The sequence below is a fragment of the Variovorax flavidus genome (assembly GCF_030317145.1).
Classification (GTDB): Bacteria; Pseudomonadota; Gammaproteobacteria; order Burkholderiales; family Burkholderiaceae_C; genus Variovorax; species Variovorax flavidus.
Genome location: NZ_JASZYE010000015.1, coordinates 1 through 57,671, shown reverse-complemented (window position 1 = coordinate 57,671; position 57,671 = coordinate 1). Strand labels below are relative to the sequence as shown.

General features: G+C 65.7%; 42 protein-coding genes (1 of these 42 running past the window's edge). 22 read left to right on the top strand and 20 right to left on the bottom strand.

The annotated features are described in order from the left end of the window. The 6 genes from QTH90_RS30195 to QTH90_RS30175 all read right to left on the bottom strand — a co-directional run. Nucleotides 1–3,310: the 5' portion of a hypothetical protein gene (locus tag QTH90_RS30195; protein ID WP_286668272.1), read on the bottom strand. Its footprint begins 1,460 nt before the window's first position; the window shows 3,310 of its 4,770 coding nt (coding positions 1–3,310); its start codon is at nt 3,308–3,310; its stop codon lies off the left edge, out of view. A 9-nt stretch (nt 3,311–3,319) separates the two neighbouring features. Next, a complete protein-coding gene (locus tag QTH90_RS30190; RefSeq protein ID WP_286668271.1) occupies nt 3,320–6,424 on the bottom strand; it encodes a hypothetical protein in 3,105 nt (1,034 codons plus the stop codon). After that, nucleotides 6,424–9,870 carry a DUF6603 domain-containing protein gene (locus QTH90_RS30185; RefSeq protein WP_286668270.1) on the bottom strand — a complete coding sequence of 1,149 codons (3,447 nt, stop codon included), beginning with the start codon at nt 9,868–9,870 and terminating at the stop codon, nt 6,424–6,426. Before QTH90_RS30185 ends, QTH90_RS30190 begins: the two co-directional genes overlap by 1 nt. Then, a complete protein-coding gene (locus QTH90_RS30180) occupies nt 9,870–12,188 on the bottom strand; it encodes a S8 family peptidase (RefSeq protein ID WP_286668269.1) in 2,319 nt (772 codons plus the stop codon). The genes QTH90_RS30185 and QTH90_RS30180 overlap by 1 nt, the downstream gene beginning before the upstream one ends. 628 nt (nt 12,189–12,816) lie before the next feature. Continuing rightward, nucleotides 12,817–13,374, bottom strand: a complete 558-nt coding sequence (locus QTH90_RS31595) for a type II toxin-antitoxin system PemK/MazF family toxin (RefSeq protein WP_353506653.1) — start codon at nt 13,372–13,374, stop codon at nt 12,817–12,819. Then, entirely contained in the window at nt 13,371–13,637 is a 267-nt protein-coding gene (locus QTH90_RS30175; RefSeq protein ID WP_286668268.1) for a hypothetical protein, read from the bottom strand. The genes QTH90_RS31595 and QTH90_RS30175 overlap by 4 nt, the downstream gene beginning before the upstream one ends. A gap of 937 nt (nt 13,638–14,574) precedes the next feature. On the opposite strand from QTH90_RS30175, the gene QTH90_RS30170 reads away from it, so the two are divergent. The 3 genes from QTH90_RS30170 (at nt 14,575) to QTH90_RS30160 (ending at nt 18,056) form a co-directional block, all read left to right on the top strand. Then, nucleotides 14,575–16,602 carry a ParB/RepB/Spo0J family partition protein gene (locus tag QTH90_RS30170; RefSeq protein WP_286668267.1) on the top strand — a complete coding sequence of 676 codons (2,028 nt, stop codon included), beginning with the start codon at nt 14,575–14,577 and terminating at the stop codon, nt 16,600–16,602. Nucleotides 16,603–16,665: 63 nt separating this feature from the next. Beyond that, nucleotides 16,666–16,971: a hypothetical protein gene (locus QTH90_RS30165; protein ID WP_286668266.1), complete on the top strand. Its 306-nt coding sequence runs from the start codon at nt 16,666–16,668 to the stop codon at nt 16,969–16,971. A 53-nt stretch (nt 16,972–17,024) separates the two neighbouring features. Continuing rightward, nucleotides 17,025–18,056, top strand: coding sequence for an AcrVA2 family anti-CRISPR protein (locus QTH90_RS30160; protein ID WP_286668265.1), 1,032 nt, complete (start codon nt 17,025–17,027; stop codon nt 18,054–18,056). 440 nt (nt 18,057–18,496) lie between these two features. On the opposite strand, the gene QTH90_RS30155 is transcribed toward QTH90_RS30160, so the two are convergent. Beyond that, on the bottom strand, nt 18,497–19,861 hold the full coding sequence (locus QTH90_RS30155; RefSeq protein ID WP_286668264.1) for an NYN domain-containing protein: 1,365 nt from the start codon (nt 19,859–19,861) through the stop codon (nt 18,497–18,499). Between the two features lie 269 nt (nt 19,862–20,130). Here QTH90_RS30155 and QTH90_RS30150 point away from each other — a divergent pair, with 269 nt between their 5' ends. Continuing rightward, nucleotides 20,131–20,469 (top strand): hypothetical protein, encoded by a 339-nt coding sequence (locus tag QTH90_RS30150; protein WP_286668263.1) that lies wholly within the window; start codon nt 20,131–20,133, stop codon nt 20,467–20,469. A gap of 6 nt (nt 20,470–20,475) precedes the next feature. Here QTH90_RS30150 and QTH90_RS30145 read toward each other — a convergent pair whose 3' ends face one another. Next, nucleotides 20,476–21,762 (bottom strand): phage exclusion protein Lit family protein, encoded by a 1,287-nt coding sequence (locus QTH90_RS30145; protein ID WP_286668262.1) that lies wholly within the window; start codon nt 21,760–21,762, stop codon nt 20,476–20,478. Nucleotides 21,763–22,355: 593 nt separating this feature from the next. Here QTH90_RS30145 and QTH90_RS30140 point away from each other — a divergent pair. Together QTH90_RS30140 and QTH90_RS30135 are read left to right on the top strand one after the other, a co-directional pair. Next, nucleotides 22,356–24,863 carry an McrB family protein gene (locus QTH90_RS30140; RefSeq protein WP_286668261.1) on the top strand — a complete coding sequence of 836 codons (2,508 nt, stop codon included), beginning with the start codon at nt 22,356–22,358 and terminating at the stop codon, nt 24,861–24,863. Between the two features lie 15 nt (nt 24,864–24,878). Then, a complete protein-coding gene (locus tag QTH90_RS30135; protein WP_286668260.1) occupies nt 24,879–26,213 on the top strand; it encodes an McrC family protein in 1,335 nt (444 codons plus the stop codon). Between the two features lie 474 nt (nt 26,214–26,687). Here the strand turns inward: QTH90_RS30135 and QTH90_RS30130 are convergent, their stop codons facing one another. Next, the gene (locus tag QTH90_RS30130; RefSeq protein ID WP_286668259.1) at nt 26,688–27,632 is read right to left on the bottom strand and encodes a WYL domain-containing protein; all 945 of its coding nucleotides are present in this window, start codon (nt 27,630–27,632) and stop codon (nt 26,688–26,690) included. A gap of 202 nt (nt 27,633–27,834) precedes the next feature. Between QTH90_RS30130 and QTH90_RS30125 the strand changes: the two genes are divergently transcribed. The 4 genes from QTH90_RS30125 (at nt 27,835) to QTH90_RS30110 (ending at nt 32,234) form a co-directional block, all read left to right on the top strand. Beyond that, a complete protein-coding gene (locus QTH90_RS30125) occupies nt 27,835–28,848 on the top strand; it encodes a nucleotidyltransferase domain-containing protein (protein ID WP_286668258.1) in 1,014 nt (337 codons plus the stop codon). Beyond that, on the top strand, nt 28,845–30,581 hold the full coding sequence (locus QTH90_RS30120) for a ThiF family adenylyltransferase (protein WP_286668257.1): 1,737 nt from the start codon (nt 28,845–28,847) through the stop codon (nt 30,579–30,581). The genes QTH90_RS30125 and QTH90_RS30120 overlap by 4 nt, the downstream gene beginning before the upstream one ends. Continuing rightward, nucleotides 30,578–31,123 (top strand): Mov34/MPN/PAD-1 family protein, encoded by a 546-nt coding sequence (locus tag QTH90_RS30115; RefSeq protein ID WP_286668256.1) that lies wholly within the window; start codon nt 30,578–30,580, stop codon nt 31,121–31,123. The genes QTH90_RS30120 and QTH90_RS30115 overlap by 4 nt, the downstream gene beginning before the upstream one ends. Before the next feature lie 307 nt (nt 31,124–31,430). Next, the gene (locus QTH90_RS30110) at nt 31,431–32,234 is read left to right on the top strand and encodes an SAVED domain-containing protein (protein ID WP_286668255.1); all 804 of its coding nucleotides are present in this window, start codon (nt 31,431–31,433) and stop codon (nt 32,232–32,234) included. A 906-nt stretch (nt 32,235–33,140) separates the two neighbouring features. Here QTH90_RS30110 and QTH90_RS30105 read toward each other — a convergent pair. From QTH90_RS30105 to QTH90_RS30090, 4 genes are all read right to left on the bottom strand, one after another. After that, nucleotides 33,141–33,890: a hypothetical protein gene (locus QTH90_RS30105; RefSeq protein ID WP_286668254.1), complete on the bottom strand. Its 750-nt coding sequence runs from the start codon at nt 33,888–33,890 to the stop codon at nt 33,141–33,143. Between the two features lie 28 nt (nt 33,891–33,918). Next, nucleotides 33,919–35,772 carry a YncE family protein gene (locus QTH90_RS30100; RefSeq protein WP_286668253.1) on the bottom strand — a complete coding sequence of 618 codons (1,854 nt, stop codon included), beginning with the start codon at nt 35,770–35,772 and terminating at the stop codon, nt 33,919–33,921. A gap of 364 nt (nt 35,773–36,136) precedes the next feature. Next, nucleotides 36,137–36,409 (bottom strand): hypothetical protein, encoded by a 273-nt coding sequence (locus QTH90_RS30095; RefSeq protein WP_286668252.1) that lies wholly within the window; start codon nt 36,407–36,409, stop codon nt 36,137–36,139. A gap of 64 nt (nt 36,410–36,473) precedes the next feature. After that, complete coding sequence (locus QTH90_RS30090) at nt 36,474–36,794, bottom strand: low molecular weight protein tyrosine phosphatase family protein (RefSeq protein ID WP_286668251.1); 321 nt, start codon at nt 36,792–36,794, stop codon at nt 36,474–36,476. Between the two features lie 750 nt (nt 36,795–37,544). Between QTH90_RS30090 and ssuD the strand changes: the two genes are divergently transcribed. The 9 genes from ssuD to QTH90_RS30045 all read left to right on the top strand — a co-directional run bounded on the left by ssuD (nt 37,545) and on the right by QTH90_RS30045 (nt 48,593). Beyond that, entirely contained in the window at nt 37,545–38,687 is a 1,143-nt protein-coding gene (ssuD, locus tag QTH90_RS30085) for an FMNH2-dependent alkanesulfonate monooxygenase (protein WP_286668249.1), read from the top strand. A 78-nt stretch (nt 38,688–38,765) separates the two neighbouring features. Beyond that, entirely contained in the window at nt 38,766–39,344 is a 579-nt protein-coding gene (gene msuE / locus QTH90_RS30080) for an FMN reductase (protein ID WP_286668248.1), read from the top strand. A 7-nt stretch (nt 39,345–39,351) separates the two neighbouring features. Then, nucleotides 39,352–41,067, top strand: coding sequence for an ABC transporter ATP-binding protein (locus tag QTH90_RS30075; protein ID WP_286668247.1), 1,716 nt, complete (start codon nt 39,352–39,354; stop codon nt 41,065–41,067). Between the two features lie 35 nt (nt 41,068–41,102). Next, nucleotides 41,103–42,794, top strand: coding sequence for an ABC transporter substrate-binding protein (locus QTH90_RS30070; protein ID WP_286668246.1), 1,692 nt, complete (start codon nt 41,103–41,105; stop codon nt 42,792–42,794). Next, nucleotides 42,791–43,798, top strand: a complete 1,008-nt coding sequence (locus QTH90_RS30065) for an ABC transporter permease (protein WP_286668245.1) — start codon at nt 42,791–42,793, stop codon at nt 43,796–43,798. Before QTH90_RS30070 ends, QTH90_RS30065 begins: the two co-directional genes overlap by 4 nt. Beyond that, entirely contained in the window at nt 43,795–44,640 is an 846-nt protein-coding gene (locus tag QTH90_RS30060) for an ABC transporter permease (RefSeq protein ID WP_286668244.1), read from the top strand. The genes QTH90_RS30065 and QTH90_RS30060 overlap by 4 nt, the downstream gene beginning before the upstream one ends. Before the next feature lie 32 nt (nt 44,641–44,672). Continuing rightward, a complete protein-coding gene (locus tag QTH90_RS30055; protein ID WP_286668243.1) occupies nt 44,673–45,917 on the top strand; it encodes an SfnB family sulfur acquisition oxidoreductase in 1,245 nt (414 codons plus the stop codon). Between the two features lie 4 nt (nt 45,918–45,921). Beyond that, nucleotides 45,922–47,181: an SfnB family sulfur acquisition oxidoreductase gene (locus QTH90_RS30050; RefSeq protein ID WP_286668242.1), complete on the top strand. Its 1,260-nt coding sequence runs from the start codon at nt 45,922–45,924 to the stop codon at nt 47,179–47,181. 26 nt (nt 47,182–47,207) lie between these two features. Next, a complete protein-coding gene (locus QTH90_RS30045; RefSeq protein ID WP_286668241.1) occupies nt 47,208–48,593 on the top strand; it encodes an LLM class flavin-dependent oxidoreductase in 1,386 nt (461 codons plus the stop codon). Here the strand turns inward: QTH90_RS30045 and QTH90_RS30040 are convergent. From QTH90_RS30040 to QTH90_RS30015, 6 genes are all read right to left on the bottom strand, one after another. Next, complete coding sequence (locus QTH90_RS30040) at nt 48,563–49,786, bottom strand: acyl-CoA dehydrogenase family protein (protein WP_286668240.1); 1,224 nt, start codon at nt 49,784–49,786, stop codon at nt 48,563–48,565. The genes QTH90_RS30045 and QTH90_RS30040 overlap by 31 nt on opposite strands. A gap of 29 nt (nt 49,787–49,815) precedes the next feature. After that, nucleotides 49,816–50,556 carry an ABC transporter ATP-binding protein gene (locus QTH90_RS30035; protein WP_286668239.1) on the bottom strand — a complete coding sequence of 247 codons (741 nt, stop codon included), beginning with the start codon at nt 50,554–50,556 and terminating at the stop codon, nt 49,816–49,818. Then, on the bottom strand, nt 50,553–51,398 hold the full coding sequence (locus tag QTH90_RS30030) for an ABC transporter permease (protein ID WP_286668238.1): 846 nt from the start codon (nt 51,396–51,398) through the stop codon (nt 50,553–50,555). Before QTH90_RS30030 ends, QTH90_RS30035 begins: the two co-directional genes overlap by 4 nt. Before the next feature lie 8 nt (nt 51,399–51,406). Next, complete coding sequence (locus tag QTH90_RS30025) at nt 51,407–52,396, bottom strand: aliphatic sulfonate ABC transporter substrate-binding protein (RefSeq protein ID WP_286668237.1); 990 nt, start codon at nt 52,394–52,396, stop codon at nt 51,407–51,409. A gap of 104 nt (nt 52,397–52,500) precedes the next feature. After that, the gene (gene panE / locus QTH90_RS30020) at nt 52,501–53,460 is read right to left on the bottom strand and encodes a 2-dehydropantoate 2-reductase (RefSeq protein ID WP_286668236.1); all 960 of its coding nucleotides are present in this window, start codon (nt 53,458–53,460) and stop codon (nt 52,501–52,503) included. 8 nt (nt 53,461–53,468) lie between these two features. Further along, nucleotides 53,469–54,290, bottom strand: a complete 822-nt coding sequence (locus QTH90_RS30015) for a MetQ/NlpA family ABC transporter substrate-binding protein (RefSeq protein ID WP_286668235.1) — start codon at nt 54,288–54,290, stop codon at nt 53,469–53,471. A gap of 253 nt (nt 54,291–54,543) precedes the next feature. Here QTH90_RS30015 and QTH90_RS30010 point away from each other — a divergent pair, with 253 nt between their 5' ends. The 3 genes from QTH90_RS30010 to QTH90_RS30000 are packed head-to-tail and all read left to right on the top strand — an operon-like array spanning nt 54,544 to nt 56,976. Beyond that, nucleotides 54,544–55,455, top strand: coding sequence for a methionine ABC transporter ATP-binding protein (locus QTH90_RS30010; RefSeq protein ID WP_286668234.1), 912 nt, complete (start codon nt 54,544–54,546; stop codon nt 55,453–55,455). After that, the gene (locus tag QTH90_RS30005; protein ID WP_286668233.1) at nt 55,448–56,110 is read left to right on the top strand and encodes a methionine ABC transporter permease; all 663 of its coding nucleotides are present in this window, start codon (nt 55,448–55,450) and stop codon (nt 56,108–56,110) included. The genes QTH90_RS30010 and QTH90_RS30005 overlap by 8 nt, the downstream gene beginning before the upstream one ends. A gap of 41 nt (nt 56,111–56,151) precedes the next feature. Next, nucleotides 56,152–56,976: a MetQ/NlpA family ABC transporter substrate-binding protein gene (locus QTH90_RS30000; protein WP_286668232.1), complete on the top strand. Its 825-nt coding sequence runs from the start codon at nt 56,152–56,154 to the stop codon at nt 56,974–56,976. A 159-nt stretch (nt 56,977–57,135) separates the two neighbouring features. On the opposite strand, the gene QTH90_RS29995 is transcribed toward QTH90_RS30000, so the two are convergent. After that, nucleotides 57,136–57,396 carry a hypothetical protein gene (locus QTH90_RS29995; protein ID WP_286668231.1) on the bottom strand — a complete coding sequence of 87 codons (261 nt, stop codon included), beginning with the start codon at nt 57,394–57,396 and terminating at the stop codon, nt 57,136–57,138. Nucleotides 57,397–57,671: the final 275 nt, after the last annotated feature.

The following is a 57,671-nucleotide window of genomic DNA, read 5'->3' as shown; positions in this document are numbered from 1 at the left end:
GGTCGCCGATGTGGGTGGCGAGCCACGCATCCAGCCGCGGTTCGGCCTCGGTGCGCGGTGTGGCGGGGATGGCGGCCCAAGCCGGTGGCATCGCGGCGGCCGGGTCCAGCAGCAGGGCCACGCGGTGGATCAACGCGCTGCCGCCGCGCGGCGAACGCACGACCTCGGGGTCGGGCGGCCGGGCGCCGCGGCTCAGCGCGTCGAGCGAGGCCGCGGCGCCCGCGGTGTTGCCGCGCACGATCTGGTGGACCGACTCGGCCAGCAGCAGGTCCGACACCGCGTCGATGCTCTCGTCCAGCGCGCGCAACTCGGCCATCACGGCGTCGAAGTCCGGCCCCGCCGCGGGTGGCAGGCCGCGCTGGCCCCAGGCGATAGTGGGCGGCTGCGCCGCGAAGGCCTCGTGCAGCCGCAGGCCGTGCACCACGTGGCGGGCCGTCACGGCCTCCACCGCCTCGCCCGGCGCCAGCGGCGTGAGCTGGCCGGCATTGAGCGGGAACTCGGCGCGGAAGGGCTCGATGTAGCGGTCCAGCTCGCGGCCCGGGTGCCCTTCGTGCAGTCCGCGCTCGAACTGGTAGCCGAGCACGGCGCCGAGCGGCTGGCCCTGGCGCACGGCGTCGAGGATGAAGCGGGCGCGGCGCACGCGGGTGGACGACAGGTCCACGCCGTAGCGCGCGCCGTCCACCTGCCGCCGCGTCAGGTAGCCGTTGCGCAGGATGGCGGCGGTGGCGGCCTGGGCCATCGAGGCCGCATGGATGTGGCCGCCGCTCGAGACCTGCTCGTCCAGCAACGCGCCGCGGGCGAGCTTGAGCTTGCGCAGCATCAGGTCGTCCAGCCCTTGCACCGGGTGGCTCACGCGCTCGACAGCGGGCTTGGCGCGCAGGTCCATCACCCAGCCGTAGGCGCCGATCACGTTGCGCGGAGCATCGGTGCTGCGCAGCGCGTTCAGGCGGTCGGTGAACATCGCGGTGGCCCAGGCGTCCAGCCTCGTGCTGCAAGCGTCGAGCGTCTCGGTGAGCAGGCGTTCGAGCTCGGCAGTCGGCAGGGCCTCCAGCGTTTTCAGGTAGTCACGGAACTCGCGCAAGCGGCGGTTCTGGGGCCGCACGATGTCGCTCCAGACGAAGCGCGCCACACTCAGCTCGCCGGTGACGGCTGGCGCCGTCATCTGCAGCCGCTCGATGGGCGTGGGCAGCGTCGCGCGCCGTTGCACGCCGTTGTCTTGCGCGGCCACCGCGCCCACGCCAGGGAACTCCGGCTCGCGCAGCATCGCGCGCGTCACGAGGCGCTGGTCCAGGAGGATGGTGTCGGCGCTGCGGGCGGCCTCGCGCAGCATCGCGTGGCGCAGCAGCAGGTAGAGCAGCGTCCTCGGCTTCTCAATGCCGGCGGGCAGGCGCTCGTCGCGCACGTCGTCGATGCTGGGCGCCTCGCGCAGCCATTGGATGTAGTTGAAGGGCTGGGCGCCCTGGCCGAGCGATTCGGTCTCGGACAGCGGTTCGTCGTCCTCCGCGCTCGGCTTAGGCACGACGAAGCCGCGCACGAAGGCCTGGCTGGCGCTACCGTACTGCAGCGAGAACACGCGCGACGTGACGCCCGGGTTGCCCAGCCGCGCGGCGAGGTTCTGGGCGAGTTGCAGCTGGCGCAGCCGCGCGGGCTCCCAGTCCAGCCCGAAGAAGCTGCCGATGTTGAGCGAGGCATTCGGGCCGACGACGCTGCGCACGCGCACCTCGCCAGCCGACGCGTCGGTCTCGAGGATGCCGAGCAGGTCGCGGTCGGGGTCGTCGCTGCGGCCGACACGGGCGACGTTGGGCACTTGCTCGCGCCAGAACTCGCGCAGGCGGCGCAGCTCCACGGGCAGCGCGTCCTGCACCAGGCCCTTGAGGCCGCGCTGCTTCCATTGCGTGAGGTTGGAGGCGACGACCACGCCGTAGGGCGTGCCGCCCACGCGCAGCGCGGAGAGCGGGCCGCGCGGGCGCACGTGCTCGACGAAGTAGTCGCGCAGGCGCTCGACGTCCTCGTCCAGTTCGTCCTCGAACAGCAGTTCTTCCAGGAAGTAGCCCCAGGTCGCCGGCCACAGCGCGCCGCACATCGCGCGGGCACCTGCCTGCTCGTCGGCGTCGCTGCGGTCCACGTGCAGGAAGGTCAGCGGCGGCAGGCCGAGGGCGCGGGCCAGGCGCTCGCCATCCTTGCCGGCGATGCTGCGCGTGGCGTCACGCTCCACGGCCAGCGAGCCCAGCGCATCGGGGTCGGGCACCGGCCAGCCGGCACCGCCGGCCTGGGTGTTGTTGGTCGGCGTGCCTTGGCGCACGAAGGCCAGGCCGCGCTGGAAGCGGTGGGCGTCGAACAGCCGCGCGAGCGCATTGCCGGCCTCGGCGCTATCGAGCGAGCCCTTGACGCCGACGACGAGCAGCTGGTCGAAGCCCTGCTGCACGTCGGCGGCGGTCAGGGGCAACCTCATCGCCATGCCGACGTCGAGGGCGCGTTGAAAGTCCACGGTCCAGCGCTGGCCTTCGTCGATCTTGAGGCCGTCGCCGGAGAGGTCGAACAGCTCGGAGTCGGCCGCGTCCGGCGCGGCGCTGAGGGCCAGCGGCTCGACGATGGGGCCGCCCTGGCCGCGCAGCTCCTCCAGGCCGTTGCGCAGGCCGAGGGCCAGCCAGCGGTCGGGTAGCAGGCGGGCTTCGACGGCGCGCGTCCAGGCATCGCTGCGGCGCGGCGGCGTGGGGAACTGCGGGCGCGCCTGGGCGGGGTCGGCGCCGGCGTTGTCAGGCGTCATGCGCTCGGCCACCCAGGCGGCGCGCGTGGCGCCGAGGGCGTCGACGAGCACCTTCCACGCGGCGGCGGCCGTAGCCGAGGCGTCCCATAGCGCGGTCCAGTAGGCGCTGCCGGCGGCGATCTCGTCGTCGGTCAGCTCGGGCTCGTGGCCGTCGCCGTGGAGGTCGTCCGGGTAGATGCGCAGCCACAGCTCGTCGGCATTGCCGCCGAGGGCGAAGCGCGTCTCGATGCGCACCGGCAGCAGCACGAGGGGCGCGGTGGTGGCCAGGGCCTCGAAGTCGTCGGGCGGCAGGAAGTCCTTCAGCGCGCCGGCCACGCGGTCCAGCGCGGCGACGTGGCGGCGGTGCAGGGCGTCGGCGGTCTCGGCGGAGTGGGCCGCGGCCTGCGCGGCGGCGACCGTACGTTCGTCGCGCTCGCCGAAGGCGCTGCGGGCGGCCCGCAGTTGGCGGTCGGCGTCGGCCCGGGCCTGGCGGGCGGCGGACAGCTCGGTGCGCGCGGCATCACGGGCGGCGCGGGCCTGGGCGAGTTTGTCGTCGAGCGGCATCGCGGTCCTTCAGGTGTCGCGCAGCATGTCGGAGCCGTGGATGGCGATCAGCACCGGCTTCTGCAGCGTGATCTCTGCGAGGTGGGATGCCTGCGACCCATGCCGGCCGGTGCCGGAATCGGCGTGCCAGGCGGGCTGGTCGCCCGTGTCGAGCGCGCCCAGCTTGGGCAGGGTGCGGTTGAGGTCGATGTGGGTCCAGCTCGACTGGTCGGCCGCGCTGGCGGAGAGGTGGGGCCAGCCGAGCTGGTCGAAACTGTTCACCGCGGCGTCGAAGGTGCCGTCCGCGTCCAGCCCGAAGCGCGGCTCGGCGGCCTGCTCCTGCAGCACGAAGAAGTAGCCCTGGTGCTTGTTCACGTCCGTGGGATCGGTCGTTGCGCCCTTGGCCTGCGTGGGCGTCAGCGGGAAGCCGAAGAAGACGATGTCGGGCGAGAGCTTGCCGTGGAACTCGTAGTCGACGACGCGGTCGGTGAGCTGGCGCTTGCGGTCGGGGCTGGCGGCGGCCTCGACGGCGTAGACGTGGGTGTTGGGGTAGCGGCGGAACAGGTCGCCGCGCACCAACAGCACCAGCCGCTCCTCGCCGCCCGGCATGGGCGCGCGGGCGCTGTTGGCGCCGAGCGCGGCGTGGGGCTTCCACTGGTGCATCTTCTCGATGTCGAGCAGGCCTTCGGGGTCGCTCGGCGGCGGGGGCACGCCGCGTACGTCCCAGAACTGGCGGAAGAAAGTGCCGCGCAGCTCGGTGGGGTACTCGTTCCACAGCAGCTCGCGCCCCATCTCGTGGTTGAGGCCGGCCATGTAAGCCTCCACCGTCCGCTGGTTGGTGATCAGCAGCGCGATGGTGTTGCCGGGGATGAGCTCCATGCCGGGCAGCAGCCAGTCCTGCCCCAGCTCGCGCAGCGCCTCGTACATGGGCTGCGGGAACTCGGGATAGGCCTTGAGGTCGTCCAGCGGGTCGGGGCTCACGTAGCCGAGGTCGATGGCGAGGTGGGTGCGCCGGGTGAAGGCCTGGGCGATGGTGATGCGCGGGTCGATGGCCGTCTGCAGCTTGGTGCGCAGCAGCGGCAGATCGACGGGCGTCAGCGGGCGCTGGACAGGCAAGGCAGCGCCGAGGTCGCCGAAGAGCTGTGACAGCGCGCCGCGGAAGGCGAGGGCCTCGGTGTTGTCGGCAGTGGTGCCAGCTGCCGCGGGTAGCGGCGTGCCAAGCGGTGGTGCATCCTGCAGCGAGAAGGCCGTCGTGGCGGACACCGCTTCGACGAGCGTCGGGTCGAACCGCTCCTCAACCAGCGCCTGGGCGGCGACCTGCCCGGCCTCGTCGGGCTGCGGGGCCTGGCCGCCGAGCAGCAGGTTCCTCAACGCGGTGCGCCACGCGGCGGGCAACTGCGTCCAGGCGACGCCAGCCACCACCGCCAGCGCGATGCCGCCGAGGATGCCGAAGGCCGCGAAGGCCAGCAGCAGGCACAGCAGGATCAGCAGCCACAGCGTTAGCCGCAGTCCGGGAGACGCACCGCTGCCCGTGGCACGCGGCACCGCGGCGGACGCAGCGCCGCCGAGCGTGGGCAGCGTCGCCGGCGTGGGCGGCGCGGCGCCGGGCCGCAGCGTGCCCGCGTTGAGGCGCTGCAGCAGCGTGGCGGCCGCGCGCGCGGCGGCGGGGCGGCCCTGGCGGCGGCCGGCGGGGCCGAGGGGGCGGGCGAAGCGCCGCCACGCGGTGTCGAGCACGCCCGACGGGATGGGGCTGTCGCGCAGCAGTGCGGCGATGGTGACGGGGCTGCCCTTCACCCGGGTGTGCAGGTTGCGTGTGAGCAGCAGCAGGTCTTCATCCGCCGCCGTGACGACGTGGCGCGTGTGCGCGATGACGGACACCGACCGCGCCAGCTGCGCCTGCCGGCGTGCCTCGTTCTTGGCCCGCACGCCTTCCACCTGCAGCCAGGCGCCGGCCATCAGCTCGCGCTGCTGGGCCTGAACGACCTGGGTGCCCAAGCCCGAGGTGGTGCGCAGGCGCGGGTCGTGGTTGAGCTCCTGGAACCACTGCGGCGGCGTGCCGGGCTGCAGCTTGTCGCGCGCGGCGTGGCGGGCGCCGTACAGCGGCGGCGCGACGACGCGCTCGGGCGACTGCCCCGCCAGCCGCTCGGCCGGCAGGTTGAGCAGCGTGGTGAGACGGTCGGTGAAGAGCTGCTTGGTGGGCGACGCCGGCCAGGGCGTGCTCTGGGTGCGCACGGTCTTCAGCGCGCCTTCCAACCCCAGCGGCCCACCGTGCGCGGCGATGCCGTGCAGCGCGCCGCGCGGGTTGCTGACGTCCATGTCGCGCACGCCGACCTCGGGCGGCAGCATGCGCGGCACGAGGCGCCGCACCAGCGACTCGAAGTCGCCTTCGGCCTCGGTGTGGAAGCTCCACCGGTGGTGGATGGGCAGTGTCACGCCGGCCTGGCCTAACGTCCAGGCGGGGGCAAGGCCGTCCACCGGGCCGACGGGCAGTTGCAGGCCGCGCAGACGGCCGCGCTCGAAGGCGGGCACGAGGCAGGCGGTGTAGCGCGTGCGCGCGTCCAGCCGACGCGGGCACAGCAGGCGGGCGCGCACGCGGCCGTCTCCCGCCGCAAGGGCCTGGCGCAGCGTAGCCTCTTCGGCGGCGGGTCCGTCCATTTGCACGTGGGCCCAGGCCCAGGATTGCGACAGGTCCGGCAGGCTGGTGGTGGACTTGACCACCATCGACGGCAACCCGCCTTGGGCTGTCGCCGGGCGCCAGGTGGCCTCGTCGTCGCGCAGCACGGCGAGCACCAGCCAAGGCCGCAGTCGGCCGTTGGCAGCGGGTGCGGCGGCGGTCAGGCGCCACAGCGCGTCGGCCTCGCGGACCTCCACCAGCGGGAAGTAGTTGGGCTCGGCGTCGGGCGCGTCGGGCCGGGGCCAGGTGCGCACGACGGTGAAGGCGTCGAGCGACGCCAGCTCGCCGCTGCCGTAGAGTTCCAGCGGCACGTCCACGCCGAGGGTGTCGTTGTTAAAGCCGACGTGCACGTTGACGACGGCGCGCGGCGTGTTGCCGGCATCACCGTCGCGCCGTGCGATCTGCGTGCCCACGCCGCGACGCAGCCACGACACGAAGCTGTAGCGGGCAAGGGTGGCCATCAGCCGGCCTCCAGTTCATGCGCGGGCAGCACCTGCCAGCGGCCGGCATCGCCTGGGTTGGCGCGCTTCCAGTCGCGCAGCGCCTGCTCGGCCGCGGCGCGCGAGCGGTGCTGGCCGAGCTGGGCGTGGGCGGCCAGGGTGTCGGCGCTGGTGATGCCCCAGGCTTCGTCGTCCACCTGGATGCGCGGCGCCGCGCCGGGCGCCGGCGCGTAGCGCTCCAGGCCGGGCCGCGGCGCGAGGTCGATGCGCGTGCGGGCGGCCATTCGGTCGAACTGCGCGGCGGTCACCGTCGCCGTGGCGAGCTGGCGGACCTTGAACCTCGTGAACAGGTCGCCGCCGTCCTCGGGCTTGTCGATGATGATGCGTTCGTAGACGAGGTCCTTGCCTCGCGTGTTGCCGGCGGCCAGTGCGTCGCCGCCGAAGGCCACGCCCGCGTCCATCAGCTCGTAGGAGTCGCGCGAGAGCTTCTGCGCGTCGTTCAGGTCGAGGTACTGGCCGGAGGCGAAGAAGTCGCCGCGCGGCACGAAGCCGGCGCCCGAGGTGCCGATGCGCGCATGGCTTACGTCAAAGCGCGAGGGGCCGTCGATGCGGGCCTCGCCCAGCTTGTCGAGCTGCAGGTTCAGCGGCAGCACCTTCTGCTGCACGGCCAGGCCGCTGGCGGGGTCGATGAAGGTCTTTCCCGCGGCGTCCGCCGGCGCGGCGAAGGACAGCGCGCGCTGCGGCCCGGCGCCGGCCAGGCCCTGCCAGTTGCGGCCATCGGCGAGCGCGGCGCGGAGCTGGTCCCACGCGACGAGGGTGGGCACCGGCTGGGTCTGCTCGTCGCCGATCTGCAGCTTGACCGGCACGCTCACGTCGAAGAAGAACAGCGACAGGCTGGCGCGCCCGCGCACCTTCCACGGGTTGGGGCCGCTCAACTGGCCTTCGAGCTGGATGCCCGCGATGACGGTGCTGCCGCGCTTGAGCTGCACGCCCGCGTCGATGTCCACGACGAAGGAAAAGGGCACGAAGATGACCAGCGCGTCGTAGCCCAGCCAGCCGTGGATGCTGAATCCGGCCGCCGACGCATAGGCCTCGACGCGCGCGCCGAACTGCACGCTGTTGGCGGTGAGCGCGAAGTAGGACTGGCAGGTGAGGCGCGGGTTGTCGTCCAGGCCAAGTTCGATGGTCAGGCGCCGCAGCTCCGGGAAGTTGGGCGGCGGGCGGAACTGGGGGTGCAGGCCGCCCATGGACAGCGCAAAGATCGGCGGACTGCCCCAGGACAGGCGCAGCGCCATGTCGCCGTAGACGGAGAACACCGTGACGCGCGAGTCGTACAGCGACGCGTCGATGGACAGCATCTTCTCGCCGAAGTCGATGATGCCCAGCACATCGAGGTTCAGCGACACCAGCGGCAGCTCGGGCACGGGGATGGTCACCTTCAACTGGCCGAGGATGAGGATGCGGACGGGGTCGGGCAACTCCAGGATGACGCCGAGCGCGCCGGTCACGAGGCTGGGCGTGCCCCAGCCGATGCGCAGGAAGGGCCCGAAGACGAAGCGGTAGCGGGCCGGAGGGAAGATGGAGCGCAGGCTGGCGATGATGGCCGGCGCATTCGTCACCGGGTCGCGCGGGAACATGATGTTGTTCAGCGCGCCGGTGCGGATGCCTTGGCGCAGCACGTCCGTCGCGACCGTGCGGTGCATGCCCGCCAGGCCGCCCACGCCGGTCAGCGTGAAGCCGAAGCCGAGCTGGATGGGCGGCAGCTCCACCGACACGATGATGAGCAGCGAGAAGCCTTCCCCGCCTTCCGGCATACGCGTATCCAGCAGGCCGATGGCCGTCACGGCGACGATTGGCGTGCCGAGCTGCAGCACGCCGGCGTAGCGGCCGTTGGGCACATCGATAGACAGGAAGCCACCGCCGCTGATGGGCCCGGCCTTGACCTCCACACCGATGCCGGTGGGCGGGCGGAAGGCGAAGCCCATGTCCAGTGGGCCGAGGTTGCCGCGCCGGTCGGCGGGAAAGCGCATCGGCAGGTCGAAGCCGATCTTGTCGACTGCCAGGCCAAAGGGCCCGATCTGCACCTTGAGTGCCGTGGCGACACCGAGCGACACCGGCGCCGGCGTGCCGAAGCCGAGCAGCACGTAGAGCTGTTGCACCTCCACCGGCCCGAGGTTGAGGTGCAGCGGCACCACCAGCTCCAGCGCCGCGCCGCCGACGAAGACGACGCCGCGCGAGGGCGTCCAGCGCAGCGACATCGCGAAGTCGCTCTCGATCTTCAGTCCCTGCAGGATGCTGGTGATGAAGCCGTCCCCCTCGGACAGGTCGATGACGAGCTTGCCGCCTTCCAGCGCGATGTCGACGGCGGGCTCGGCCTTCAGCGCGCCGCCTTCGAGCTTGGCCACCACGCCGACGCCTGTGCTGAAGCGGCGGACCTGCAGCCGGCTGCCGCCCGGCTTGCCGAGCACCACCATCGGCCGCCCGCCGTCCTCGGCCGCGAGCGCGGCGCTTGCCTCCAGCGACGCCCCGGCGGTGGGCGGCTGCAGCGAGAGTTGCAACGGCGGTGTGAGGCTGCCGCCCATGCCCGCGCCGAAGCGCGCCTTGGCCCCCACACGCAGCGACCACGGCGGGGCGATGGGGATGCTGCGGCTGAAGTCCTGCGTCGCCTGGAAGCGTACGCGCAGCGCCAGCGATGGCGGGTTGCCCGGCTGGACCTGCAGCGAGGCGAGGTAGGCCTCCAGGATGCGAGGCGCGCCGGGGGGCTCGATCAGTGCGACTGGGTATTCGTAGCGGTCGAGGAAGTCACGCAGCCGCTCGAACAGCAGCTTGCCGTCGAAGGTGGGCCGGCCCCAGCCGTAGGTGTCGCCGAGGTAGGCGGCCGGGTTGGACAGCAGGTTGCCGAGGCGGTCCAGGTGCAGGCGGTGGCGCACGTGCGGCACGGCCAGCGCGCTGCCGGGCGCGGGCAGCACCTCGTCGTCGTCCGCGAGGCCGATCAGCACGAGCACCTGCAGCAGCGCCGGCGCGCGGTGGCCGAGGTATTCGACGATGAGGAAATCGATCAACCGCTCAGGCAGTTCGGGCAGCTGCGCGTTTAGTTCCGCCACGGTTGCGGGGGAGGCGCCCGCAGCGGCTTGCAGCGCCGCCTGCAGCGCATGCACGTGGCCGATGACCTGACCCGCGCGCACGATGACCGCCACGCCGGCAAGGGCCATCTGCGCCTCGTCGCCGGCGTCGATGGCCTGGCCGAGGTTGGTGACCAGGGGCTCCAGCGCGGCGGCGTCGCCGGCCAGCGTATTCACTGCCGCGACGAAGCCGGCATGGCCGGCCACGGCCTCGGGCAGCCGCAGGCCCAGTTGCGCGAGCAGATCGACCGGACCCGCGCCGGCCGGCGACAGGCGCTCGCCCAGCGGCTCCAGCAGGGCGCCCAGCTCGCGCGCGACAAGTTCGATAGTGCCGCTGTTGGCCATCAGGCCACCTGCCTCGGCAAAGCCAGCACGTCGCCCAGGCGCCGGCCGGGCAGCGCGAGCAGGGTGGCACGCTGCGCGTCGATGTCGGCCACCAGCGCGGGCGAGGCGTGGCGGCGAACGCGGTCGAGGATGCGCGCAAGGCAGGCCTGCGAGTCCAGCTCGCCGATCTCGCGAGGCACGACTGCTTGCTCCGGATCGGCGCTGATGGCCAGCGCTGCGCGCACGAACAGCGGGCCACGGTTGCGCTGCCAGACCGTGGCGACACGGCGGTTGGTGTTGATGAGGCCCAGCACCTCATCGAAATGCCGGCTCACCAGCGCCGCCGCCTCGTGGCCGCCGGGCATCGCCAGCAGCCAGGCCTGGAAGCGCTGCATCTGCCGCGACAGCGCCTGCTCGTAGACGCGGTGCGGCGCGTGCAGGCTGGGCAGGCGCATGCCTGGGCCGCCTCCTCCGCCACCCCCGCCGCCTGGTGGCACTGGCTGGCCGGCAAGCACGACGGCGACGGCCGCGGCGGCGTCGACCTTGCCGAAGCCCCAGTTGTCGTCGGGTACCACGCCGAAGGCGGGATCGGGCGCGCGGGCGGTGTCGATCAGCGTCTGGCGGATCTCGGCGATGCCCATCGCCGGCTTAGCCTGCAGCATCAACGCCACCACGCCGGCCACATGCGGCGCGGACATCGACGTGCCGGTGAGGCCTTGGTAGAAGTCGTAGCAGCAGTCGCAGCAGCAGCCGCCGGCGGCCAGGCCCTTGGCGGAGAGGATGTTCACGCCTGGCGCCGAGACCTCGGGCTTGCGCAGACCGTTGCGCGTCGGGCCGCGGCTGGAGGAGGCGGCGAGATCGCCCGATTCGGTGACGCTGCCGTCTGCGGCGGTGAACTGCTCGTCGGCGTAGTTGCCCACCGTGATGACGCTCGGCGCGGTGCCCGGGATGCTGAGGGTGTGCGTGCGCGTGACGTGCGTCGTGAACACCGGCGTGTGGGTGCCGCGGTCGATCCAGCAGTGCACGCCGGTCGGCGTGGCACCAGTGTTGGTGAAGCGCAGCGTCCAGGTGCCGTTGGGCAGGTTGCCCGTGCCCGGCGGGTTGAACTGCACGAAGACCTGGTTGTCGTGGTTGTCGGGGTCGTTCAGCGTCTGCGTGATGTTGACGCTGACCTGCTGGTTGCCGGGGGCGGCGGGGTTGACCGTCCAGTTCACGGCCGCGCCGCCCGCGGTGGCGACGGGGCTGGTGGGCCGCAGCGCGCCGGGGCCCAGCAGTGTCACGTCCAGCCGCTCGGTGCCGGCATACCAGCACTCGAGGTGGCGTGTGCTGCTGTCCCTGGCCCTCACGGTGAAGTCGAAGTCGACGAAGCCGGGCGCCGCGGCGACCGTCTCGAAGGCATGGCGGTTGTTGCGGCCCTCGTTGCCGGCGGACTTGACGATGGCGAAGCCCATGGTGCCGGTGAGCATCGTCTCCATCGCCTGCTCGACGAGGTTGGTGCCGTCGTGCGGGCCGAGGTTGTCGCCCATGGAGAGGTTGATCACGCAGGGGCGGGCCGGGTCGTCCTTGCGCGCGCGCAGCAGGATCCATGCGATGGCGTCGACGAGGTTGGCGGTCTCGCCGAGGCGGATGTTGTTTCCGCGCAGCTTCACGAAGATCAGCTCGGCGTCGGGCGCCACGCCGACGTACTTGCCCGCGCCGGCGCAGTTGCCGGCCTGGCTGCCGTCGCCCGCGGCGATGCCCATCACGTGCGTTCCGTGCGCCTCCTGGCCGGCGTCCTCGGTCATGCGCACCTTGGTGAGCGGCTTGTCGAGTGCGAGGGCGTCGTTGATCTGCTTCTCGTTGTATTCGACGCCGACGGTCGGGTATTCCGGCGGCGCGGCCTCGCCGGCGGTGGCGGTGAGCGTCTGGTCCCACAGGAACTTCACGCGCGTCTTGCCGTCGCCGTTGCGGAAGGCCTGGTGCTGGTAGTCGAAGCCGAAATCGACGACGCCGACGGTGACGCCCTTGCCGGCAAGCGGCGGGTTGCGGCCGTGCAGCTCGCGTGCATGGATCTCGACGGCGCTGGTGTCCAGCTCGCGGTGCATCGCCTGGCTGAGCTCGATCTTCACGACGTGCGCCACGGCGGCCAGCGCCTCGACCTGCGCCAGCGGCAGCGTGCCCGTAGCGATGCTGAAGCCCTGGGCCGCGTTGCGGATCACCGTGCCCGTTGCCAGGCCCGCGCCGTGCAGGTCATCTAACGCCCCCGTGAATTTGACCAGCACGGCGACTTGAACCGGCTTCAGCTGGCCCGCGGGTGGCTCCTCGAGTAAGGTGCGCAGCTTCGGATCGACGCTGGCCATCAGGGCTCCATCAGGGCTCCAACAGGGTGGAAGGCAGGCCACGCAGTGTGGTCACCGATCGCGGCCACTAGAACACGCGCTGCCGCGCGTTGACATCCCCATTTCGTACGATGTCCGCTCGGCGCAAATTCCGCTAAGGGTCGAGAGCGGCGCCCAGCGGCCGCTATCGGGCACTGAAATCACGACCGGTGCTGGCCGAACGCAGACTCAACTCATATTCGCCACTAGTTCTAGGATGAACGCTGCACCATGTCCGGAACTGGCTGGCGGCGGAAGCATGCGCGCGAAGCAGAAACCGGGCACGTAGTCGTCAGCGCGGGCGAATTCCTCATAGCCGTGATTCAGATAGAACTTGGGCCCCTGTCACTCGAAAGTCTCGAGCTTCGCGTCCTTTGCACCCATCCCGATGGCTCGTCGCTCGGCATCAACGAGCAGGCGGCAGCCCAGGCCCGAGCTAGCAGTGGGCCGGGGGCCGCGCAGTACTCACCGGCGCGAACTGGACGTGACCCACATACAGGCTTCTTACTTGGCGTCCTTGTTCGTAACGAACGTCGGCTTTGCGTGGCCAAACTTCCGCTCCTGGCCGACCTGAGTCTTCGGCCATCGCCGTGCGGTGCGCTTGCTCTGGCTAGGCGGCCTGCGGCCGCAGAGGCGCTCGCCGTGCAGCGGTTTCATGTCCGTGTGACGGATGCGCCGTGCTCTCCGTTTCCCTGTTCTTCGCCATTTCCGGTGACTCTGCGGCATCGCTGCCGCGGGACCGGCTTTGAGGTGTGTCGCGGCTTGCCGCGACGAGTTGTCGCGACCTCGAATCTTTCGAGACAGCCCGAGTCTTGAAGGTCAAGGCGACCGCGGCGCGGGTGCCTGGCGTATTGCCGGGCGCGGGCGCGAACCAGGAATCATCAAAAGGAAGCCGGTGATGATTGACCAAGTCGAACTTGGTCGCCTTGGTCAAGCCCGTTCTTGCACTCGCCTCAATGACGAACTCTCCCGGGTACACAGTTGAAGTGTTCTGGGATGTGGCGTATGCAACAACCACAACAGAACCGGTCGGGTCATCGCCCGCCTCTTCAACTTGGAGCACCAGGGCCGGACGATTCTTGGGTCCTGGCACGCCTACTTGCTGCGGAAAGCTGCACTCGACGATGTCCCCGAGCTTTGGGCGCGGTATCCAGTAGGCTCTGCTCACAGGAGGGAGCCGATGACCTTACCTCTTCCCTTTGGTTCAGCCTTCGCGATGGCCTTGTGCTGGGTCTTGGTGAGCGGCATCAATTTCTCGCTGTCCTGTTCGACGAAGACCTCATCTCGCAGTCTGGCGAGAGCGTACAGGACGGTCTGGGTTTCGTTGAACCCCAATTTCTTCGCCAGCCCTCGCAGGGCGTCTCTCGACACGGTTGTCAGCGTGTCGTCCTTGAAGTTCAACTTCAGCGGCTGTTGGCTGGTGGTGGGCACGTCCGGTTTCCCGCGCTTGGCATTTGATATGTCTAGTATGTATACCGAATATATATTCAGCAAGGGCTCGCAGCATTCAAGCGTAAAGCTCCGGCAGCTTCGCTTCGCGCGATGTAGGAGTTCGATCCGGGCAGTTGATCCAGGCAGGTGGGTGCCTCTCGGCGCGTGTGTGGCGCGTCGCCATGGGGCGAGCAGAGGGGCGCAGACGCCGCCGGAATGCTCGAGGTCGTCGCGGGCCAGGGCCTGAAATGGGCTCGATTGTGCGGATCCTGCGGGGGCGGGTGTCCGCAGCGCTGGGTTGCGCGACGCCTTTGAGCGGACGCTGGCATCGCGACGAGGGTCGGTCGCGGAAAGGAGCGTCTCCCGTCCCGGGCCGCGCTGTCGTGCTTCGCATCGAGCCCTTCGGTCTCGCCCCTTCGGGCTTCCATCGCTGACGCCTCCGCGCCTGTGGCGCTGCGCCCTTCGGTCGCCCCTCCAGGGAGAAGGCTGACCAGCCCTCTCCCGCCGGCGCTGCGCTTGGCGCCCTCTGGGGACCGCGACCAGGGCTGCGCCCTCGTCGCCCTTCGCTCCTTCGTCGCTGCGCGCTGCGCTTGCTCCAGCCAGGCGGCCTGCGGCCGCAGAGGCGCTCGCCGCGCGGCGGTTTCGTTTGCGTGTGACGGATGCGCCGTGCTCTCCGTTTCCCTGTGTTCTTCGCCATTCCCGGTGACTTTGCGGCCTGGCTGCCGCGGGACCGGCTTCGCCTGCCAGGGGGTGTTCATAACGCTGCGCGTTACGAAGGCTTCCCCCTGGTTCCCACGTCTTCCAGTCCGCGCCGTTCACCGGGCGACGAACTCAGGGAAACGGCGGCGAGATCCGGGAGCCGTCACTCGCCCCCGAAACCATCAGTCGATGGGCTCGGAATCTAGGGACCCGGTAGCTTTTAAGGGAGCAAATGGAAATGTCAGTTATCGATGTGATGGACTGCGAAGATGTGGTGGTGATCGACGGCGTGGAGGTGTTTGTTTCGAAGGGAGCGGACGAGATCATTCCTTTGAACCAGCTTTTCCTCTCGGCGCGCAACGTTCGGAAGAAGCGTGATCCATCGTCCATCCGGAAGCTCGCTGCGGCGATCCGGGCGCATGGCGGTCTGCTGCATGGCTTGTGCGTCGTCAGGGCGAAGCGAAAGGGCTTTAAAGGCGAAGTGATCGCGGGCGGTCGCCGGCTCGAAGCGCTCTTGCTTCTGGCGGCGGAAGGCTCCATTTCGAAGGACTGGGGGGTTCCATGCAAGGTGTTCGCGGCCGACCACGCGACCAGCGTCAGCCTCGCGGAGAACGACACGCAGGAGCCGATGCACGCGGCAGACCAGTTGGAAGCCTTCAAGCTGATGCTGGAAGAGGGCAGGAGCGTGGGGCAGATCGCCGCTGCCTTCGGTGTCACGGCCTTGACGGTGGAACGGCGGTTGAAGCTGGCGAAACTCGCGCCGATGTTCATCGATCTGTTCCGAGAGGACCAGATCAATCTGGACGTGATGCAGGCACTGGCACTTGCGGATGATCACGAGACGCAGATTGCGACGTGGGAGGCCCTGCCGTCCTATAGCCGCTCGGCCTACTACATCAGCCAAATGCTGACGGCCAAAGAGGTGCGGGCCGGTGCGCCGGTGGCGCGTTTCGTTGGTCTGGACGCCTATCAAGCCGCTGGCGGTGCCGTGCGGGCCGATCTCTTTGCGACCGAGGATGAGGGATCGTTCCTGCAAGACCCGGCGCTCCTGCATCGGCTGGCGCTCCTGAAGCTGGAGGCTGCGGCTGACGAACTGCGCGCCGCTGGCTGGAAATGGGTTGAGGCGCGGGTCGTGTTTCCGTATGCGGACCGTTCGAAGTTCGCGCAACTGCACTGTGAAGCGGGCGAGCCCACCGACGCAGAGGCGAAGGCGATGGAAGCGCAGAAAAGCGCCTACAACCGCGTCACCGAACGCCTTCACGAACTCGAGAGCATTGGCGATGAGGAAGACCGCCTGCTGACCGACGATGAGGACGCCGAACTGGACACCCTGTGCGAACAACAGGAGCAACTGCACGACCAGCTGAATGCGATGCAAGCTGCCTTGTGCGTGTGGGTGCCGGAGCAGCGTGCGAGCGCTGGGGTCGTCGTCTTCATCGGCAGCGGCGGGCAGGGTGTTGACTCGGTTGAAGGCTTGGTTCGCCCCGAGGACCGAAAGGAACTTGTCGCGGCGGCGCATGCGCAAGCCGGAACGTCGGCGCCATCGTTTGAATCTGCACCGAAGGAGCGCGCTGAATTCACCGCCACTCTTTGCACCGACCTCACCGCTCACCGGACGGCTGCCGTCGCCGCTGCATTGACGCAAAGCCCGAAGGTGGCGCTTGTTGCTTTGCTTCACTCGCTGCTCGGGCGGGAGCGTGAGCCGTGGCAATCCTCACCCGTAGGTGTTCGCTTCGACGACAACGCACACGGAGTTGCCAAGGCCAAGGAGTACGACGAGACACCCGCTGCGCAGACGCTGGAGCAGGCAGAAGGCTGGGCCGACCATCTCCCGGGCGATACGGCATCGCTGTTCGGCGCCCTGTCGGCAATGGACGAGAAGGGCTTGCTGGACCTGCTGGCGCGTTGTGTGGCCCGGTCGTACAGCGTGATTGCCGACCGGCCTGTGCGCGAGGCACGCGGGTTCGATGTTGCTCAAGCCATTGAATCGGCCCTCGACCTGAACATGGCTGACTGGTGGAAACCGACGCCAGAGCGTTTTCTGAATCACGTGTCCAACGCGAAGCGGATCGAGGCGCTGTCGGAGGCCTGCGGAGCGGAAGCCGCCAGACCCATCGAAAAGATGAAGAAGGTCGATGCGGTTGCCTATGCGGCGGCCAAGCTGGAGGGGACGGGCTGGCTCCCATCCACCCTGCGCCCATACGCCGTGCCAGTCGTCGCTGGCTCCGGCGAGGAGGGTGACACCAACGAGGGTCGAGAGGACTGATCCAAGCCCGCCGCAGCGATCTCGCTGCGGCGGTCATGGTCCTTCAACAAACCATACGAGGTGTTGAATGCAGCAACGATTCTTCTTTCTCTTGACGAGCAGAACGCCCATGAATACCGGTCGCAGCGCGAATGGAAAAAATGGGCCGTCCACGTCGTGGCCGGCCCCGCGCGGAAGCCGACCTACAAGCGAACTGCCTATGTCCGCGCCCGGACATCCGAGGCGGCCATCTCGCTTGCTCGCAGGGATCTGATCCCGCTTCCGCCGCGCTCAGCCCGTTTCGGCGCTCGCCTGGCTGGCCCTCACGAACTCGGCTGCGTGCTGGCGCCGGCGGCAACCGCAAGCGATGCAGCGCCTGATGCCGTATAAATCCTGGTCCGCGCCCTGGGAGGGGCGTGGACATCTGTACCAGGGAGAGAAAAATGACAGCTACACCGTCGACCGGGTTGCACCCGGCCGTACAGACGCTCGACTTTGCCGGGCGTGAGATGCCGGGCTTTTGGGCTCAGCACGAGATGATGCGAGCGGCCTTCCGCGTTCAAACCGATTGGCCGCCTTGGTGCTTCGCACCGATGGCGGTCGCCCTTCCGCTCACCGATGATCGGCCGCTGGTCGCCACAAAGCTTTCGGCGCTCGCAGCCTGGCGCATGACCAAGGGCATCTATCGAGTGGACCCCACGTTGATGGCCGCGCTCATCGCTACGCCGCTTGATGTGGCCGTGCCGGTCGATGTATTGCTCCGACTGCCCGAGTGGTGCATCTACCTTGAACTGGGCCATCTGCCGACTTTTCGGGGGCCTGCTCGTGGCGTTTGGGTGTCCATGGAGCCGGCCTCGTCGAGCGACCGGGGACCGATCTACCTTCAAATGCTTCTTGACACCGAGCGGGATATGGCGACCAGTCTTGACGACCGCGCCATGTTGATCCTGTCTCTCAAGCTGTCCGGTCGCTCCATTCTCGAATCGCTGCAGGAGACGTACCCCGAGTCGTCGCCACTGTATGGACAATTGACGGCGATCGCGATGCCAGTGCTGTCAATGGTGCTGTATCTGTGCTCGCTGGGCGCGGAGTTGACTCAAGACGGTGTTCCTGGCCGGCCGGTGTTGCCGGTGGCCGTGAAGACAAGGAGGAGGGGAGAACGTCTTTTCCCTGCGGCTTCGCCGGTCGTGTGGGATACGGGGGTCCGGATGGGCTCCGCGATGCGCGCAGCCTATGCGGCCGCGAAGCAGCACGCCGGTGTGGGCAACGATGGGCTCTCCGTCGCCCCACATCTCCGGCGAGCGCATTGGCACACGATCTTGAGCGGGAAGCGCAAGGGCGTCCCACTCGAGCTCCGCAAGCGTGAGTTGCGGTGGATGGCGCCGATCGCGGTGAACGTCTCCGATGCGGACCAGTTGCCGGCGACGGTTCGGCCGATCAGATCGCCTGAAGGGCTCGACTGGCAAGCCACCTGACGAGAGGGTGAAGAGGGAAGGGCGGCGGCACGCCGACGCCCTCCTTCTCAGTCCAGGGCGGCGGCCCCAGCCAAGGAAGGATCTGACAGGTCGTGGCCCGCGTCCTTTTCTCTGTCGGCAGTCGTTCACTGCAGAGGAAAGCGACCGTTTTCAACCACTCGACGTGGCTTCAGTTCGACATAGCGTGCTGCCGCTTAAGCCAGGTGGGCGCCGCCCAAGGTCTAGCAGCATTCGGCCGGCCCGTTGCAGGCATTCGACGTTGTCCCGCGACTGACTGCTTCGCAGCGAGAGCCGACGTTCGACTGGGCAGTGGATGACGACTGCATCCCGTTGCTCTTCAGACCTTCAGACAATCACGGCTGCACCTTCATGGACATCCAGAAGTCGAGCGCTTCGCCAGAGTTCTACCTGAGCTTTCGAAGAATCGATCCCGAGAGGGCTCAGTCGCTTGCTGGCACCTTCGCAGGTGCACCCTCTCCAGTAACCCAGAGTCGAACAGCGGCAACTTCGGCTTCATCAAGAATCAACTGTTCACGGGCGCAAAGGAACAGGACTTGATCGACGAGTCGCGACCCCAGCGTAACTACGTCGTCCTGGCCTTGGCCGAAGACATGCCCGTTCAGCTGCATTCCCTTGATAAGGAAAGCCACGTCTCGCTGGCGGACGCGCAGGCCAGACGACGAGAGGCAGCGAGAACAAACCTGCGCGGCGGTGGTGCTTGGCTGGAAGGAACCTTCTGCGAGTTCAGTGCTGAGCGCTTTGAGAACCTGCCTCAGCTCCTTGGGCGCAAGCATGGGTGCCTTGGTGAGGGAACAGACTTCTTTCACCACCGGAAAGATTTCGCCTTCTCCTCCCCATGGCGAATCCGGCTCGTCCTGTGTCGACCTCCCCTCTACCTCGTGACGAGCGGGGTCCAGCAGCCGGCCGCCAGATCCGCCCAGCCATACGAGGCGCGCTAGGTTCAAGGACGTAAGGAATGGTCGGAAGCCACCGCAACCATTCCAGTTCTCGAGAGCCTCTGGATACTCAGCCTTCAGGCGGGATGCCAGCGGACCACCGTTTACAGGCGAAACAGATTCGTCGAGTGTTTGCCAGATTCGATTGGCTATCTCCGACAATTCGCTTGCGGTCGCTGGCCTAGCCGATCGTGGGGCTGTCGGCGCCTGAGACGATGTTTGAACCGATGCGGGCGGACCGACAAGCGCAGACGACGGACGATCATTCAATACGCGGTCGGAAGCCTTCTGCTCGTGCCCCGTCAAAAGCCCTGAGTCAACATTGGCTTGCGCGGGATAGAGGGCCTCGCCGACAAACAAGCGTTCAGGAATGAGAAGGTCGGCCGACGCCTGGTACGCCGCTGAAGGAAAGCCAATCGCCAGCACGGTTGTGCGACGGTCATGGCGCCGAAGCTTGCGCAATAGCGGAGTGAAGTCGGCGTCTGCGGAAAACACAATGAACTCGTCATAGTGCGTGCCGTGCTGCAGAAGATCCACTGCGTCCAGGACCAAGTGAATATCGGTGCTCGTCTTCCCTTGGCTCGTCACCGGAGGACAGTCAACAATCTCAAACCCGGCCCGCAAAAAAGCGTGTCGGTAGACTTGGTACCAATTTGGGTTCAGGTAGCACCTTCTGACCAAGAGGCGGCGACGCTCACTTTCTGCATGGGGTTCGGGCATGGCGAACGAGTGAGTCAACCAGTGGATCCAAACGTCGGGATGGCGGGCGAACTGTTCCGCGGCGCTGGGTTGCAGCTGACGGAGCAGAGAAAAGACGTTGTCGAAATCGACAAAAAGTGCGCTCTTCATGATCTTCCGGATCTTAGCGTTGCGTCGACATGAGCCATTGTCGCTATGGTCGCGCGCGGTGAATGAAGATCTACCTGACCTCCTAAAGGCGACCGGCGTCGACCTCCGCGCTCAACGGGTAACGCTGATGCGCCACTAAGGATAAGCGCCCTAAAGGATGCCTCGTCGTGGACGTAGGCAGCAATCTCAGCGCTTGGGGCGAACGAGGCTTGTCGCAAGCATCACAAATGGGGAGAATGAAACCCGCGCCATAACCTTTGGAGAGATCGATGAGCGAGCCCAGTGCGCCCACCGAGGAGGCGCTGTTCACTGCACTCGGCGCCGAGGTCCTTTCGACATCAAGACTGGGCACCGGCGTGTCGGACGGTCAGAAAGCTCAGCTCGGACGAGGCTGGTTCAAAGGGCATCTCCAACAGATCCAGAGCGCCGTCTGCGGAAACAAGACTATCGAAGATCTTGCAACGAAGGGCGATACGACCGCCTTGGTTGCCGCAGCGACGCCCTTGCTCGGCTTCTCTCCGACCGTGGCCGCGTCGGCGACGATCGCGCTACTGATCGCCCGCATAGGCGTCAGGCGGATTTGCGCCGGCGAATGGACCGAAACCTGAGCGTGATCACCGAAAATCCGTGATGTAGGGCGCGTGGGAGAGGTCGAGGTTCAGTTTCTCGAAAACCTGGGCGGCAATTTGATTTAGGGGCCGAGACAGCATCGGCGGCATCTCGAACCCGGGGTACTCTGCCCCGACTTCGTCAACAAACTCTCGTACTCGGCGTGCGACGAACGCATTCTCGTGATGCCCAAATAACTCGAAGGCCAATTCGATGAGATAGAGCCGGTTTGATGCCGGCGGATGCGAGTCCTTCGTGTCGATTCGTGCCGCGCGTGATGCAGCTTCGACCAGCACTGCAAGACCCAGGAATACCGCGGCGCCTCCACAAAAGATTGGAATCTTCTCCTCGTACTCAGGCTCTTCCGCGAGAGCGAGCATCGCCTGCAACGCCCAAACGTCAGCACAATACTCATCTAACTGCTCCGGCCTGATGACCTGCACGTCGTTCGGAGTCTGGCTCAAGAGGCCGACGGCGCGCGTCGGCATCGCACCTCGCGGAGAGCTAACCGTATGGCCGAGAGCCACATGGCCGAATTCATGGGAAATCAGAAACTGCTCGCCGGCCGTCGTCAGAAGAGTGTGTATGCCTCCGGCATTACCGAAGTCGACCAAGCCCTCTCCCAGGCCGTACTTTGGACTTTCCACTTCGTTGGTTCGTACGTAGGTCGCTAGTGCCTCCCGCATTTTCTCCACGGCATAGCCGGGATCTTTCTGCCTGGCTGCAAAAAGGGTCGAGAATATCTCTATCAGATCGAAGCTCCCTGTGGCAGCCAAACACATGGATGTCCCCTCGAACGCACTGGACTGTCCATTGAACCAGCGGAAGGGAAACACGCCCATGGCGAGCGGCCCGCTAAGGCGTCCGGGGACCTTCCGCGCCTTCTCATAAATTGGCGCAGAGATCGTCCTAAGCAGGCTGGTTGCCCTTTGCTCGGAGAATATCGTCCTCGCCACGGTCAGGATCGCTGCTAGTTCGCCATTGCTTATCGAGCCCGAATTGAGAACTGCAGCCAATAGCATGCCGTGTGCCGCGGCCCGCTTTTCTTCGGGAATTCTCCCCATGTTCAAGATGCGATCGACCTGACTGTGATCAAGCCCAACTGACTTGAGATAGCGTTCATAGACAACCTGCTGGTCGGGGTAGGGGTCACAGGGCGGCAGGACGATACCTCGCATTGCAGCCATCCCTTCAATGGCTTCCAGCAAGTTGGCCGCGGCGCCTAGGGCTGGCTGAGTCTGGAGTTTCCCGGAACGCTGCCCAAATGGATTCATGCGTTGCAGAAGTCCCATAGATGCTCCCCACAACATTGTTGGACCAAGCTTAGCCTAGCCTAGCCTAGCATTCGCGATTGTCACGGTGAAGATAGTTGATCATCACTTTTGGGGATGAAGGGCTGTCTGATCGGTAGCTGAAGACCCGCTGAGGCCTTTCGGCAAATTCGAATAGCCAAAGCTGGTGGGCTTCCGCTCCTCCTGGCCGAACTGAGCCGCGGGAGCGCAGCGTTTGCGGACGTACAGGCGACCACCATCGAACATCAGGTGGCCAGCGGCAACCTGTCGCTCGCAGGCTCAGCGCGTCGAGGATGCCTGTCCCACCTCAGGCAAGCTGCTCTCGCCGCAGAGTCGCTGGACGGGCCTGTGCAACCTATCGCCGTATAGGCGTCACAAAACTTCGGTTTTTGCCGACCAGACGCAGGCCAACGCCGAGGGGGCGACGGAGATTTTGTCGGTCAAAGCTCCATCACAATTGCGAACGCCACCCATGTCAGCGCCTTCGACCAACACCCCGTGCTTTCATATCTTGCTTTGTACATCGAGAACCAAGACTTGTTGACAAGCAAGATTTACCGAGCATCGCCAGTTCGCTTTGCTTGGCTCCGGGTATGCTGTGGCGCACCTTCGACTCATTGACCACCACCCCGCAATCGATGGCCGATCAACCGAAAGCCTGGCTCCTGACCTGGAACCCTGAAAAGTACACCGAAGGCGGCGACGGCGATGCCGGACGGACGATCGACCTCGTGGTCAACACGCAGCGCCGTTGGAGCTGCGGCTCCAGCCAACCCATGGTTGGAGATGCGGTCTACCTCGTACGCTTGGGCGTCGGGCCTCGCGGCATCATCGCGCGCGGCACCGTGAGCCGTGCTCCGTTCCATGAAGCGGACTGGGGCGACTCGTCCCGGCAGAAGCGCTACATCGAGTTTTCAGTTGCGGCAGTCCGAACTACCTGCGCAGCGGGCCTGCTGCCGATGTTGCTGATGACGTCGGCAATGGGGGCGCAGACATGGAGTCCGCAGCAATCCGGCATCCAGATCGCGGATGGCGTGGCAGCGCAGCTCGACGCGCTTTGGAAGGCTGGCAAAGGTGTGCACAGCTTGCGGCAGTTCGCCAGTTGGTGTGACGCGGATGCGAGCTACAACACGACATGGCTGCCTGGCTACCAAGAGGCCACTTTGCTTGCAGAGTCCGTTCAGAACGATCCGTCATTGCTGGATGACGCCGCATTGCAGCGCCTCTGGCGCGATCTCGAAAACGGCGTGTCCAGTGTGTCACCGGGCGGAATTCCGCACGCCAAGTTTGCTGCGGCGAAAAGTTGGTTGGCACAGATCACGCACCGCATCGCTGCGGCACCGGACAGATCGACTTACGCTTATGTGCTGGATGGGTGGAAGACCGACGGTGGATTCGACACGGTCTTGTCGTCCGTGATCCACCGGGTCTTTGCCGCCTTCGCGCCCGAGCTGTATACGACGGTCTTGAACACAGACAAATGCAAAGTATTGCTTCGAATCCTGGGCGACCAGTTTCAGCTGCCGCAACCGCCGAACGGCCGCGACTGGTTCGACCTCAATGGCAACATCAAGAAGGCCATGGCAGAAGGCGGCCTTGATCCGGATCAATTGCTGAAGAACAACATCTCCATCTGGCGTGTGCTCGAAGCCCAGCCAGCGCGCAGCAAGCTCGCGGAGCCCCAAGCGACGAGCGAAGCGCAAGCGGGCGAGTCGCATGAACAAGTCAAGTCCATGGAAAGTGCCATGAGCATTCCTCTGAATCAGATTCTTTTCGGGCCACCGGGCACCGGCAAGACCTATCACACGATCACCAAGACACTGGAGATTTTGGCGCCCGAGTTAGCCGGGCCCGGGGCATCACGTGATGCGCAGGTCGCGACGTTCAACCGTTTTAGAGAGGACGGGCAGGTGGTGTTCTGTACGTTCCATCAAAGCTTTGCCTACGAAGACTTCGTCGAGGGGCTGCGCGCTGACGCGAAGGACGGCCGCATCAGCTATGACGTCGCCGACGGGGTTTTCAAGAAGCTCTGCCTCGACGCAGAAAAGGGCTTGACCACGAGTACAGACGCGTTGGCGAAAGCGCTGGAGAAATTCGACGACGAGATCGCAGCTGCTGAAGATGAGTCGGTCACGCTCACGACAGTCAAGATGAAGCGGCGCTTCACCGTGCGCGCGCTGAACGATACGTCGTATCGAGTCATGCCGGAAGAGTCGCGTGATGAGCATCGCGATCCCGACACCGTCTATCGCGTCTTTGTTCGGGATCTGCACAAGTTCTACGAAAACGACGACCCACGTGCAGTGCACAATAGTTCATACGTACGCCCCATCATCGAGCACCTGAAGGCAAGGCATGGATTACCAGCCTACTCAGCTCCCGCTGAACGGCCCAAGTTCGTCATGATCATTGACGAGATCAACCGCGGAAACGTATCTCGGATCTTTGGCGAGCTGATCACGTTGATTGAAGGATCGAAGCGCAAAGGCGCGGAGGGCGCAGAGGTGATCCTGCCGTATTCCAAGAAGAAGTTCTCGGTGCCTGACAACGTCTATCTTGTCGGAACGATGAACACCGCCGACAAGTCCTTGGCGACCGTGGACATTGCACTGCGCCGGCGCTTTCATTTCACCGAAATGCAGCCCGACGCTTCGCTGCTTGACGGGGTGAAGGTGGGCGCAGTCGATGTGGGACAGCTTCTTCGAAAGATCAACGAACGGATCGAAGTTCTGCTTGATCGCGACCACTGCATCGGGCATGCGAGTTTCATGCCGCTCAAGGTGAACGCCTCGCTGCCGGTGCTGCAAGAAATTTTTCAGCGGCAGGTGCTTCCACTCCTCCAAGAGTATTTCTTTGAGGATTGGCAGCGTATCGCGTGGGTGCTGAACGATCATCGCAAGTCAAACGATGTGCACCGATTTCTGCAGAAGCCAAAGACAGATGTCGCAGCACTGTTCGGCAACGAGGTGGAAGTGCCGCAGGCCAATGTGCGATGGAAGATCAACGTTGAGGCCTTCCTGCTCGAAGCGAGCTATCTTGGCGTGATCGACGCCACGCCTGCGGGGCCCGGTGAGCCCTTGCCCGCTGCGTCCGGCGACTAGGAATCAGCGCCTTCGATGACCGCAACTTCAGTTTGCGTTCGCGAATACGCGAGACTGTGCACCACGCCGTGTACGGAATCGCTCGATCAAGCACGAGTGTCGCAAAGTGCTTTTAGTTTCCTTGTCAAACTGAACGCAACGTTCTCTCGAAACGGCACATCGCTGACGGTCGTTGAAGACGCGCGACACCTGCGGCTCGACAACTACGTGGGCGTCATCGAAACGCCGTGCGGCACGCGCATTGAGATCCTCCCAAAGCATTCGGACGGGCATGACGCGGCAGGCAAAAGTCGCCTGCTTCTCAAGCGGATGATTGCAGTCGCCCTCGATCTGCCGGTGCGTGAAGCCGGGCTGGCTGCTCTGGAGTCGTTCCACGTGCCGCTTCCGGAATGGGTCATGGGTCAGTTCCTGGCGGCCCTGGATCACGTTGTGCAACGTGGCATCCGCTTCGACTACGTCCGCCTTGAAGAGGAGCAGCGCTTCCTGCGCGGCCGGCTTGATGTGACACGCCAACTTCGCCAGATGCCTGGCCGTCAGCACCTGTTCCAGATCCGGCACGATGTTTTTTTACCCGATCGAGCGGAAAACCGGCTGCTCAAGAGTGCCGTGAGGCGCGTTCTGGCGTCGACCCGCAGTCCGGACAACTGGCGCTTGGCGAACGAGTTGTGCGTGAGGCTCGGGGATGTGCCTGAAAGTCGGGACATCCGTGCGGACTTTCGCCTTTGGCGAGGCGATCGGAACCTGGCGCACTACCGGTCTGCCAAACCTTGGTGCCAGCTGGTTTTGGGCGACTCGATGCCGCTCGCGGTCGTCGGAGAGACCAGGGGCATGAGTCTGCTTTTTCCAATGGAGCGCCTGTTCGAGACTTACGTCGCAGCCTGGATGCGCAAGCGCCTCGCTCCAGAAGTCAAGCTCATAACGCAGGCCAGGACCTTCTCGCTGTGCGAGCACGACGGTACGCACATGTTTCAGCTGCGCCCAGACCTGTTGGTGCATCACCAAGGCAACAGTTGGGTGATGGACACCAAATGGAAGCGCATCGATGGAAGTGGTCGGGCCGACAAGTACGGTCTCGCTCAGGCCGACTTCTATCAAATGTTCGCCTACGGCCACACGTATCTGGCAGGCGCCGGTGAACTTGCGTTGATCTACCCGTATTGGTCAGGCTTCCAGACCCCGTTGCCCCCTTTCGCGATGCCGCACCCCGACCGACATGGCGAGACGTCGCAATCGATGCATCTCTGGGTCCTGCCGTTCAATCTGGAGGCTGCAACCGAAGGCCTGGTGACATCGAGCGAGATGGCCTGCGACGCACTGTTTTGTGTCACCGAGATGGCTGAAAAGAGTTGACCTCTAAGCCAAGCTGCGCCGGGACGGCCCAAGCGCGGGACGCACTGCGTGGCAACGGCGTGAAAGTCATCAGGAACTGAACCACCGACGTAAAGGTCCCGGCTAACCCGTCTCGATCACGATCTTTCTATCAGTGAAGTTGCGACGAAGGACCGATGCTGGCCGAACCGCGCCGCGGGAGCGCAGCGGTTGCCGACGTTCAACTGAACACCTGGCAGCGGGCGTTTCGGGGCCCAAGGCGGAAGTAGCGACTTAGCGAAAAAAGCAGACGCTCGAGGAGACTGCTGATTGACGCCCTGATGGATTTCTAGCCGGCCGGGCATCGGCATCGTGTGGCTTGAGGCAGCAGTCAGGAGGTTTGCCATCTAGCTGCGAGCCACGACGCATCTGCAACCAGTTGGGCAGGCGCCGTGCGTCGCAAATGGCCAGAGTGACCGTCTAGTAGCGCAGGAGTACTGGTTGGCTCGTCGGCGTTCAGAGCGCCTTGATTACTCTGTCCGAGCGCGGGTCCGTGTAGCCAGGTGCCAGTTGCGCGTTGCTCGCGCCATAGAGTGTCAACGGGTCCCGCAACCACAGCGCGTACTCGAGTCCGCGCAGATGATGGTCGGTAGAGCAGTCCACGGTCCATCGACGAAGCATGTACCCCGCATTTGCCGCGCGAACCCGGACACGAAGTACGCCGTCTTCCGGGAACTGGTAGTCCATGCGAACAACTTCAGGACGCTTGTGTTCGGGGTGAGGTACGAACTCCAGTTCGATGATGCGGCTCCACTGCACGTCGAACTCCGCAGTTTCATCCCGCTGCACAACGCTATTCTCGAGCACGGTCGGCTCGTCCATTCTTGTGAATACAAAGTCGCGAAACTCTTTGTGCCTCCGGTCGAAGGCTCGGACGTGCCAACGTATGCCGATGTCAACAAGGGCGAGGGGCACCAACTCACGCTCGGTATGGCCGCTATCAATGGATGTGTAGCCGAGCTTCACTGCCTTGCCGCGATGAATCGCCCTAGTGACAGGGGCGACCACGGACATCTTGGGCAGGCTCAAGGCGCTGGGGATTTCGCAACGCAGCATTGGGTGCACCTCCTCGCCTAGGACCTCGCCAAGGCCTTCACCAAAGCCTTGGGTCAGCGCGGTCATGACGCGCTGCGGGTTGTGCTCGAACAGAGGGACGAAGGCTGCAGTAGGCCGGTAGACCTTATCCGAGTTGTCCAGCTCAAGATTTTCCGGCGCAATTTCCTTGTACAGGGCAATGTCTCGTGTGGCCCCAGCCGGTCCCGTCCCGAAGCGGTCAACGACATCAGCCCGCCGAAGCTCACCCAGGAAGTAGAGCTTGAAGTCGATGTGGGAAAGCCGCTCCCGCTGTGTCTTGGTCAAGTTGGCGAGGAACTGTGTGCGCCGGTCTTGATTTTCTGCCATCTCAAGATGATAGCTCCCTCGTGCGATGTAGTGAGCATAAAAATATCAACACATCATCAAAATGATGACGTATACTGCTCGTGGTCGAAGGGTTTCTCCTATCCAAGCTGCCATAAGGCGTTCACGCGTGCATCCATTGATAGTTATCACAGCGTTCGCTGGCCTGGCGTCCTGGCTTCTTTCAAACAACAAGGAGGGCAAGATGCCTGCAGTTCAACGACAGTTTGAGGACTTCCATAGCGCCATCTGCTTCGATGAAGAAGACGAGAAGGCCACCCTGCGCGAAAAGCGCGACACCATCGTCAACGCGCTTCGGGCCAACCTCGGCAACGACGTGCCGCCGTTCAGCAACTTCAACCAGGGTAGCTACTCGATGCACACTGGCGTGGTACCTCTGGATGGCAACTTTGACATCGATGTCGGCCTCGTCTTCGATTGCGACCAGAACAAGTACCCCGACCCGGTAGCGCTGAAGAAGAAGGTGCGCGACGCCGCGAACACGAACTTCCGGACGGTCGTCATTCGCCGCCCGTGCGTGACCGTGAACTACATAAGCGGCGGCGAGATTGCGTACCACGTCGACCTCGCAATCTACAGCCGCGACGCCGACGGCAAGCTCTACTTGGCGAAAGGCAAGGAAAACTCGGCCGCCGAGCATCGCATCTGGGAAATCTCCGACCCCAGGGAGCTGACCAAGCTTGTCTGCGGTGCCTTCGAAGACGCGGAGCAGCAGGCTCAGTACCGCCGGTGCATTCGCTACCTAAAGCGCTGGCGCCAATGGCAGTTCTCGGGCCCGGGCGCGCCCCTCAGCATCGCGCTGACCGTGGCGGCTCTGCATTGGTTCAAGCCAAGCTTCGGCACCTCGGACAAGCCTGTCGACCTGCAGGCGATGCTGAACTGGGTGGAGACGATGCTCGGTCAATTCACGTATGAGTTCCGTCAGGACGAAGGGCTGCACCAGCGCTTGAAGGTCATGTTGCCGGTCGCGCCGTACACCGATCTACTGGCCAAACGCACCGCCGGCCAGATGAAGAACTTCCAGGAGAAGCTCGAGTCGCTGCGCGACGCACTGCGTGACGCTTACTACGAGGAACTGCCCGAGGACGCTTGCAAGCTTCTGAAAAAGCAGTTCGGCGACGACTTCAAGGTGCCCGAAAAGTCGGAGACTGCCAAGGGGGTCTCTGCCGCAGTCATCAGCACAGGTAACTCCGCTTGACCGAGGCTACCGCGGCGTCGGTCGAAACCTTGAAGGTCGATGCCGCCTTCGACGCGGTGAGCGCAGCGTGTACGCTGCGCGGTGTCGCCATCGCTCGCTTGCCGAACCTGGCGGAAAGCACCCTGGGCATCGAGCTTACCGGCACCACGCGCAAATGGCCGGTCTATGTTGATTGCGCCGAGGAGAACTTGAGGCTTCCAACGGTGCGCACCGTCCCAGCAACCGAGTTGCTCGCGCACGTCAGCTACGGAGGCTTCGTCTGCATCGACGACGGACAGGGCCTATCGCTCGACCCAAATCGCCCTGCCGACATCGCTGCGCACGCCGTGATGAAGGCATACGACCTGCTTGAAAATTCGGCAGCGGACGCTGGCTCTGGCTACGCAGAGTTCTTCAACGAACTGGAAGGCTACTGGTTCAGCCTGCCAAGCTCTCTGCGCGCGCGGGCGTACTTTGAGGTTGACGGTACGTCTCGCATGCTCAAAGGGTTCTCCAACCTCACGCTGAAGAAGCCGTCGTGGTATTTCCTGGAGCGTGAGGCCGAGTTGCCTTGGGAGGTCAAGAGCGAAAAACTCGGAGCTCATCGTGCGCTATACGTCCACCTAAACGATATCGCGCTACCGCCCGTGCAACCGGACAGGCTGACGTGCGCCTTCCTCGAAGATGTGCTGCAGAGAATGTCGCCCGAGCAACTGACACTTTGGGACAAATTGGTTGGGCCGTCGAAGAACTCGCCGAAGAGGGTGGCGCTGCTGGTATCCGTGCCGCGCCAGGCTGGTGGGCGCTCGCTGGTGGCCGCCTCTTTCACCGCAAATCGTGGTGTCATCGACAAGAAGGCAGTCGTGACGCCGCTAACCATGCGACGTCACACCATTGGCTACATGCGCGAGCGCGGGGGCGCCTCGCTCGACCTGCTCAGCAAGCACGTGGTTGTCCTGGGGGCCGGGGCGGTAGGTTCGGTGGTGGTGGACACGCTTGCAGCTGCGGGCGTTGGCAAGCTTACGGTAGTCGACCACGACGAGTACTCGGAGGACAACGTCTTTCGCCACATGCTGCAGCCGCTGTACATCGACCTTGAAAAGCCGATGGGATTGAAGCTGGCGCTGGAGGGGCGCTACCCAGGCTTGAATATCACACCCGTGTGCACAACCGCGCAAACGTGGCTCAAGACTGCCGACCTCAGCAAGTACGACGGCATTGTGCTGGCGTTTGGCGCACCGTCTGTTGAGCGCTCGTTCTCGCGCGTTCTCAAAGACCGCCGCTTCGACATGCCGGTGGTGTTCACTTGGCTCGAGGCACTCGACCTCGGCGGCCACTCGATGCTGATGTGGACTAAGGGTGAGGGTTGCCTCAACTGCACCTATCGCGATGACGAGGGCCGTCCGTCGCTGGCCTCACGTACGTCGTTCATGGAGCCAAACCAAGCAGTTACTCGCAATCTCACCGGATGCGGTGGAGCATTTGTACCGTACGGCGCGCTGCAGTCTCGACGCACCGGGCTGATGGCGGCCGAACATCTTCTGTCGGCCGTGAGCTCCGTTATTGCCGGCGAAGAGGCACGCCAGCCTTCCTACAGGCTCTGGATTGGTGAAGGCAAGGTCGCGGCTGAGCATGGTCTGCGCACGACCCCCTGGTTCCAGTCTGCACGGACAGTCTCTGCGGAGGACGCGACGCAAAAGGTCTTCGGGCTCGCATGTTCTCACTGTCGCCACCCCAAAGAGCCGACGCAGTGAAGCTCGTGTATCGCGTCACGCCTCGGCAACGCCTCATCGTGGTCGAACACGCGCTCAAGCAAATGCAGGCATTCGCGCAGCGTCGCAGCTGGGACAGTGAGGCCGGCGGCGTTCTCCTCGGCCGGCACCTACTGGACTCGCATGACGTGGTCGTCGACGAAGTGTCGACGCCCCAGACCGGCGACCGCCGCAGCAGGTTCGGCTTCTTTCGGTCGTCCAAGCATGAGCACGTGGCGCGCCAGCGATGGATGGAGGAGAACAGCACCTTGGCCTACCTGGGACTCTGGCACACGCATCCAGAGCGCGACCCAACACCGTCGGGTGTCGACCAGCGTGATTGGCAGCAGGCCATTGCGGGTGACACCTACGAGGGTGACCGGCTGTTTTTTCCTATCGTCGGCACCCACTGCATCCGCGTCTGGACGCTGAGCCGCCGGGGTACGTTTCGCGAATTGAAGTTGGAGAAGAACAATGCCCAGAACAAAAGCACTGGCGGGCTCAGCCTCCGCGCCCACGCCGGGCGCAGCCGCAGCGGCGACTAGGACGGTCGAGCGCGCCTACATCTCGTCGACAGTTCGGCGGGACCTTTGGGTCGCCGCGGCTGGCCGATGCGAGTTCCGTGGTTGCTGCAAGGCTGTAGGCCGCGACTTCTTGACCAAGGCCAGGTGCAAGGTCGGAGAGTACGCCCACATCATTGCTGACAGCCCAGCTGGCTCCAGAGGCGTTCCCGGGCTGTCGGAGAAACTCGCTTCTGACCCCAGTAACCTAATGCTTGCATGTTTCGATTGCCACGCGCGTATCGACCGGCATGGGCAGAGCAACGAGTTCACTGCCGAGCAGCTTCGAGCCATGAAGCGTGAGCACGAGGCGCGCATTGAACGCGTCTACTCGGCGACAGGAGTCGTCGAGAGCATGCCGGTGGTGATGTCGTTTCCAATCGGTGCTCAGGTGCCGGTAATTGACGTACGCAACATCCATTACGCGATGCTGACCAACAGCAACTTCAATCGCTTCCCTGCCTCCACCTCGGTTCACATTGACCAAAGCAGTTTCCATCTGCAGGACAGTGACCCGGATTTCTGGGTTAACGCGCAACGCGCGCTCACCCAGCAGTACGAGCAGCGCGTCCTGCCGGAGCTAACGGCAAGAGGCGGGGCTGCGCACTTGACCATCGCCGGCTTCGCGCCCATTCCGATGCTGATGAAGCTGGGCGCGCTCATAGGTGACAAGACGCCTGCGACCATACTTGACCTGCCCGGCGAGAGGTGGCTTTGGGACACGCGTGAAGCTTGCCCGGAGCCCAGCTATGCCTTTACTGTGCCTCCTACGCTTCCCCGCGAGGTGTCGGTGGTGGTCAGCATTTCTGGCAGGGCCCAGCACCCCGTGGGTCGTGACATCGTTGAGTTCCAGGCAGTCGCACCCGACCGAGGCATCATCCGCAAGGAAGCCCACGTGCAGCAGTTCCGCACTAACTTCAACGCGTTCCTCCAGCAACTGTTTACGGCCGGCGCCCGAGTCCTGCACATTCACCCAGCGACACCGTTGTCGGCCAGCATCGAAATCGGCCGCACGGTTCTCCCGAAAGCATTCGAAGAGGTCCACGTCTGGGAGTGGCAAGCGCCAAACTGGAAGTCCGCTCTTCGCCTGAAGTAGCGTCGAGCAGGTAGCAGAGCGTCGGGAAGTCACTCGGTCGTTAACTTGAAGGGGCATCAGCCGTATCGCGAACGTCATCTGCCACGTATGCAGCAAGCCGCTGCGAAACCTTCAACACCTCCGCCTCTCTGCTGCAAGCGTTCACGGGCGTTCGCGCCAGATTGGTTGGCACGCCCATCAATCCACGGCGTGGTCGGTCGGTGCAACGAAATGTCGCGAAAGGCGACCGGTCGCCTGCAGAGCCGCTATTGCTTCGTTATCCGTGTACGTCATGGTTGTTGCCGCTGGAAGCAATACAAATGCTGGGTTCTGCGTCGAGCGCGAGCGACCGGTGTTGCCCGAGTGGCGAAGTCCAAGTCGCACTGTCAGACTGACTGCTAGCAGTCTCGAGAGGAACGTTGCAGTGCTTCTTTCGCTTGTCACGCTGAAGCAGTCGTGACGCAAGTACGGCTCCAAGTTCCGGAATCAGTCTTGACCTGCCGGACGACTGGCGCGACCCAAAAGAACCGCTCATGGCCGGTTGCTCCAGTTCGACAAGCTCACGCAGATGTCTGCAAGGGGCACGGACCAGCCAACATCGCCCTGCCACGCTCGCCGCAAAATCCGAAGTCATGGGAGTCAGAGCGAGCGGCCGGTCAGCGTCCGCAAGCGGCGCTTCGTCCGCCGCCTGCTGCCATCAGGCCTTAGACGTCGATTTGCTCCCCCTATGAGGGTGCGGCGCTGCCTGCAGGTCGCGGCCACCCTGCGCCCGCCTCCCCAGATGTCTACCCAAGAAGCTTTCGAAAATGTTCCGAGAGAAATGCTGGTGCCGTGCAAATTGAAGATTCAATCTTGGATTTGCACGCGCGCGTCGCCTTCGCGATGTGCGACCTCACCCTGCGCGTTTTGGCGGCCGCTCGTTTTAAGTCAGGATCTGGATCCTTTGACCGTCTTTCTCGCAGCGGGCTCGCCTCGGCTGATCGAGAAAACTTGCACATCCCTTCTGCCGAGGCGCTTGGAGAAGTACATGAGCGCGTCGTCTTTCTGGCGGATCTCTCCCTCCTCGACGATGGCCTTGAGCCAAGCGTCTCGCACTTTGCTCAGGCTTACGAGCTTGGCGCTGGCCTCCCCTTCGCCGAAGGTGACAGTCCTCGGAGCAATCTGCTTGGCCAGAGCGCGAAGAAAGCTCACGCTGCCTGGCGCTTCAATGAGCATTCGGTCCATAACCGCGGCGACTGGTAAGACATCGACGTTGGCCGACCCCACGCTGCTCACTGCGACGGCGACATTGCCGCGCGAAAACTGGATGGATGCGGGGATGTCGGTGACTGGGGCGCGAGCAACGAACTCGATGTCTCCAGCCGCAGCGCTCGCCCCCGTTCTGCAGGGCAGGTCCGGGCGCATGGTGTGATTGAGCATGTGGATCAACTGCTTCTGCGCGAGGCGCCAATCGTGCAGCGTGGTGACGGTGGCATGCACGACATGCCGGTCAGGCGCGTCCTGTGACTGCCACATGTACACGGTTTCCACCATCATGCGATCCTGGTGCATCGGAACGGTCTTAACGAGCTGCCACCCAGGAAGCTCGCGCCCCATCATTCGGAAGTTGAGATTGAAGATCCGTCGCCCGATCGTGGTCTCGCGCGCCCACATTTTGGTGTCGTAGGTTGACTCCATAAAACCCCCGTCTTTGTGCGTCCGTGCGTTAGGCGATCGGCCGCCGTTGCCGCGTAGTTGTATCCGGCTGGCATTTCGCACAACCGCCGGGCGTGGGTGGACACAAGCGCAATCGGTAGTTCATCGCTGCGCAGTCCCCAAACAGCATGTTCGTTGGCAGAAGCGGCGCGTGAGGTGACTGCGTGGGATCCGCATCGGCGTCAACCTTTAGGCAGCCGTCGAAGACATTGTCGCTCTCCGTGCACGCACCCTTCCAGGGGACCTCGTGGTAGCTGAAGCCGGATTGAAATGGTATTGCCCAGACGTTGTACCCAATGGCAATGACTGGGTTGAGGTCAAAAATCCATCCCATTTTTGACTGCCAAAGCTCGCAGCCGAGGATGTTGGTGAGGGTCGAGACAGTGTTGGCGCTGTCCGTGCAGTTGACCTTCTCTCCGAGTCCAAAGCCCCCATTGAGCCGCTCCAGCATCTCAGACAGATTGAACGTCGCGTCTCCGTACATCGTTGCGCCACTGTTGGTGTCATAGCTGACCACCCCGCAGCTGTTGTACCGCTCCGTGATAAGCGCCGCAGCCTCATCCACATTCGGAGCGCCAGCAGCCCAGACGCAAGCGCGCTCCAGAGCGGCGACCCAGGGGGTCATTGTCTTCCAGGGTTGCTCGGGCCGCTTGAGAACAATGTAGACGCGGTGCGTCGTATTGCTCAACGCCGCGGTCACCGCGGGACCAGGTGTGAGTCGGGCGTACCAGTCGAAAGACACATCGAGGCGTTCGACGGTATGCGGCAGAGGCCACATCAGCTCAAGCTCGATCACGTTGCTCAGACCGATCGCGTTGAACGCCGGAACGACGTCCTTGTAGCGCACGCCACCATGGCTGCCGGTGGCCCCGAGCGTGTACGTGCCAGGAACGAACGCTGGGAGGCGGCGAAGCACCACCTGGATTCGAGGAAGCGCCCCCGCCACGAAGCACGCCGGCTCGTTTCGCACCCCCTTCTCGAACTCCGGGGTCACGACAGGCGCGCGCGGCACATGGTGCATCAGGGGTATCGCTCGCTCGCGGTAGTTGAACTGGATGCTGTGGATCTCGAACGGGGGCTTAGCTGGGGGTGGCGGCGGAACTCCCTTGGCCGAGATCACCTCGAGCTCGCGGTCAGAGCATACGTAGAGGAGCGAATCGTCAGCGTTGGTTGCAACACCCGACGGTCGCCAGGCCAAGCCATTCACGACCAAGCTAGACACCACAGGTGGGCCAAGCTCGATTCGCACCAGGCTGTTGGCGGGATCGCGCTGAATGCAGAAAACCGCCGCGCCCGTTCGGTCCCAGTCCAGATAGAACGGCGCTGTAAGGCCTGTGTAGAGCCGCTTGGCGGCACCGGTCGCCAACTCAACCTGGGTCAAGGCGCCAGAATCCTGCTCTGTGACGTAGGCAAATTTCGCCGCCGCGTCGATGACGATGCCCACCGGGTGTCCGAGACCACCACCGATCATCTTTACCGCACCGCCGGCGTTGAGGTCCATCTGGACCAGTCGGCCAGAATCAAAGCAGACTGTGTAGAGGTGCCGAACAGTGGCATTGCTGACCAGCGCCAATTGATGAGGCGCAAAGCCTGGCTCTGAGACGTCGCGTCGACCCTCTTTCGCTGTCACCTTGACGATGGAGCCGGTGCGCTCCGAGATGAAGATCTCGTTGGTGGTCCAGTCGACCAGGACGTCTTGAGGAAGCTCAAGGCCCGTCAGGACTGTTGTGACCATGCCGGTTTGAACTTCGACCTTGCATAAGCGCCCGATCGACCACTCGACGTAATAGGCCGTCTTGCCATCGGGCGACAGGCGGACACCAACGCCGGCCGCGAGGCCAAGAACCACATCGTCGATCTGCATGACGCGCCGTCCTTCCCGTGTTTGGACCCTCAGCACTCCCTGGCGGGAAGAACGCCAAAGTTCGCCCCGTCCGCGATTGGAGGCTGCGCTTCTCAGGATGTCATCCCAAAAAGGAGGGGCGCCGAGAACGACGAAGGCGCGGCGATCCAAGGTCCGCGCGCGTCGGACCGATCTGAATTGCGCACAAGCCGCGTGCTGAGGAGGTGCGCTCTGCAAATTGCTCGACCGTCCGGTATGTGCCACAAGGTTCAGCGGCCGGTCCGGCCCCGAAGGAGGTCCTTCCGAACGGATCCTTCGGGAGATGGCATTCAGTCTGAAGCGGACATTCAGCGCGGACCTTTGTATGTCCGCTGGCCGGATGCGGTCACCGACAGGACGCGGCCCTCGACGCCTTGAGGTGCTCGAGCGTGGCGTCCGGGTGGCCAGCCATCATGCTCAGGCGGGTCAGGGCCAACAGACGGGGCAGGATTTCCTGGATAGCCTCCCGCTCGTTGTCGCCGGGCTGGTTGATCAGCCGACGCAACTCGACAACAAGTTTCGTGGCGTCAGCAGCCGCACCCGCCGCGATGCTCAGACGCTCGGCCAGGACCTGCGACTGCGCCTCAACGCGAGCCCGGGTGTCTTCGTTCTTGGTCATGTGGATAGCTCCAACTGTTGAAGGAAGGTCGAGCGTCCGGTCCTGGCGACGTGTAGCCGGTCGCCTAGCGCAAATGTTGGCTGACCTTCTGCTCTAGGAGCGCGACGAGTTCAGGCTGCATGAACTGGTACCGGTCAGGGATGTCGAGGCAAACGACCTTCTTCCCGTGCAGAGACCCAGCGAACCGTTGCTTGAGCTTGGCTCGATGCTGCCTCTCCATGACAAATATCAGGTCCGCCCACTCAAGCTGTTCGGGGCTGAGCACGCAGTCGGCGTCCGGCGCCAGGCCGGCGGAATCTGTCTCAATGTCAGGGCCTGCGAACACTTGCTCCGCCGTCGGGCTGCGGAGTCTGTTTCTACTGCAGATAAAGAGCAAGTGTTGCATTGTTGGCAGGCCCAATCCTAGCGAACTGTGGAAGCGCTTCGAACGTCCGCAGTGGCCGACTGTTGTCGAATTAAGAGGCGGTGCGCGCCCGAAGGACTCTTACGCTAACCCATGGCAGGCACGCGCAGGCAAAAAAAGGCTCCCCGTGGGGAGCCTGCAAAGCGCCCGCTAAGCCGGGCATCTCACAAGGGGGTCCCCCGAAGGCAAGTGCGATCGAGGAGGAGACGTTTGCAAGAAGGCAAGGGCACGACCAGTGAGGAAGCAACGACGCCCTTGCTTACTGAGCACTGTACGGAGGCCGCTGGTGTGTGTCTATGTGCCCTGTCTCCTTCTTCTGGCGAAATTTCTGTTTGCTGGGGGTAGTGGGGCAGTGGGGTAGTGGGGCAGTGCGTCTCCGGCAAGCCGGCCGCGCTGTCGTGCTTCGCATCGAGCCCTTCGGTCTCGCCCCTTCGGGCTTTCATCGCTGACGCCTCCGCGCCTGAGGCGCTGCGCCCTTCGGTTGCGGCGCGGCCTCGCCCCCGTTGCCTCCGATGGACGACTTCGTCAACGAGATGCTGCGCATGACCGGACATTCAGCCGATCTGGAGGATGGAGCGCAGGGTTTGCTGCGGGACGCACCGGGTGCCGCGACAGCCGTTGGCGAATTCCGCATATCGATCACTGAAATGCTTCTAGCCCGACCGCGCCGAAAGGCCTTGGACAGCCTCACAGTCTCGGGTTTGCAACTTCGAGCAGCGCGAGGCGAATTTCGTGAAGATCTTCTGGTTCCTTCCCACCCACGGAGACAGCCGCTACCTGGGCACCGCACACGGTGCGCGTAGCGTCAGCCACGCCTACCTTCGGCAGGTCGCGCAGGCGGCCGACGAACTGGGGTACGAAGGCGTGCTGATTCCGACGGGCCGTTCATGTGAGGACTCGTGGGTTGTCGCGTCCTCGCTCGCGCCGTTCACCGAGCGCCTGAAGTTCCTGGTCGCGATCCGCCCCGGCATCATCTCGCCGACCGTGTCGGCACGGCAGGCGGCGACGCTCGACCGCTTCTCGAACGGCCGGCTCCTGATCAATGTGGTGACGGGCGGCGACCCCGACGAGCAACATGGCGACGGCAGCTTCCTGACGCATGCTGAACGCTACGAGGTCACCGATGAGTTCCTGCGCATCTGGCGCGGCGTGGCGGCCGGCGAGACCGTGAACTTCAGCGGCAAGCACCTGCGGGTCGAGAACGCGAAGACACTCTATCCACCCGTTCAGAGGCCGTATCCGCCCCTGTGGTTCGGAGGCTCGTCCGATGCAGCCATCGAGCTCGCGGGCGAGCAGGTCGATGTCTACCTGACCTGGGGCGAGCCGCCTGCGGCCGTGGCCGAGAAGATTGCCAAGGCACGCGCCGCCGCTGCGAAGCATGGCCGCACGCTGCGCTTCGGCATTCGCCTGCATGTGATCGTGCGCGAGACCTCCGAGGCGGCATGGCGCGCGGCGGACGAACTGATTTCCTACGTCACCGACGAGACGGTCGCCGCGGCACAGAAAGCCTTCTCGCGCTTCGACTCGGTCGGCCAGCAGCGCATGGCGGCGCTGCATGGCGGTCGCCGCGACAAGCTGGAGGTGTCGCCCAACCTGTGGGCCGGCGTCGGCCTGGTGCGCGGCGGCGCGGGCACGGCGCTGGTCGGCAATCCCGAAGAGGTCGCCGCTCGCATCAGGGAGTACGCCGAACTCGGCATCGAGACCTTCATCTTCTCGGGCTATCCACACCTCGAGGAAGCCTACCGGCTGGCGGAACTGGTGTTCCCGCTGCTGCCGCTGGAGGCGCTGCGGCCACCAGGGCAGGCCAACCTCACCGGACCCTTCGGCGAGGTGATTGCCAATGACATCGTGCCGCCGGTACGCGCAGCAGCCTGAGCATCCCCGTCTTCCCGACTTCGTCGTTGCCGCTTCACGCAGGCGACGCCCACCCTTTCTCACATTCAACGCACCGACATGGCCCAGAAACTCAAAGTCGTCGCCGTCTCCGGCGGCCTGCAACGCCCGTCCCGCACGCTCGCCCTGGTCGAACAGATTCTCGATGGACTGTCCGACGCATTGCCCGTAAAAACGCGCCTCATCGAACTCGGCGAGATCGTTCCGAAGTTCGGCAGCGTGCTGCAGCGCGCGCACCTGCCGCAGGACGTCGAGGCCATTCTGCGCGACATCGAGACGGCAGACCTGCTGCTGGTCGCGAGTCCCATCTACCGCGGGTCGTACACCGGCCTCTTCAAGCATCTGTTCGACTTCGTGTACCACGAGTCGTTGATAGACGTGCCGGTGCTGCTGGCAGCGACGGGCGGCAGCGACCGGCACGCGCTGGCGATCGATCACCAGCTTCGGCCGCTGTTCAGCTTCTTCCAGGCGCACACCCTGCCCATCGGCGTCTACGCCACCGACAAGGAGTTCGAGAACTACCGTGTGAGCAGCGACGCCTTGCGCGCCCGCATCGCCCTGGCTGTCGAACGTGCGGTGCCTGTGCTGCGCCGGCGCGGCGAGCGGCCTTTGACTGTGCCTGCCCTGGCCCTGGCCTGAGCAGACCATGACGCAGCGCGTCCTGGCAGACGCCCCCGCAGCGGAAGCCTTGCTGACACTGGGCGGTCTGGGCGTGGACTTCCCCGGCCACAGAGCCGTGCACGCGCTCGACCTCCATGTGGCGGCGGGGGAGACCGTCGCGCTGGTGGGCGAGTCCGGTTGCGGCAAGTCGACCACTGCGCTGGCCGTGTTGCGGCTGCTGCCCGCGCATGCGCGGCTGTCCGGGTCGGTCCGCTTCGCGGGGCGCGAGTTGCTGACCCTCAGGGAGCGCGAGATCGTCGACCTGCGCGGTCGCGACATCTCGATGATCTTCCAGGAGCCGATGACTTCGCTCAATCCGCTGCACACGATTGGCCAGCAGGTCGCGGAGTCGCTGACGCTGCACCTGCCGCTGTCGAAGGCCGCGGCCCGCGCGCGCGCCATCGAGCTGCTCGACCTCGTGAAGCTGCCGGAGCCGGCGCGGCGCTTCGACGATCATCCACACCATCTGTCGGGCGGTCAGCGCCAGCGGGTGATGATCGCGATGGCCGTGGCCTGCAAGCCGAAGCTGCTCATCGCCGACGAGCCCACGACGGCGCTCGACGTCACCATCCAGGCGCAGATCCTGCGCCTCATCGACGACCTGCGACGCGAACTCGGCATGGCGGTACTGCTGATCACGCATGACCTGGGCGTGGTCGCGCAATGGGCGGATCGCGTGGCCGTGATGCACGGCGGGCGCAAGCTCGAAGAAGGTCCGATCTCGCGCGTCTTTGCGGCGCCACGCCATGCCTATACCCGTGGCTTGCTCGGCGCATCGCTTCATCTGGCGCCGGAACTGCACTACCGGGACGCTCGGCTCGCGGAAATCCGTGCCGACGACAAGGGCGGCTTCGAGCTGGTGCGCGAGCCGGTCCGCCCGCAGCCCGCGCTCGCGCGCCATTCGGACGGACCACTGCTCTCGATCGAGGACCTTCACATCGCCTACCCAGGACGGCACGGTCCGGTCCCGGCAGTCGAGGGCGTCTCGCTGTCGATCGTCGCCGGTGAAACTGTTGGGCTGGTCGGCGAATCGGGCTGCGGCAAGTCCAGCTTGTCGCGGGCCATCGTACGGCTGGTCGAGGCGCAGGCTGGTCGCGTCGTGCTGGATGGCGAGGATCTGCTCGCCGTGTCCGGTCGCGCGTTGCTGCCGTGGCGGCGGCGCGTGCAGATGATCTTCCAGGATCCGTACAGCTCCCTCAACCCGCGCCACCGCGTCGAGGACATCCTCCACCACGCGCTGGCCATCCATGGCGTGCGTGACCGCGCCGAGCGCGATCGCCGCATCGTCGCGGTGCTGGACGACGTCGGCCTGGAGGCGCAGGCACGCAGCCGCTATCCGCACGAGTTTTCGGGCGGCCAGCGACAGCGCATCGGCATCGCCCGCGCGCTGGTGCTGCGGCCCGAGCTGGTGATCTGCGACGAGCCTGTCTCGGCGCTCGATGTGTCGATCCAGGCGCAGATCCTGAACCTGATGGTCGATCTCAAGGCCGTCTACGGCCTGGCCTATCTCTTCATTTCGCATGACCTCTCGGTGGTGCGCTACGTCGCCGATCGCGTGCTGGTGATGAACGCCGGCCGCATCGTCGAGGCCGGGGATCCGAAAGCCATCTGGGCGAATCCGCAGCACCCCTACACGCGCTCGCTGTTGGCGGCAGCACCGGCTGCGCCGATGGCAACAGCCGACTTGCGGCTCGCCGCCTGAACTCCTTTCCTTTCATCGATCTTCCCGAGGACGCCATGCTCCACACTCTTCCAGACGAACCGACCGACAACGAAGCCGAGGCGCAGCGCGAGCTGCGCCGCCGGCAATTTTTCGGCCTGACCGGCGCGCTGTTGTCCAGCGGCCTGCTTGGCGGGCTCTACAGCGGGAATGCCGCAGCCCTCACACAAGCAACGCCGAACACCGAGGAGGGCGCCCAGCGCGGCGGCACGCTGGAGGCGACGGTGCATCCCGAGCCGCCGACGCTGGCCTTCTTCATCAATACCTCGACGCCCGGCCGCACCGTGGTCAGCAAGATCTTCGACGGCCTGCTCGACTATGGGCCGGACCTCAAGCCGCGCCCGCAACTCGCCGAGAGCGTGGACGTCTCGGCCGACGGGCTCACGGTGCGCCTCAAGCTCCGCAAGAACGTGGTCTGGCACGACGGCAAGCCCTTCACGGCAGCCGACGTCAAGTTCTCCGCCGAGGACGTGTGGCGCAAGCACGCCCCCACGGCGCGCCGCGTCTTCCAGCACCTGACGAAGGTCGAGACGCCCGATGCCCATACCGTGGTGCTGACACTTGCCAAGCCGACGCCGGTGATCCTGAACGCGCTCGACGTGGTGGCCGCGCCGGTGCTGCCGAAGCACCTGTACGAGGGCACCGACATCCCGAACAACCCCTACAACAACCGTCCGGTGGGCACCGGGCCCTTCGTGTTCAAGGAGTGGGCGCGCGGGAGCCACATCGCGCTGGAGCGCTTCGACAAGTATTGGGCGCCGGGCCTGCCGTACCTCGACAAGCTCACCTTCAAGATCATTCCCGACGTGGCGGGTCGCGCCACTGCGCTGGAGACCGGCGCGATCCAGTACGGCGAGCGCAACCCGGTGACTTTCGCCGATGCCGATCGCCTGGCCAAGTCGCCCAATCTGGTGGTCAGCACTGAGGGCTACAACGGCTTCGCGGGCTGGCTGTGGCTGATCCCGAACCTGCGCGACCCGATCATCGGCCAGCTCAAGGTGCGGCAGGCCATCCTGCATGCGATCAATCGCGACGCGCTCGTCAAGACGGTCTGGGGCGGCTATGCATCGCCCGCGACGGGGCCGGTGTCCTCGCTGCTCAAGACCTTCTATACGAAGGACACGCAGCAATACCCCTTCGACCGCAAGAAGGCCGAAGCCCTGCTCGACGAGGCGGGCTATCCCAAGAAGGCGGATGGCTTCCGCTTCAAGCTCGACCACGACTTCATTCCCTTCGGCGATGACTATCGCCGCACCGGCGAATTCGTGCGGCAGTCGCTGCGCGCGGTAGGCATCGACGTCAACCTGCGCGCGCAGGACCTCGCGAGCTGGACCAAGAACGTCTTTGCCGACTACAACTTCCAGCTCGTGAGTTCATGGGGCATCAACTGGCAAGACCCGCAGATCGGCGTGGAGCAGCACTACTGGTCCAAGGCCGAGTCCAAGGGTACGCCGTGGCAGAACGCATCCGGCTATGCGAGCGCCGAGGCCGACCGCCTCATCGAGGCCGCCCAGGTCGAGCGCGATGCAGCCAAGCGCGTGCAGCTCTACCAGGAGTTCCAGAAGCTCGCGCAGAAGGATCTTGCGCTCCTCAACCTGTTCGAGTTTCGCTGGTTCGGCGTGTGGGACAAGCGGCTGCGCAACGTGACCGATTCCTTCGACCACAGCCAGAACAACTTCGCGCGCGTGTGGTTCGAGTCGAAGGCATGACGGTGGGCTCTGGCGTGGCGAGCCGGATCCTGCGTCGGCTGCTCCAATTGCTGGGCGTGGTGGTCAGCACCGCGGTGATCAACTTCGCCCTGCTCAAGGCCTTGCCGGGCGATCTGGTAGACGTCATCGCGAGCGAGAGCGGCAGCGTGTCGGCCGAGTACGTCGCGCAGTTGCGCCAGCTCTACGGCCTGGACCGCCATGCGGTCGAGCAGTTGCTGGCCTATCTGGGCCGCATCGCGCAGGGCGACTTGGGTTTCTCGTTCCGCTTCGGCGAGCCCGTGCTGGGACTTGTGCTGCACCGGCTCGGACCGACGCTGGCCCTGGTCGGCGCGGCGCTGGCCTTGTCGGTGGTCGCCGGGGTGCTGCTGGGCATCGCCTCGGCGCGGCGCCCGCACGGGATCACTGACACGGTGCTGTCGGCGCTCGCCACGCTGGGCTACTCCGCGCCGATGTTCTGGACCGCGCTGATGTTGATCGTCCTCTTCGGCGTGCACCTCGAATGGCTGCCGATCGGGGGGCTGCGCGACGTGAGCGCGGGTTACACCGGCGCCCGGATGTGGCTGGACCACGCTTGGCACCTCGTGCTGCCGGCGCTGACGCTGTCGATCTACTACGTTGCGGTCTATGCGCGGCTTTCGCGGGCCTCGATGATCGAGACGCTGGCCGAGGACTACATCCGCACCGCCCGCGCGAAGGGTGCGCCGGAACGCCGCGTGATCTTCGGCCATGCCTTGCGGAATGCCGTGCTCCCGGTCGTCACCATGCTGGGCCTGCAAAGCAGCGCACTTCTGGGCGGCTCGATCGTCGTCGAGACCGTGTTCGGATGGCCCGGCCTCGGCCAACTGTCGTTCGAAGCCATCAAGAGCCGTGACATTCCCGTGCTCCTCGCGGTGCTGCTGTTCAGCGGTGTGCTCGTCGTGCTGGCCAACCTGCTCGTCGACCTGGTGCAGGCGCGGCTGGACCCGCGCGTGCAATCGCCAGCCACAGCAGGGAGTGCCGCATGAAGCGCTGGTACGTGCAACCGTCGATCCTCATCGGTGCATCGATCCTGCTCGTGGTCTTCGCGGCCGCCTTGCTCGCGGGCACAGTCTATCCGGGCGACCCGCTGGACATGGTGGGCGCGCCCTTCGTGTGGCCGGGCACCGACGCGCAGACGCCGCTCGGCACCGACCTGATGGGGCGCGACCTGGCGGCAGGGCTGCTCCATGGCGCCCGCGTCTCGCTGCTGGTCGGCGTCTCGTCGGCGCTCGTAGCGCTGGTGATCGGCATCGCCGTAGGCGCGGCAGCGGGCTTCTACAGGGGTCGAGTGGACGCGGTGCTCACGCGAGTCACCGAGTTCTTCCAGACCATCCCGGCTTTTCTGCTCGCGATCATCCTGGTCGCAGTGCTGCAGCCATCGATCGCGACCATCGTGTTTGCACTGGGCGTGACCTCGTGGACGAGCGTTGCTCGGCTGGTGCGCTCCGAATTCCTCTCGCTGCGCGAGCGTGAGTTCGTCAAGGCCAGCGTCGCGCTGGGCGCGAGCGACGCGCACCTGATCCTGCGCGAGATCCTGCCGAACGCGTGGACGCCCGTCGTCGTGTCCACCGCGCTGCTCGTGGCGAACGCCATCCTGTCCGAAGCCGGGCTCTCGTTCCTCGGCCTCGGCGATCCCAACGTCGTGAGTTGGGGCTCGATGATCGGCCTCGGCCGCGATGCGCTGCGTACCGCCTGGTACATGACGGCCTTGCCGGGTCTCGCCATCGTGCTCACCGTGCTTGCGCTCAATCTCCTGAGCGACGCCCTGCATGCCGCGCTCAATCCCCGACTGCGCCGCGTGCGTCGCAATGCGGTGCCAATGCCGTGAGCCCTTTTTTCTCCAGCTTTTTCTGACGTCCTATGTCGCACATCACTGAGAAAACCATCTCCCAGGCGCGCCTGCCGAATCCCCCGGACCCTTCGCGCGTGCACCGCATCGCGAGCGATGCCGAAGCGCTGGAAGTCGCGCGCCGCCTCGCTGCGGAGTTCGCGCCAGGCGCGTCCCAGCGCGATCGCGAGCGCATCCTGCCGTGGGATGAACTCGACCGCTGGTCGCAGAGCGGCCTGGGGGGCATCACCGTGCCGCGTGAATACGGCGGTGCCGACGTCTCCTACGAAACGCTGGCCGAGGTATTCGTCATCCTGTGCACGGCCGACCCGGCCCTTGGGCAAATCCCGCAGAACCATTTCGGCCTGCTCGGCGTGCTGCGCGAGATCGGCACCGACGACCAGAAGCGCCGCTTCTACGGCGAGGTGCTGGCGGGTGGCCGCCTGGGCAACGCTGGCCCCGAGCGGAAATCCAGGACCATCCTGCAGGGCGAAACGCGCCTGGAGCGCACGCCCGAAGGCCTGCGCCTGACCGGCCAGCGCTTCTATTCGACCGGCGCCCTGTTCGCGCACCGCGTGCCCGCGCGAGCGATCGACGACGAGGGCCGGCCGGTGCAGGCCTGGGTGCCGCGCGACGCACCGGGTCTCTCGGTGATCGATGACTGGTCGTCCTTCGGCCAGCGCACCACCGCCAGCGGTTCGGTCGCGTTCGACGCGGTGCCGGTGGATGCCGCGGACGTGCTGCCGGTGTGGCAACTCGCCGAGCGGCCGGGCCTGTACGGGCCCAACTCCCAGCTCGTGCAGGCCGCGATCGACCAAGGCATCGCCATCGCCGCAGTCGCCGATGCCATCGTGTTCGTGCGCGAGAAGGCGAGGCCGTGGGTGGATTCGGGCCTGGAGCGCGCGGCGGACGATCCGCATTTGATCCAGGACGTGGGCCGGTTGCAGATCGACCTGCATGCCGCGCACGAGGTCCTGCGCGAGGCGGGCCGCACGCTCGACGCGATAGCGTCGGCGTCGCTCACGGCCGAAGCCAGCGCGCGCGCGTCGGTGGCGGTGGCGGAAGCCAAGGTGCTGACGACCCGCATCGCGCTCGACGCCAGCGAAAAGCTGTTCGAACTGGCTGGATCGTCGGCGACTCGCGCGCAGCACAACCTCGACCGCCACTGGCGCAACGCGCGCACCCACACCCTGCATGACCCGGTGCGCTGGAAGACGCACCTGATCGGCAACTACCTGCTCAACGGCGTGCTCCCGGCGCGCCATTCCTGGAACTGACTGCATGAGCACCGACACCACTCTCCTTGAACGGCGCACCGTCGCCGCCGAACCCGCGCCTGCAGCTGAACCCAAGCGGCCGCCCGCGCGCATCCGCGATGACGCCCATGCCATTGAAGTGGCGCGCAGCCTCGCGGCGGAATTCGCCCAAGAGGCTGCGCGGCGCGATCGGGAGCGCATCCTGCCCTGGGCGGAACTCGAGCGCTTCACGGCCAGCGGCCTGTGGGCCATCACGGTGCCGCGAGAACACGGCGGCGCGGGCGTCACGGCCGCGACGCTCGCGCAGGTGATCGCCATCATCTCGGGCGCCGACGGTTCGCTGGGCCAGATTCCACAGAACCACTTCTACGCGCTCGAAGTACTGCGCGTCGGAGGCACCGAGGCGCAGCAGCGCTTCTTCCATGAACGCGTGCTGGCGGGCGAGCGCCTCGGCAACGCTCTGGCCGAAATCGGCCACAAGGACTTCAAGCGGCGCACCCGCCTCACGCCGGATGGCGACGGCTTTCGCGTCGACGGGCGCAAGTTCTATTGCACCGGTGCCTTGTTCGCGCACTGGATTCCCACGCTGGTGGTCGAGCAGTCGCAAGGGCGCGACGTGACACACCTGGCGTTCGTGCCCCGGCGCTCGGAAGGCGTGAGCATCACCGACGACTGGGACGGCTTTGGCCAGCGTGTCACGGGCAGCGGCTCGGTGGCCTTCGACAATGTGCGCGTCGAGCGCGAGTGGGTGGTGCCGTTTCTTGCGTCTTTCGAGCGGCCGACGACGATCGGACCGTTCGCGCAGATCCTTCACGCGGCGATCGACCTCGGCATCGGGCAGGGCGCCCTGGCTGCCACCTTGCCCTTCGTCCGCGAACATGCACGCCCTTGGATCGACGCGGGCGTCGACCGTGCCAGCGAGGACCCGTTGACGATCCAGCAGGTGGGAGAGGTCGCCGTGCGCCTGCGGGCGGCCGAGGCGCTGGTGAGCCGTGCGGCCCGCTTCCTGGCCGCAGCGCAGCGCGATCCGACCGAACGCAGCGTGGCCGAGGCCTCCATCGCGGTGGCCGAGGCGCGCGCGCTCACCACCACGGCTTCGCTCGACGCCGGCACCCGCCTGTTCGAACTGGCCGGCACGGGCGCTACGCTGGACGGCCTCGGGCTCGACCGCTTCTGGCGCAACGCGCGAACGCACACGCTGCACGACCCCGTGCGCTGGAAGTACCACGCGGTCGGCAACTTCCATCTCAACGACCGGCTGCCGACGCGGCACGGCGCGCTGTAAGTCAGGCATCGAGGAACACCGGACGAATGACACACAAGAAGCAGATCCTGCTCAACGCATTCAACATGAACTGCGTGGGCCACATCAACCATGGGCTGTGGACGCATCCGCGCGATCGATCGCGCGACTACAACACGATCGAACACTGGACCGGCATCGCACGCACGCTGGAGCGCGGCCTGTTCGACGGCCTGTTCATCGCCGACATCGTCGGCGTGTATGACATCTACCAGGGCAACGTCGACACCACGTTGCGCGAATCGATCCAGTTGCCGGTGAACGATCCGCTGATGCTGGTGTCGGCAATGGCCGCGGTCACGCAGAACCTCGGCTTCGGCGTGACGGTCAACCTCACCTACGAGCAACCGTATCTGCTCGCACGCCGCTTCTCGACGCTCGACCATCTGACGCGGGGGCGCATCGGCTGGAACATCGTCACCGGCTACCTCGACAGCGCGGCGCGTGCGATGGGGCTCACCGGCCAGATCGCGCACGACGAGCGCTACGACCGCGCCGACGAATTCCTGGAGGTGCTCTACAAGCTCTGGGAGGGCAGTTGGGAGGATGGTGCGGTGCGCGCCGACAAGGCCGCGCGCGTGTTCGCGGATCCCGCCCGGGTGCACAAGGTGCGCCACGACGGCCGCTACTACAAGGTCGACGGCTACCACCTGAGCGAGCCCTCGCCGCAGCGCACGCCGGTGTTGTTCCAGGCCGGCAGTTCGGGCCGGGGTCAGCGCTTCGCGGGCCGGCACGCCGAGTGCGTCTTCATCTCCCCGCCGAACAAGGAAGCGGCGCGCAAGAGCGTGCAGTCGCTGCGCGAGCAACTGGTGCAGGCGGGACGGCGGCCCGACGACGTCAAGGTCTTCGTGGGCGCAGCGGTGGTCACCGGCGCGACCCACAGGGAGGCGCAGGAGAAATACGCGGACTACAGGCAGTACGCGAGCCGAGAGGCCGGACTGGCGCATTTCTCGGCCAGCGTGGGCATCGACTACGCAGCCTACGACCTGGACGCGCCGATCGCCTATGGCGGCACGAACGCAATCGAATCGGCCGCGCGCACGGCCGAGCAGCAAGGGTGGACGCGACGCAGGCTGCTGGAGCTGTTCGAGCTGGGCGGCCGCTATCCGGCCATCGTGGGCGATCCTTCGGAGGTGGCCGACACCTTGCAGTCGTGGATCGACGAGACCGGCGTCGACGGCTTCAACCTGAGCCGAACGGTCGTCCCGGAAAGTTATGAGGACTTCGTCGACCTGGTGGTTCCGGAGCTCCAGCACCGCGGCGTCTACAAGACCGAATACGCGCCCGGCAGCCTGCGCAGGAAGCTCTTCGACACGGACCGCCTGCCGGAGCGCCACGTCGCCGCCAGCTTCCGGCCGAAACCTCAGGCGGTGTTGGCCCCGACGGTCCAGTAGAACGTCGGTTCGACGCCGTTGAGCGCGTGGTCACCGACCACGCGCGCCTTGTAGATCACGGGGTTGTGCGACGCGAGCGTGCGCGCGTTGCGCCAGTGGCGGTCGAGCCGGAGGTCTTCCTGAAGCGCCGAGGCCCCGCCGACGTCGAACAGGCGCGTCGCCGACTGCAGCACCGCATCACCGATGAACACCTGCGCCTTGGCCATGCGCAGTTCCACTTCCACGAGCATCTCGACGGAGACGGGCTGGCCTGCCGCGCGCAGGCGGTCGATGTCGCCGAGGGCGCTGGCGACGGCTTGCACCGCGGACGTGGCGGCGAAGGCGGTGCTGGCGAGTTGGCCGATCAGTTGCTGTACCAGGGGGTCTTCGCGAGGCGTCGTACCGCTTCCGTGGCTGTACACGCGCTTGCGTCGACGGACGAAGTCGACCGAATCGCGCTCGATGGACCGCGCGATGCCGGCCAGCGTTGCGAGATGCACCAATTGGAAGAAGGCCGTCATCGGGGTAGGGCCGGTGCGCGCGCTCGGCAGCACGTTGGCAGGGTCGACGCGCACGCGGCGGAAGCGCGTCGTGCCCGACGCGCTCAGGCGCTGGCCGAACCCGCGCCAATCGTCGAGTCGTTCGACGCCTTCGGCGTTGGCAGGCACGAGCACCAGCACCCGATCGCCCGAGCCATCGGCGCCATCGACGCGTTGCGCGGCGACGCCGATCCAGTCGGCGTACAGCGTTCCGGTGCTGTAGAACTTGTCGCCGTCGAGCAGCCATTGGCCGCCCTCGCGGCGCAGCTTCGTCTGCAGGCTGCCGACCGCGCCGTGGCCCAGCTCCGTGGTGGCATTGCCGAAGATCGCGCCGCTTGCGGCGCGGTCCAGCCACGGCGCGTGCAGACCGGGTTCGACTTCGGCGAAGAGCCGCTCGATGAAGCCGAAGTGCGCGCGCAGCACCTGGGGCAGGTTGGAGTCGGCCTCGCCGAGCTCGACGAGCTGGTCGAAGAGTTGCTCGACCGATGCGCCAAGACCACCGGCGGCATGTGGAACGCGCAGTGCGCCGAAGCCCGCATCGCGCAGCCAGCCGACCGCGTCATAGGCCAGTGTGCGGTCGTTCTCGCGTTGCAGGGCGCCTTCGGCGATGCGCCGGAACACGGGCCGGAATCGATCGGAGAGTTGCGTGGAGGAAGGTGTCGGTGGGAGTGGCATCGTGAGGGTGCAGTCGGAAATTTCGGTATTCAAAGCGCGTGCGCCCGTTGCAGTGCGCGCCGTACCGACGCAACGGCTTGGCCGACATCCGGCGCATCGCGATCCCGCGGTTGTTGCAGCGTGACGGGGATCGCCGCGCCAATGCGGCCCGGATCGGCCTCGAACACCAGCACGCGATCGCCGAGGTAGACCGCCTCGTCGATGTCATGCGTCACCATCAGCACGGCAATGCGATGGGCGCGGGCAACGCTCAACAGCAGTTCCTGCAGCTTCAGTCGCGTGAAGGCATCGACCGCCGAGAAGGGTTCGTCCAGCAGCAGCACGCGCGGCTGGACGAACAACCCGCGAGCAATGGCGACGCGCTGCGCCTGTCCGCCGGACAGCGCCTTGGGCAGTCGCGAGCCGAAGCCTGCGAGCCCGACCTCGTCGAGCAGGGCCGCCACGCGCGCGTCGTCCACCGGCCCGCGGCCATCGAATGCAACGTTGCCGGCCACCGTCAGCCAAGGAAAGAGGCGCGGCTCCTGGAAGACGAATCGAATGTCGCGCGTCGGCCCGGCAGTCGCTTCGCCGCCCAGGCGGACCTCTCCTTCGTAGTCGCGGTCCAGGCCCGCCACGATGCGCAGCAGCGTGCTCTTGCCGCAGCCGCTCGCGCCTACAAGCGTGACGCATTCGCCTTCGCGGAGTTGAAGATGGACATCGCGCAGGACGTCCTGCTGCGCAAAGCGCTTGCTCCGCACCCGCACGTCGAGCAATGGCGATTCGGTCGTCATCGGGTGGCCACCGTATCGCGCCACGCCAGCCAGCGGTTCTCCAGCATCTGCATGCCGGTGTCGGTGAGCTTGCCCATGAGGGCCAGCAGGACGATGGCCGCCAGGACGATATCGGCTCGTCCGGTCTCGCGTCCATCGGTCAGCAGGTAGCCGAGGCCGCGCGTGGCGGCGATGAGTTCGGCGGCGACCATGAACATCCACGCCAGGGACAGTCCGTTGCGAAGCCCGGTCCAGATTGCCGGCAGGGCGGCGGGCAGCAGCACGCGACGGGCCATGGCGATCGGGCCGAGGCGGGCCATCTCGGCCACCTCGACGAGCTTGCGGTCCACATCGCGCAGGCCCGACACGACGCCCATGTAGATAGGGAAGAAGGCGCCGATCGCGATGAGCGTCAGCTTGGCCGCTTCGTCGATGCCCAGCCAGAGCAGGAGAAGCGGCACCCACGCGAGCGACGGAATGGCGCGCAAGGCCTGGAAAGTGGGATCGAGCAGCGACTCTGCGCGCCGGCTCAGGCCGACCCAGACGCCGCACGCAACGGCGAGCGCGGCGCCGGCCGCGAAGCCTGCGAGGACGCGAGCCGTGCTGACCAGCACATGCGTCGCGAGCCCCTGGGCCGCGAGTTCGGACAGCGTGCGCGCGATCTCGCTCGGCGGCGGCAGCAGGTGGGCAGGAACCCACCCGGCGCGCACGGCGATTTCGAGGCCGAGCAGAAAGGCGATCGGCAGCGCCGCGCCCAGCCAGAGGGAATGCCGGCCTGTGCGCGGCGGCTCGGGAGCTGGCCTCTCGCGCACCGGAGGCGGCGCCAAGGTCTCCAGCGCTTTGATCGGCGGCGATGAACTCATGGAGGGGCTCAGGCCGCGGCGCCGGCGAGCTGTGCGCGCGCGAACCGGGTGTCGACCAGATCGGCGATCACCTTGTCGAGATTCGTGCCCGGCTTCACGAGTTGTTCTTCGAGCAGGATCGATGACGCGGCCTGCAGCGCCTTGACGTGCTCCGCCGAGGGCAGGGGATTGCTCAGGTCGGTGCGCAGCTTGAGCTGCAGCAGTGCGACTTCGAGGCTGACCTTGGCCTCCTCGGAGAGGATGCGCGCGGCCTCCGATGTGTTCGCCAGAGTCCACTTGCGCGCCCGCTCGTAGGCTGCGATCACTCGCTGCACCGTGGCCGGCTGCCGGGCCAGGAAGTCCTCGCGCACGTTGAGGAAGCCATAGGTGTTGAAGGCCACGTTGCGGTAGATGAGGCGCGAGCCCGCGTCGAGCTCGCTCGCTGCCATCAGGGGGTCGAGGCCGGCCCAGGCGTCCACGCGGCCCTGTTCGAGGGCCACGCGGCCGTCTGCATGCTGCAGGCCGACATGCTCGATGTCGCTCCGGCGCAGCCTGGCTGTCTGCAAGGCGCGCAACAGGAACAGGTAGGGGTCGGTCCCCTTGGTGGCAGCGACCTTCTTGCCCTTGAGGTCGGCCACCGTGCGGATGCTGGAGTCACGCCGCACGACGAGCGCGGTCCACTCCGGCCGCGAGAAGATGTAGGGTGTTCGGATCGGGTTTCCGTTCGCACGGGCGAGCACCGCGGCGAGACCCGCGCTGGAGCCTATGTCGATGCTGTTGGCGTTGAGGTACTCGAGGGCGCGGTTGCTGCCGGCGCTCAGCACCCACTTGACGTCGATGCCGTCTCTTTTCAGATCCTGCTCGAGCCACCCGAAGCGGCGCAGCACCAGGCTCGTGGGCGAGTAGTAAGCGTAGTCGAGCCGCAGCTCCTTGAGAGTGTCGGCCGCGCGCACGAGGGCGGGCAGCGCGAGGGTGGTGGCGCCGGCGACGGCGCCGTGAAGGACTGAACGGCGTTTCATGAAAAGGCTCCTGCTGCGCAAGGGTGCAAAGCCCGCGACCTTAGCGTTGCGCCCGGGGCGCGGCAAATCAGGAATTCGCGCTTGCTTATGCGTACGGTGCGAGTTCAGGCGGCCAGTCGCTCTGCCGGCGCGGCGTCGGCGGCGAGCCGCGCGCGCCGGGCCTCGTAGCTGCGCAACTGCGCGTAGGCCAGCGGCAGCAGCACCGTGTCGGCGGTCGACCAGCGACCCCGGCGCAGAAGGTCGCCGAGGATGTGGTCGCCCTCCGTCGGAGCGCCGCGCTCGATGTCTTTCAGCAGCGAGGCAGTGAGGGGCGAGTCGGGCGCGGTCACCATCGCCCGGGTTCGGCCCAGCGCCTCCGGACTCGGGGCGAAGCCGTTGTGGGCGGCAATGCGGCTGCATTCATTGAGCAACCCCAGGGCCACGTCCTGGGCACCGGCGCGCACGATGTCGCCCACGCTCGCGCGCATCAGGCTGGTCGCACCGGCCAGGGTTGCGATGTGCACCCATTTCTCCCACATGGCTTGCAGGATGTTGTCGCTCGACCGGCTGTCGAAGCGGGAGGAGGCGAACGCGGCGGCAATCGCGTCCACACGCGCACTGCGCACGCCATCGAGCTCGCCGAAGATGAGCGTGTGATCCTTGCCCAGATGCAGGACTTCGCCGGTGTCGTCCAGCGTCGCGGAGATCAGGCCAAGGCCACCGATCACCTTGCGGTAGCCGAAGCGCTCGGTCAGACGGTCGAGATGACGAAGCCCGTTGAGCATCGGCAGGATGGTGGTGTGAGGACCGACGGCAGTCGCGAAGGATGCGATCGTGCCCTCGAGGTCGTAGGCCTTGCAACCAACGACGACCAGGTCATAGGGCGACTTGATCTGGTGCGCCTGCAGCGCCGCGGGCGAGGGCAGGTGGGCGTCGCCCGCAGGGCTGTGGATGACCAGGCCGCTCGCGGACAGTTGGGAGGCCCGCCGCTGCCGGACCAGGAAGGTCACATCCTGCCCTGCCTGCAGCAGCCTGCCACCGAAATAGCCACCCAGAGCGCCGGCGCCGACCACGAGGATCCGCATGTCTGTTCTCAGAATGCCGGCACGAGCGAGCCGTTGAACTTCGTCTCGATGAAGCTCCTGACTTCGGGCGACTGGTAGGCCTTCACGAGTTGCTGCGCCCAGGGCTTGTCCTTGTCGGTGCGCCGCACGGCGATGAGGTTGGCGTAGGGGCTCTGGGGCGATTCCTTGATCACGGCGTCCTTTGCCAGCGTGAGGCCGGCCTTCTCGGCGTAGTCGTTGTTGATGGACGCGATGGTCAGGTCGTCGAGCGAGCGGGGAAGCTGCGCCGCGTCGAGCGGGACGAGCTTCAGCTTCTTCGGGTTGGAGATCACGTCCAGCGGTGTGGCCGTGTTGTTCTTCACCGCCTCGGGCTTGAGCGTGATGAGCTTCGCGTTCTGCAACAGCAGCAAGGCGCGATTGCCGTTAGACGGATCGTTCTGGATGCCCACGCTGGCGCCATCAGGCAGCGCATCGATCGACTTGATCTTGCGCGAGTAGAAACCCAGCGGCGCGGTGATAGTGAGCCCGACGGGCACGATGTCGAAGCCGCGCGACTTGTTCTGGTTGTCCAGGAAGGGCTGGTGCTGGAAGGCGTTGGCGTCGAGGTCGCCGGCGGCCAGCGCTGCATTGGGCAGCTGGTAGTCGTTGAAGACGATTACGTCGAGGGTGAGACCGTCGCGTGCCGCGACCTTCTTGACCACCTCGAAGATCTGCTCGCCGTTGCCGACCGACACGCCGACCTTCAAGGTCTTCTTCTCCTGCGCGTGCAGCACTCCGCTGGCGGCGAAAAGGGTCAGGGAAGCGAGGGAGAACGCGGCGATCGCGGTGCGGCGGCGAAGGGAGAACGGCATGGTCGCATGGATGTCGAGTGAAGGAGGCGCGAATGTGCCTGCCGCCGGCGCATTCCGGAACGAAGGAAATCGCGCAACCTTATGCGGGTTGCATGGGGTGAAGCGTGCTCCGGCGCTTAGTCGGAATCCGCATATGCACGTTCCGAAAGCGTCGTTCACGCGTTCGCGGCTCGTCCCGATACTCGCCAGCTTTGCCCAGGGCCGACCTGCGCGCCGCATCGGTGTTGCTGCAGCGCGGTCCCCACTGCTCTCCATGACTGCCGATTCCCACATCCACCCATCCGGCACGTCGCCGGTGATCCGGCTCGAATCCGTCCAGAAGTCGTTCTCGCTTCCCAATGGCGAGCGTTTCGACGCCGTGCGCTCTCTCTCGCTCGACATCCATGCGGGCGACATCTTCGGATTGATCGGCAAGAGCGGTGCCGGCAAGTCCACGCTGCTGCGGCTGGTCAATCTTCTGGAGCGCCCGGACGCCGGCAGGGTCATCGTCGGAGGGCGCGATCTCACGACCTTGTCGCGCCGTGAACTGCGCGACATCCGGCAGTCGCTCGGGATGATCTTCCAGCAATTCAACCTGATCCAGAACGCGACGGTGGAAGACAACGTTGCCTTCCCCCTGAAGATCCATGGCCGCCACTCGCGCGCCGACATCCAGGCGCGCGTGCGCGAATGCCTGAAGCTGGTGGGGCTTGAAGAGAAGATTCACAGCTATCCCGCGCAACTCTCAGGCGGGCAGAAGCAGCGGGTGGCCATCGCGCGCGCGCTCGCTCCGCGACCCCAGGTGTTGCTGTGCGACGAGCCGACTTCCGCGCTCGACAGTGAGACCACGCGCGAGCTGTTGCAAACCCTGCGCGACATCAATCGCAAGATCGGTGTGACCATCGTGATCGTCACGCATGAGTTGTCGGTCGTCGAGGCGCTCTGCCGACGTGTGGCGATCCTGGAGCATGGCGAACTGATCGAGCAGTTCGACGTCGACGCGCCGGCGTCGAATCGACTGACTGCGCTCGGTCGCGAGATCGATGCGCTGGTGCGTCGGCGTGAGCGCGACGTGCGCGATGCCGGCCATACCCATGTGGCCGCGTCGTCCGCAGGCGCGCCTGTCGTCTTTCCTGTTTCCGATATGCCGCATCGCGCCGGCTCGCAAGGAGTCGCGTATGCCTGAGAACATTGCCGCCATCCTGCCCGAACTCTGGATCGCCATCGGGCAAACCTTCCTGATGCTCGCGATCGGCCTGGGCGCCGCGCTGTTGATCGGCGGTCCGCTGGGCGTACTGCTGTTTCTGCTCAGTCCCGGCCAGTCCCTGGCAAACAAACCCGTGCACTTGGTGCTGAACTGGATCGTCAACATGGTGCGCTCCTTCCCGTTCATCATCCTGTTGGTCGCGCTGGTGCCTTTCACGCGGCTCGTCGCGGGTACGTCGATCGGCCCCCTGGCGGCGGCCGTGCCGCTGTCGGTCGCCGCCATTCCCTACCTGGCGCGGCTGGTCGACCAGTGCCTGCGCGAGGTGCCGCGCGGCGTCATCGAGGCGGCGCATGCGATGGGCGCGAGTGAATTGCAGATCATCTGGCGTGTGCTCATCGTCGAGGCGCGATCGGGGCTGGTGCTCGCGTTCACGGTTTTGTCGGTGAGCTTCCTGTCGTATTCCGCAATCGCCGGCGTTGTCGGCGGCGGCGGCATCGGCGACCTCGCGATCCGGTATGGCTACTACCGCTTCCAGACGGACGTGATGGTGCTCACCGTGGCCGTCCTGGTCGTGCTGGTGCAGATCCTCCAGTTCGTCGGCAACACGGCAGCGCGGCGCCTCGACAAGCGCTGACTCCCTCTTTCGATCCTTCTCCTTTCTCCAATAGACTTCACATGAAAACCGCATTGCTTCGTCGCTCCCTCCTTGCCCTCTCCGTGGCCGCGCTTTCGCTGGGCGCACTGCCGTCTTCCGCCCTCGCGCAAGGGGCCAAGAGGGAACTCGTGATCGGCGGCACCGCCGGCTCCAACATCGACCAGCTCAAGCAGGGCATCGTGCCGATCCTGGAGAAAAAGGGCTACAAGGTGAAGCTGGTCGAATTCAACGACTACGTGCAGCCCAACCTGGCGCTGGCGCAGGGTTCGCTCGACGCGAACTTCTTCCAGCATCTGGTCTACCTCAGGAAGTTCGCGGCCGACCAGAAGCTCGACATCATCGAACTGGTGCAGGGCCCGATCGCCCCGCTTGGCGTCTACTCGACGAAGCGCAAGACACTGACCGAGGCGAAGGACGGCGACCGGGTCACGCTGCCGAACGACCCGAGCAACCTCGCACGCGCGCTGGTGCTGCTGGAGCAGAACAAACTGCTCACCCTGAAGAGCGGCATCGATCCGATCCGGGCATCAGAGAAGGACATCGACGCGAACCCACGCAAACTCAAGTTCATTCCGCTGGAGGCGGCGCAGCTTCCGCGTTCGCTGGGCGATACGGAATACGCGATCATCAACGGGAACTTCGCCATTTCGTCCGGACTGAAGCTGACCGATGCGGTGGCCCTGGAGAAAACGCCGGACCACTATCTCAATGTAGTCGCGGTGAAGCGTGCGGACAAGGACGCGCCGTGGGCGAAGGACCTTGTCGAGGCCTACCGGTCGAAGGACTTCCAGGCAGTGGTGGACAGCAAGTTCCAGGGCTACGCAAAGCCCAGCTTCCTGCAGTAGTCGCGCGGCGTCGTTGGGCACGCCGCACTCGTTCCTCTCGCGTCTCCACCTGCGCATCGAAGCTTCAACCTTGTCATTGCTGCAGACCGGTTTCCACGGTCCGCGGAGGCACACAGGAGACCAACTCGCGCAAGGCTGTGCCGAGAATGGAGGCCGGTACTAGTCCGCTCGCAGCGGTGACCACAGAATGTTCATCTGCTCGTTTGCGAGCCTGAGAATCTGCAACGCCTCATCGCCGACACGCCGTGGGTAGCTGTCGGGCTCGTTAGTCTGCGGCATGGCTGAACGGTCAGCCAACATACCGTCAATCATCCCTTGCATCAAGCCCGGCTGTTGCTGCTCAAGGCGCTGAAGAAGCATGTGAAGGATGAATATTCCAGCGTCTCTGCGAGCGTCCTCGTTTTGCGCATGTGCTTCCATGGTCGATAGCTGCTCGATGTGAGTGACAGCCGGATTCTGCCGGAACCAGAACTCTCACGGACCTGCGCCTCACTCGAGACGGCAGGAGGAAAAAAGGCTCCCCGTGGGGAGCCTGCAAAGCGCCCGCTAAGCCGGGCATCTCACAAGGGGGTCCCCCGAAGGCGAGTGCGATCGAGGAGGAGACGTTTGCAAGAAGGCAAGGGCACGACCAGTGAGGAAGCAACGACGCCCTTGCTTACTGAGCACTGTACGGAGGCCGCTGGTGTGTGTCTATG

Excerpts from the sequence above, each read along its gene's own strand:
- QTH90_RS30015 (WP_286668235.1), bottom strand. The coding sequence starts at position 54,290 with ATGCCGTTCTCCCTTCGCCGCCGCACCGCGATCGCCGCGTTCTCCCTC.
- QTH90_RS30025 (WP_286668237.1), bottom strand. The coding sequence starts at position 52,396 with ATGAAACGCCGTTCAGTCCTTCACGGCGCCGTCGCCGGCGCCACCACC.
- QTH90_RS30095 (WP_286668252.1), bottom strand. The coding sequence starts at position 36,409 with ATGACCAAGAACGAAGACACCCGGGCTCGCGTTGAGGCGCAGTCGCAG.
- QTH90_RS30160 (WP_286668265.1), top strand. The coding sequence starts at position 17,025 with ATGACAGCTACACCGTCGACCGGGTTGCACCCGGCCGTACAGACGCTC.
- QTH90_RS30010 (WP_286668234.1), top strand. The coding sequence starts at position 54,544 with ATGACTGCCGATTCCCACATCCACCCATCCGGCACGTCGCCGGTGATC.
- QTH90_RS30055 (WP_286668243.1), top strand. The coding sequence starts at position 44,673 with ATGTCGCACATCACTGAGAAAACCATCTCCCAGGCGCGCCTGCCGAAT.
- QTH90_RS30030 (WP_286668238.1), bottom strand. The coding sequence starts at position 51,398 with ATGAGTTCATCGCCGCCGATCAAAGCGCTGGAGACCTTGGCGCCGCCT.
- QTH90_RS30075 (WP_286668247.1), top strand. The coding sequence starts at position 39,352 with ATGACGCAGCGCGTCCTGGCAGACGCCCCCGCAGCGGAAGCCTTGCTG.
- QTH90_RS30065 (WP_286668245.1), top strand. The coding sequence starts at position 42,791 with ATGACGGTGGGCTCTGGCGTGGCGAGCCGGATCCTGCGTCGGCTGCTC.
- QTH90_RS29995 (WP_286668231.1), bottom strand. The coding sequence starts at position 57,396 with ATGGAAGCACATGCGCAAAACGAGGACGCTCGCAGAGACGCTGGAATA.
- QTH90_RS30140 (WP_286668261.1), top strand. The coding sequence starts at position 22,356 with ATGCTGTGGCGCACCTTCGACTCATTGACCACCACCCCGCAATCGATG.
- QTH90_RS30100 (WP_286668253.1), bottom strand. The coding sequence starts at position 35,772 with ATGCAGATCGACGATGTGGTTCTTGGCCTCGCGGCCGGCGTTGGTGTC.
- QTH90_RS30190 (WP_286668271.1), bottom strand. The coding sequence starts at position 6,424 with ATGGCCACCCTTGCCCGCTACAGCTTCGTGTCGTGGCTGCGTCGCGGC.
- QTH90_RS30185 (WP_286668270.1), bottom strand. The coding sequence starts at position 9,870 with ATGGCCAACAGCGGCACTATCGAACTTGTCGCGCGCGAGCTGGGCGCC.
- QTH90_RS30170 (WP_286668267.1), top strand. The coding sequence starts at position 14,575 with ATGTCAGTTATCGATGTGATGGACTGCGAAGATGTGGTGGTGATCGAC.
- panE (WP_286668236.1), bottom strand. The coding sequence starts at position 53,460 with ATGCGGATCCTCGTGGTCGGCGCCGGCGCTCTGGGTGGCTATTTCGGT.
- QTH90_RS30125 (WP_286668258.1), top strand. The coding sequence starts at position 27,835 with ATGCCTGCAGTTCAACGACAGTTTGAGGACTTCCATAGCGCCATCTGC.
- QTH90_RS30050 (WP_286668242.1), top strand. The coding sequence starts at position 45,922 with ATGAGCACCGACACCACTCTCCTTGAACGGCGCACCGTCGCCGCCGAA.
- QTH90_RS30145 (WP_286668262.1), bottom strand. The coding sequence starts at position 21,762 with ATGGGACTTCTGCAACGCATGAATCCATTTGGGCAGCGTTCCGGGAAA.
- QTH90_RS30035 (WP_286668239.1), bottom strand. The coding sequence starts at position 50,556 with ATGACGACCGAATCGCCATTGCTCGACGTGCGGGTGCGGAGCAAGCGC.
- QTH90_RS30070 (WP_286668246.1), top strand. The coding sequence starts at position 41,103 with ATGCTCCACACTCTTCCAGACGAACCGACCGACAACGAAGCCGAGGCG.
- QTH90_RS30060 (WP_286668244.1), top strand. The coding sequence starts at position 43,795 with ATGAAGCGCTGGTACGTGCAACCGTCGATCCTCATCGGTGCATCGATC.
- QTH90_RS30180 (WP_286668269.1), bottom strand. The coding sequence starts at position 12,188 with ATGGCCAGCGTCGATCCGAAGCTGCGCACCTTACTCGAGGAGCCACCC.
- QTH90_RS30130 (WP_286668259.1), bottom strand. The coding sequence starts at position 27,632 with ATGGCAGAAAATCAAGACCGGCGCACACAGTTCCTCGCCAACTTGACC.
- QTH90_RS30005 (WP_286668233.1), top strand. The coding sequence starts at position 55,448 with ATGCCTGAGAACATTGCCGCCATCCTGCCCGAACTCTGGATCGCCATC.
- QTH90_RS30135 (WP_286668260.1), top strand. The coding sequence starts at position 24,879 with ATGACCGCAACTTCAGTTTGCGTTCGCGAATACGCGAGACTGTGCACC.
- msuE (WP_286668248.1), top strand. The coding sequence starts at position 38,766 with ATGGCCCAGAAACTCAAAGTCGTCGCCGTCTCCGGCGGCCTGCAACGC.
- QTH90_RS30090 (WP_286668251.1), bottom strand. The coding sequence starts at position 36,794 with ATGCAACACTTGCTCTTTATCTGCAGTAGAAACAGACTCCGCAGCCCG.
- QTH90_RS30110 (WP_286668255.1), top strand. The coding sequence starts at position 31,431 with ATGAAGCGTGAGCACGAGGCGCGCATTGAACGCGTCTACTCGGCGACA.
- QTH90_RS30040 (WP_286668240.1), bottom strand. The coding sequence starts at position 49,786 with ATGCCACTCCCACCGACACCTTCCTCCACGCAACTCTCCGATCGATTC.
- QTH90_RS30105 (WP_286668254.1), bottom strand. The coding sequence starts at position 33,890 with ATGGAGTCAACCTACGACACCAAAATGTGGGCGCGCGAGACCACGATC.
- QTH90_RS30045 (WP_286668241.1), top strand. The coding sequence starts at position 47,208 with ATGACACACAAGAAGCAGATCCTGCTCAACGCATTCAACATGAACTGC.
- QTH90_RS30150 (WP_286668263.1), top strand. The coding sequence starts at position 20,131 with ATGAGCGAGCCCAGTGCGCCCACCGAGGAGGCGCTGTTCACTGCACTC.
- QTH90_RS30155 (WP_286668264.1), bottom strand. The coding sequence starts at position 19,861 with ATGAAGAGCGCACTTTTTGTCGATTTCGACAACGTCTTTTCTCTGCTC.
- QTH90_RS30000 (WP_286668232.1), top strand. The coding sequence starts at position 56,152 with ATGAAAACCGCATTGCTTCGTCGCTCCCTCCTTGCCCTCTCCGTGGCC.